The organism is Nocardia sp. NPDC051990 (assembly GCF_040680755.1).
Taxonomy (GTDB): domain Bacteria; phylum Actinomycetota; class Actinomycetes; order Mycobacteriales; family Mycobacteriaceae; genus Nocardia.
In genome coordinates this window covers 1-57,155 of record NZ_JBFAXH010000010.1, presented here as the reverse complement: position 1 = coordinate 57,155, position 57,155 = coordinate 1, and the positions used below count along the sequence as shown (strand labels likewise).

At 65.7% G+C, this 57,155-nt stretch carries 56 protein-coding genes and 3 pseudogenes (1 of these 59 running past the window's edge); 25 read left to right on the top strand and 34 right to left on the bottom strand.

What is annotated here, in order from left to right:
• The 4 genes from AB0L63_RS19820 to AB0L63_RS19805 form a co-directional block, all read right to left on the bottom strand.
• Positions 1-965 carry the 5' portion of a hydantoinase B/oxoprolinase family protein gene (locus AB0L63_RS19820; protein ID WP_364502630.1) on the bottom strand. Its footprint begins 751 nt before the window's first position, so only the first 965 of its 1,716 coding nucleotides appear in the window; the start codon lies at positions 963-965; its stop codon lies beyond the left edge, outside the window.
• Positions 962-3,040: a hydantoinase/oxoprolinase family protein gene (locus AB0L63_RS19815; RefSeq protein ID WP_364502627.1), complete on the bottom strand. Its 2,079-nt coding sequence runs from the start codon at positions 3,038-3,040 to the stop codon at positions 962-964. The genes AB0L63_RS19820 and AB0L63_RS19815 overlap by 4 nt, the downstream gene beginning before the upstream one ends.
• 492 nt (positions 3,041-3,532) lie before the next feature.
• Complete coding sequence (locus AB0L63_RS19810; protein WP_364502624.1) at positions 3,533-4,432, bottom strand: hypothetical protein; 900 nt, start codon at positions 4,430-4,432, stop codon at positions 3,533-3,535.
• A gap of 260 nt (positions 4,433-4,692) precedes the next feature.
• Positions 4,693-5,244, bottom strand: coding sequence for a GNAT family N-acetyltransferase (locus tag AB0L63_RS19805; protein WP_364502621.1), 552 nt, complete (start codon positions 5,242-5,244; stop codon positions 4,693-4,695).
• Between the two features lie 490 nt (positions 5,245-5,734).
• On the opposite strand from AB0L63_RS19805, the gene AB0L63_RS19800 reads away from it, so the two are divergent.
• Both AB0L63_RS19800 and AB0L63_RS19795 read left to right on the top strand, forming a co-directional pair.
• A complete protein-coding gene (locus AB0L63_RS19800; protein ID WP_364502618.1) occupies positions 5,735-6,670 on the top strand; it encodes a hypothetical protein in 936 nt (311 codons plus the stop codon).
• 344 nt (positions 6,671-7,014) lie between these two features.
• Positions 7,015-8,067: a fused (3R)-hydroxyacyl-ACP dehydratase subunits HadA/HadB gene (locus AB0L63_RS19795; RefSeq protein WP_364502919.1), complete on the top strand. Its 1,053-nt coding sequence runs from the start codon at positions 7,015-7,017 to the stop codon at positions 8,065-8,067.
• A gap of 510 nt (positions 8,068-8,577) precedes the next feature.
• On the opposite strand, the gene AB0L63_RS19790 is transcribed toward AB0L63_RS19795, so the two are convergent.
• Complete coding sequence (locus tag AB0L63_RS19790) at positions 8,578-9,087, bottom strand: TipAS antibiotic-recognition domain-containing protein (RefSeq protein WP_364502615.1); 510 nt, start codon at positions 9,085-9,087, stop codon at positions 8,578-8,580.
• A 106-nt stretch (positions 9,088-9,193) separates the two neighbouring features.
• Entirely contained in the window at positions 9,194-9,805 is a 612-nt protein-coding gene (locus tag AB0L63_RS19785) for a TetR/AcrR family transcriptional regulator (protein WP_364502916.1), read from the bottom strand.
• 110 nt (positions 9,806-9,915) lie between these two features.
• Between AB0L63_RS19785 and AB0L63_RS19780 the strand changes: the two genes are divergently transcribed.
• From AB0L63_RS19780 to AB0L63_RS19735, 10 genes and pseudogenes are all read left to right on the top strand, one after another.
• Positions 9,916-10,140, top strand: coding sequence for a hypothetical protein (locus AB0L63_RS19780; RefSeq protein WP_364502612.1), 225 nt, complete (start codon positions 9,916-9,918; stop codon positions 10,138-10,140).
• A 57-nt stretch (positions 10,141-10,197) separates the two neighbouring features.
• Positions 10,198-10,401: pseudogene (locus AB0L63_RS19775) on the top strand (SDR family NAD(P)-dependent oxidoreductase); the annotation flags it as partial.
• 111 nt (positions 10,402-10,512) lie between these two features.
• A complete protein-coding gene (locus tag AB0L63_RS19770) occupies positions 10,513-11,169 on the top strand; it encodes a hypothetical protein (RefSeq protein ID WP_364502610.1) in 657 nt (218 codons plus the stop codon).
• Positions 11,170-11,203: 34 nt separating this feature from the next.
• Positions 11,204-11,962, top strand: coding sequence for a 1,4-alpha-glucan branching protein (locus AB0L63_RS19765; protein ID WP_364502607.1), 759 nt, complete (start codon positions 11,204-11,206; stop codon positions 11,960-11,962).
• 286 nt (positions 11,963-12,248) lie between these two features.
• Entirely contained in the window at positions 12,249-12,521 is a 273-nt protein-coding gene (locus tag AB0L63_RS19760) for a hypothetical protein (protein ID WP_364502604.1), read from the top strand.
• Positions 12,521-12,655, top strand: a complete 135-nt coding sequence (locus AB0L63_RS19755; RefSeq protein ID WP_364502601.1) for a hypothetical protein — start codon at positions 12,521-12,523, stop codon at positions 12,653-12,655. The genes AB0L63_RS19760 and AB0L63_RS19755 overlap by 1 nt, the downstream gene beginning before the upstream one ends.
• A gap of 63 nt (positions 12,656-12,718) precedes the next feature.
• Positions 12,719-13,315 carry a DUF308 domain-containing protein gene (locus AB0L63_RS19750; RefSeq protein ID WP_364502599.1) on the top strand — a complete coding sequence of 199 codons (597 nt, stop codon included), beginning with the start codon at positions 12,719-12,721 and terminating at the stop codon, positions 13,313-13,315.
• A gap of 723 nt (positions 13,316-14,038) precedes the next feature.
• Positions 14,039-15,427, top strand: a complete 1,389-nt coding sequence (locus tag AB0L63_RS19745; RefSeq protein WP_364502597.1) for a three-helix bundle dimerization domain-containing protein — start codon at positions 14,039-14,041, stop codon at positions 15,425-15,427.
• Positions 15,428-15,723: 296 nt separating this feature from the next.
• Complete coding sequence (locus AB0L63_RS19740) at positions 15,724-16,491, top strand: hypothetical protein (protein WP_364502594.1); 768 nt, start codon at positions 15,724-15,726, stop codon at positions 16,489-16,491.
• Between the two features lie 227 nt (positions 16,492-16,718).
• On the top strand, positions 16,719-17,843 hold the full coding sequence (locus AB0L63_RS19735) for a DUF418 domain-containing protein (protein ID WP_364502591.1): 1,125 nt from the start codon (positions 16,719-16,721) through the stop codon (positions 17,841-17,843).
• 126 nt (positions 17,844-17,969) lie between these two features.
• Here the strand turns inward: AB0L63_RS19735 and AB0L63_RS19730 are convergent, their stop codons facing one another.
• Both AB0L63_RS19730 and AB0L63_RS19725 read right to left on the bottom strand, forming a co-directional pair.
• Positions 17,970-18,809: an alpha/beta hydrolase gene (locus AB0L63_RS19730; protein WP_364502588.1), complete on the bottom strand. Its 840-nt coding sequence runs from the start codon at positions 18,807-18,809 to the stop codon at positions 17,970-17,972.
• Positions 18,806-19,396: a TetR/AcrR family transcriptional regulator gene (locus AB0L63_RS19725; RefSeq protein ID WP_364502585.1), complete on the bottom strand. Its 591-nt coding sequence runs from the start codon at positions 19,394-19,396 to the stop codon at positions 18,806-18,808. The genes AB0L63_RS19730 and AB0L63_RS19725 overlap by 4 nt, the downstream gene beginning before the upstream one ends.
• 100 nt (positions 19,397-19,496) lie before the next feature.
• Here AB0L63_RS19725 and AB0L63_RS19720 point away from each other — a divergent pair, with 100 nt between their 5' ends.
• The gene (locus AB0L63_RS19720) at positions 19,497-19,658 is read left to right on the top strand and encodes a hypothetical protein (RefSeq protein WP_364502582.1); all 162 of its coding nucleotides are present in this window, start codon (positions 19,497-19,499) and stop codon (positions 19,656-19,658) included.
• Positions 19,659-19,705: 47 nt separating this feature from the next.
• On the opposite strand, the gene nuoN is transcribed toward AB0L63_RS19720, so the two are convergent.
• The 18 genes and pseudogenes from nuoN to AB0L63_RS19630 all read right to left on the bottom strand — a co-directional run bounded on the left by nuoN (position 19,706) and on the right by AB0L63_RS19630 (position 39,445).
• A complete protein-coding gene (gene nuoN, locus AB0L63_RS19715) occupies positions 19,706-21,316 on the bottom strand; it encodes an NADH-quinone oxidoreductase subunit NuoN (RefSeq protein ID WP_364502579.1) in 1,611 nt (536 codons plus the stop codon).
• Entirely contained in the window at positions 21,313-22,932 is a 1,620-nt protein-coding gene (locus AB0L63_RS19710; protein WP_364502576.1) for an NADH-quinone oxidoreductase subunit M, read from the bottom strand. Before AB0L63_RS19710 ends, nuoN begins: the two co-directional genes overlap by 4 nt.
• Complete coding sequence (gene nuoL, locus AB0L63_RS19705) at positions 22,929-24,815, bottom strand: NADH-quinone oxidoreductase subunit L (RefSeq protein ID WP_364502573.1); 1,887 nt, start codon at positions 24,813-24,815, stop codon at positions 22,929-22,931. The genes AB0L63_RS19710 and nuoL overlap by 4 nt, the downstream gene beginning before the upstream one ends.
• A 1-nt stretch (position 24,816) precedes the next feature.
• Positions 24,817-25,116, bottom strand: a complete 300-nt coding sequence (gene nuoK, locus AB0L63_RS19700) for an NADH-quinone oxidoreductase subunit NuoK (RefSeq protein ID WP_062982135.1) — start codon at positions 25,114-25,116, stop codon at positions 24,817-24,819.
• The gene (locus AB0L63_RS19695; RefSeq protein WP_364502570.1) at positions 25,113-25,982 is read right to left on the bottom strand and encodes an NADH-quinone oxidoreductase subunit J; all 870 of its coding nucleotides are present in this window, start codon (positions 25,980-25,982) and stop codon (positions 25,113-25,115) included. The genes nuoK and AB0L63_RS19695 overlap by 4 nt, the downstream gene beginning before the upstream one ends.
• Entirely contained in the window at positions 25,979-26,524 is a 546-nt protein-coding gene (gene nuoI, locus AB0L63_RS19690) for an NADH-quinone oxidoreductase subunit NuoI (RefSeq protein ID WP_364502914.1), read from the bottom strand. The genes AB0L63_RS19695 and nuoI overlap by 4 nt, the downstream gene beginning before the upstream one ends.
• Positions 26,525-26,554: 30 nt before the next feature.
• Positions 26,555-27,856: pseudogene (nuoH, locus tag AB0L63_RS19685) on the bottom strand (NADH-quinone oxidoreductase subunit NuoH); the annotation flags it as partial.
• Entirely contained in the window at positions 27,849-30,323 is a 2,475-nt protein-coding gene (locus AB0L63_RS19680) for an NADH-quinone oxidoreductase subunit G (protein ID WP_364502568.1), read from the bottom strand. The gene AB0L63_RS19680 and the pseudogene nuoH, both read right to left, overlap by 8 nt.
• A complete protein-coding gene (gene nuoF / locus AB0L63_RS19675; protein WP_364502912.1) occupies positions 30,320-31,633 on the bottom strand; it encodes an NADH-quinone oxidoreductase subunit NuoF in 1,314 nt (437 codons plus the stop codon). The genes AB0L63_RS19680 and nuoF overlap by 4 nt, the downstream gene beginning before the upstream one ends.
• Positions 31,633-32,340 (bottom strand): NADH-quinone oxidoreductase subunit NuoE, encoded by a 708-nt coding sequence (gene nuoE / locus AB0L63_RS19670; protein ID WP_364502565.1) that lies wholly within the window; start codon positions 32,338-32,340, stop codon positions 31,633-31,635. The genes nuoF and nuoE overlap by 1 nt, the downstream gene beginning before the upstream one ends.
• Positions 32,337-33,671 carry an NADH-quinone oxidoreductase subunit D gene (locus AB0L63_RS19665; RefSeq protein ID WP_364502562.1) on the bottom strand — a complete coding sequence of 445 codons (1,335 nt, stop codon included), beginning with the start codon at positions 33,669-33,671 and terminating at the stop codon, positions 32,337-32,339. The genes nuoE and AB0L63_RS19665 overlap by 4 nt, the downstream gene beginning before the upstream one ends.
• Positions 33,671-34,441 (bottom strand): NADH-quinone oxidoreductase subunit C, encoded by a 771-nt coding sequence (locus tag AB0L63_RS19660; RefSeq protein WP_364502559.1) that lies wholly within the window; start codon positions 34,439-34,441, stop codon positions 33,671-33,673. The genes AB0L63_RS19665 and AB0L63_RS19660 overlap by 1 nt, the downstream gene beginning before the upstream one ends.
• Positions 34,438-34,992: an NADH-quinone oxidoreductase subunit B gene (locus AB0L63_RS19655; protein ID WP_040690435.1), complete on the bottom strand. Its 555-nt coding sequence runs from the start codon at positions 34,990-34,992 to the stop codon at positions 34,438-34,440. Before AB0L63_RS19655 ends, AB0L63_RS19660 begins: the two co-directional genes overlap by 4 nt.
• 77 nt (positions 34,993-35,069) lie before the next feature.
• Complete coding sequence (locus AB0L63_RS19650; protein WP_062982121.1) at positions 35,070-35,450, bottom strand: NADH-quinone oxidoreductase subunit A; 381 nt, start codon at positions 35,448-35,450, stop codon at positions 35,070-35,072.
• A 404-nt stretch (positions 35,451-35,854) separates the two neighbouring features.
• On the bottom strand, positions 35,855-36,190 hold the full coding sequence (locus tag AB0L63_RS19645) for a hypothetical protein (RefSeq protein WP_364502909.1): 336 nt from the start codon (positions 36,188-36,190) through the stop codon (positions 35,855-35,857).
• Positions 36,191-36,424: 234 nt separating this feature from the next.
• Positions 36,425-36,802 carry a PLD nuclease N-terminal domain-containing protein gene (locus AB0L63_RS19640; protein WP_364502556.1) on the bottom strand — a complete coding sequence of 126 codons (378 nt, stop codon included), beginning with the start codon at positions 36,800-36,802 and terminating at the stop codon, positions 36,425-36,427.
• 118 nt (positions 36,803-36,920) lie between these two features.
• Positions 36,921-38,174: a DNA polymerase IV gene (gene dinB, locus AB0L63_RS19635; protein WP_364502553.1), complete on the bottom strand. Its 1,254-nt coding sequence runs from the start codon at positions 38,172-38,174 to the stop codon at positions 36,921-36,923.
• Positions 38,175-38,227: 53 nt separating this feature from the next.
• On the bottom strand, positions 38,228-39,445 hold the full coding sequence (locus AB0L63_RS19630; RefSeq protein ID WP_364502550.1) for an erythromycin esterase family protein: 1,218 nt from the start codon (positions 39,443-39,445) through the stop codon (positions 38,228-38,230).
• 112 nt (positions 39,446-39,557) lie between these two features.
• Here AB0L63_RS19630 and AB0L63_RS19625 point away from each other — a divergent pair, with 112 nt between their 5' ends.
• On the top strand, positions 39,558-40,262 hold the full coding sequence (locus tag AB0L63_RS19625; RefSeq protein WP_364502906.1) for a TioE family transcriptional regulator: 705 nt from the start codon (positions 39,558-39,560) through the stop codon (positions 40,260-40,262).
• A 149-nt stretch (positions 40,263-40,411) separates the two neighbouring features.
• On the opposite strand, the gene AB0L63_RS19620 is transcribed toward AB0L63_RS19625, so the two are convergent.
• On the bottom strand, positions 40,412-41,641 hold the full coding sequence (locus AB0L63_RS19620; RefSeq protein ID WP_364502547.1) for a metallophosphoesterase: 1,230 nt from the start codon (positions 41,639-41,641) through the stop codon (positions 40,412-40,414).
• Between the two features lie 174 nt (positions 41,642-41,815).
• Here AB0L63_RS19620 and AB0L63_RS19615 point away from each other — a divergent pair, with 174 nt between their 5' ends.
• The 6 genes from AB0L63_RS19615 (at position 41,816) to AB0L63_RS19590 (ending at position 45,992) form a co-directional block, all read left to right on the top strand.
• Positions 41,816-42,199, top strand: a complete 384-nt coding sequence (locus AB0L63_RS19615) for a BlaI/MecI/CopY family transcriptional regulator (protein WP_364502903.1) — start codon at positions 41,816-41,818, stop codon at positions 42,197-42,199.
• Entirely contained in the window at positions 42,196-43,143 is a 948-nt protein-coding gene (locus AB0L63_RS19610) for a M56 family metallopeptidase (protein WP_364502544.1), read from the top strand. Before AB0L63_RS19615 ends, AB0L63_RS19610 begins: the two co-directional genes overlap by 4 nt.
• Positions 43,144-43,187: 44 nt before the next feature.
• Positions 43,188-44,300, top strand: coding sequence for a winged helix DNA-binding domain-containing protein (locus AB0L63_RS19605; protein ID WP_364502542.1), 1,113 nt, complete (start codon positions 43,188-43,190; stop codon positions 44,298-44,300).
• A 221-nt stretch (positions 44,301-44,521) separates the two neighbouring features.
• Entirely contained in the window at positions 44,522-45,013 is a 492-nt protein-coding gene (locus AB0L63_RS19600; protein ID WP_364502540.1) for a helix-turn-helix domain-containing protein, read from the top strand.
• 25 nt (positions 45,014-45,038) lie between these two features.
• The gene (locus AB0L63_RS19595; protein WP_364502537.1) at positions 45,039-45,455 is read left to right on the top strand and encodes an NUDIX domain-containing protein; all 417 of its coding nucleotides are present in this window, start codon (positions 45,039-45,041) and stop codon (positions 45,453-45,455) included.
• Between the two features lie 39 nt (positions 45,456-45,494).
• Complete coding sequence (locus tag AB0L63_RS19590) at positions 45,495-45,992, top strand: hypothetical protein (RefSeq protein WP_364502534.1); 498 nt, start codon at positions 45,495-45,497, stop codon at positions 45,990-45,992.
• A 1,384-nt stretch (positions 45,993-47,376) separates the two neighbouring features.
• On the opposite strand, the gene AB0L63_RS19585 is transcribed toward AB0L63_RS19590, so the two are convergent.
• The 5 genes from AB0L63_RS19585 to AB0L63_RS19565 all read right to left on the bottom strand — a co-directional run bounded on the left by AB0L63_RS19585 (position 47,377) and on the right by AB0L63_RS19565 (position 51,673).
• Positions 47,377-47,985, bottom strand: coding sequence for an ATP/GTP-binding protein (locus AB0L63_RS19585; protein ID WP_364502531.1), 609 nt, complete (start codon positions 47,983-47,985; stop codon positions 47,377-47,379).
• Positions 47,966-48,340 carry a DUF742 domain-containing protein gene (locus AB0L63_RS19580; RefSeq protein WP_364502529.1) on the bottom strand — a complete coding sequence of 125 codons (375 nt, stop codon included), beginning with the start codon at positions 48,338-48,340 and terminating at the stop codon, positions 47,966-47,968. Before AB0L63_RS19580 ends, AB0L63_RS19585 begins: the two co-directional genes overlap by 20 nt.
• On the bottom strand, positions 48,337-48,732 hold the full coding sequence (locus AB0L63_RS19575) for a roadblock/LC7 domain-containing protein (protein ID WP_364502526.1): 396 nt from the start codon (positions 48,730-48,732) through the stop codon (positions 48,337-48,339). Before AB0L63_RS19575 ends, AB0L63_RS19580 begins: the two co-directional genes overlap by 4 nt.
• The gene (locus AB0L63_RS19570; protein WP_364502523.1) at positions 48,710-51,166 is read right to left on the bottom strand and encodes an ATP-binding protein; all 2,457 of its coding nucleotides are present in this window, start codon (positions 51,164-51,166) and stop codon (positions 48,710-48,712) included. The genes AB0L63_RS19575 and AB0L63_RS19570 overlap by 23 nt, the downstream gene beginning before the upstream one ends.
• Positions 51,167-51,304: 138 nt before the next feature.
• On the bottom strand, positions 51,305-51,673 hold the full coding sequence (locus tag AB0L63_RS19565; RefSeq protein WP_364502520.1) for a DoxX family protein: 369 nt from the start codon (positions 51,671-51,673) through the stop codon (positions 51,305-51,307).
• A 174-nt stretch (positions 51,674-51,847) separates the two neighbouring features.
• Between AB0L63_RS19565 and AB0L63_RS19560 the strand changes: the two genes are divergently transcribed.
• Both AB0L63_RS19560 and AB0L63_RS19555 read left to right on the top strand, forming a co-directional pair.
• Complete coding sequence (locus tag AB0L63_RS19560) at positions 51,848-53,401, top strand: succinic semialdehyde dehydrogenase (protein WP_364502517.1); 1,554 nt, start codon at positions 51,848-51,850, stop codon at positions 53,399-53,401.
• A 152-nt stretch (positions 53,402-53,553) separates the two neighbouring features.
• Positions 53,554-53,979, top strand: coding sequence for a hypothetical protein (locus AB0L63_RS19555; protein ID WP_364502514.1), 426 nt, complete (start codon positions 53,554-53,556; stop codon positions 53,977-53,979).
• A 21-nt stretch (positions 53,980-54,000) separates the two neighbouring features.
• Here the strand turns inward: AB0L63_RS19555 and AB0L63_RS19550 are convergent, their stop codons facing one another.
• Positions 54,001-54,888, bottom strand: a complete 888-nt coding sequence (locus AB0L63_RS19550; protein WP_364502512.1) for a TIGR03621 family F420-dependent LLM class oxidoreductase — start codon at positions 54,886-54,888, stop codon at positions 54,001-54,003.
• A 19-nt stretch (positions 54,889-54,907) separates the two neighbouring features.
• Here AB0L63_RS19550 and AB0L63_RS19545 point away from each other — a divergent pair, with 19 nt between their 5' ends.
• The 3 genes from AB0L63_RS19545 (at position 54,908) to AB0L63_RS19535 (ending at position 56,865) form a co-directional block, all read left to right on the top strand.
• Positions 54,908-55,312 (top strand): TetR-like C-terminal domain-containing protein, encoded by a 405-nt coding sequence (locus AB0L63_RS19545; RefSeq protein WP_364502509.1) that lies wholly within the window; start codon positions 54,908-54,910, stop codon positions 55,310-55,312.
• An 84-nt stretch (positions 55,313-55,396) separates the two neighbouring features.
• Entirely contained in the window at positions 55,397-55,708 is a 312-nt protein-coding gene (locus tag AB0L63_RS19540) for a nuclear transport factor 2 family protein (protein WP_364502507.1), read from the top strand.
• Between the two features lie 14 nt (positions 55,709-55,722).
• Positions 55,723-56,865 carry an alkaline phosphatase family protein gene (locus tag AB0L63_RS19535; protein WP_364502504.1) on the top strand — a complete coding sequence of 381 codons (1,143 nt, stop codon included), beginning with the start codon at positions 55,723-55,725 and terminating at the stop codon, positions 56,863-56,865.
• Positions 56,866-56,965: 100 nt separating this feature from the next.
• On the opposite strand, the pseudogene AB0L63_RS19530 reads toward AB0L63_RS19535, so the two are convergent.
• Positions 56,966-57,155, bottom strand: a pseudogene (locus AB0L63_RS19530) (IS110 family transposase); the annotation flags it as partial.

Genomic DNA, 57,155 nt, shown 5'->3' with positions numbered 1-57,155 from the left:
AGGATCGATGCCTCCGGGATGACGAAGGTGAACGGACGGTAGAACCCACTATTCGCGGGGATGTCCGAAGCGAGGACACCTTGCAGAGCCGCGTAGGCGGCGGAGCGGGTGAACGAGGCCGTGGCGTTCAGTGCGGAGTCGACCTGCGGCGACGAGCCGGTGAAGTCGAGCTCGATTCCGGACTCGGACAGCGTGACCCGCACGCGAATCGGGATCGGCCCGGAGCCGAGGCCGTCGTCGTCGATGTGGTCGGTGAACTCATACGTGCCGGGGACCGCCTCGGCGAGCGCGGCGCGTAGCAGGGTTTCGGAGTAGTCGAGCAGCTCGTCATTGAGCGACGCGAGTCGTTCGACGCCGTGCCGCGCCGCGAGGGCTCGCAGGCCCTCGGCCCCGGTGTGGCAGGCCGCCAGCTGGGACTCCAGGTCACCGCGCAGCAACTCGGGTTCGCGGACGTTGCGCAGGATCAGCTGTAGGAACGTCTCGTTGATCACCCCGGCCTCGGCCAGACGCGACGGCGGGATCTGCACCCCTTCGGCGAAGATGCTCGTCGACTGCACGGCCATGGAGCCGGCCGCCCAGCCACCGACATCGGTGTGGTTGACGACCGTGACCGCGAATCCCACGAGGGTTTCTCCGGCGAACACCGGGGCGACCGCGAAGATGTCGGGCAGGTGCATGCCGCCCCGGGACGGGTCGTTGAGCAGGTAGATGTCTCCTGGCCGGATCCCGTCGCCGAACTCGGCGAGGATTTCCTCCATCGCGTCCGGAACAGAACCCAGATGCACCGGCAAGGTGTTGGCCTGGGCGATCACCCTGCCGTGTGCGTCGCAGAGGGCGGCGGAGAAGTCCATGCTGGACGCGACGAGCTCCGAGTGCGCAGTGCGCACGATCGTGATCGCCATCTCGTCGGCGATCCCGGTGACGGCATTACGGAAGACCTCGAAGGTCACGGCATCGCGAATCATTCGGCACTCCAGGTGATGACGATGTTGTTGAACTGGTCGCGGTGTACTCGGGCGCCGGGTGGGACGAGGGTGGTGGCGTCCATGTCCTCGATGACCATCGGTCCGTCGGCCGGCTCGGTGCCGAGGTCTAACCGACTCACGACGGGCGTGGATACGGTCTCGGCGAACCGGCATTCCCGGGTGGTGGCTTCACGGCCCGCGGCGACGGGGAGGCCCAGCACGTTCGCGATCGATACAGGGGTGGGCAGTCGACCACGTACCCGAAGGTTGACCAGTTCGACCAGCTCGTCCGTGCCGGCTCGGCCGTAGGTGCGCTTGTGCTCGGCATGGAACCGCTCCCACACCTCGGCGAGCAGGTCTTCGGTGAGGTCGCCATCGGGCACCCGGATGCGCAGCTCGAATCGCTGGCCCCGGTAGCGCATGTCCAGCAGCCGATCCATGACGGCGTCGGTCCCCAGCTCTGCGCTCACCGTCGCGGCGAGCCGATCGAACTCCGCGGCCAGCGCGCTCACCTCGGCGAATTCGGGCCGGTATGGGGCGAGTTCGTGGCGTTCGGTGTCGGCGACGAGTAGGCCCAGGCTGCTGAACAGACCTGGGTGTACGGGCACGATGACGGTCGAGATACCCAGCTCGCGAGCCAGCTCGGCAGCGTAGAGCGGACCGGCGCCGCCGAAGGCGACCATCGTGGCCTCGCGTGGGTCACGGCCGCGTTCGCTCGTCACCGCTTTGACCGCGGTCGTCATGTTCGACACCGCCACCTGGTATGTTCCGCGCGCGGTAGCCGGAACATCGGCACCGAGTCGCTCGGCGACCGGCGACAGTGCTTTCACGGCCCGATCGGGGTAAATCGGTACGCGGCCACCGGCGATAGCCTGTGGACTCAGATATCCGAGCGTCACGTTGGCGTCGGTCAGGGTCGGCAACTCACCGCCGAAGCCATAGCAGGCAGGGCCGGGGCTCGCCCCGGCGCTGGCGGGCCCCACATGGAGCGCGCCCGCCGCGTCGACGGAGATGATGCTGCCGCCTCCGGAGCCGACCTCGGCAATGTCGATCGATGGTGCCCGCACCGGATACCCGGCGCCGGAGCTGAGGCCGCGGGCGACGTTCATGCCGCCACCGACCTCGTAGTCGGCCGAGACGAACGGCTCGCCGTGCTCGATCAAGGACGCCTTCGCCGTGGTCCCGCCCATATCGAACGCGACCACGCTGGACAGGCCGATCAACTGTGCCAGCTTCTGCACGGCAGTGACACCGGCTGCCGGACCGGACTCGATGATCTGCACTGGCCGTTGCGCGACCGAGGCCGCATCGAGCAGGCCTCCGCTGGACTGCATGACCAGCAGCGGGGCGCTCACCCGCGCCGCCCGCAACCCGGCTTCCAAACGGGTGAGGTAACCGTGCACCGCCGGCCCGACATAGGCATTGACCGTCGCGGTGCTCGTGCGCTCGAACTCCTGCGGCTGCGGAGAAACATCGACCGACGCCGTGACATAGACATCCGGCAGCTCAGCTCGGAGCAGCTCGGCGACTCGCCGCTCCTCGTCGGGGCGGACGTAGGAGTTGATCAGGCACACGGCCACCGCTTCGATTCCGTCCGCGCGTAGCCGTGCGGCCACAGCGCGAACCTCGTCGTCGCCGGCCGGTGGTTCGAGACGCCCGTCGGCGGTGATCCGCTGGTCGAGTTCGTACCGATTCCGGCGCCGGGCGAGGGGCTCGGGCTTGGTCCACGAGAGGTCATAGAGCACCGGCCGCCGCAGCCGTCCGAGCTCCAGCACGTCGCGGAACCCGCGAGTCGTGACCACCGCCGTGCGAACGCCGGTCATCGACAGGATCGCATTGGTGGCCACGGTCGTGCCGTGCAGCATCGCGGTCACGGCTTCCGGCTCGGCCCCGGCCAGGGAAAGCACCTGGGTGGTCGCCGCCACGACGCCCGCACCATAGTCGGGCGGTGTGGACGGGATCTTCATCGGGACGACTTCTCCGGCCGGGCCCAGGGCGATGATGTCGGTGAATGTGCCGCCGATATCGGCACCGACTCGCCAACCGGCCGGTCGAGGATCGTGACTGGATGCCACTGAGATCTCCTTCACTGCAAGTAAGTGAGATCACAGTAGAAGCTGATTGAGATATCAGCAATAGTTGTTGATGTTTTTTATGGAGTAGTGTGATCCAGCAGAACGGTGGTGGCTACGCAAGACCAGCCGCCACCTGCGCATTCACGGGCCCGCGAATACATCGAGTCCGGTCAGTCGAGACGAAGGCTCCCGTAGCCGGGCGGCGTGATCGGGATCGGGTGGTCGCTGCCCCGCTGATCATCTCGGCGCTGTCGGTGGGTTCGGCGATGTCGCAGTTCTCGCAATACACACCCCGATGCCTGCCAATCGGCGGGCGCGCTTAATTGGTTGTGCAGCAACGATATTGACGCAAGGAATGCGGCGGGGCCTGCCTACTGCGGTGAAATCCGGCGCTCAGCTGAGCGTTACGGCCACCCGGATGTCCATCGGGGTGGCCAGCTCGGCTATGGCTCGAATCGACGGTGTTGCTGTCGGAAGGTCCATAGCCCGAACCTATCGATCTGTATCGGCGATGATCACTTCGCTGCCGACTGGCCGGAAGCCGCATGCGAGGAACGCGCGCAGGGAACGCGCATTGCCCGGCGACACAGCGGCGAAGACGGTTTCACCGGCCGGGACAAGTTGGAGTGCTTCGTGGATGAGCGCGCGTCCGGTACCGTCGCCGTGATCGGGATGGTGTAGCTCCACCGAGATCTCGGTCCGTCCAACGAGTCCGGAAGCAATGGTGACCAGTCCTCGGTCATCGCCGTGAACTCGGACGCCGGTGCGCAGATGTCGAGCGTGGCGGACCCGTGGATGGTGGCCGAGATCTTCGCGGATCGGGAGCCTGCCGTTCCCCTGGCCGCGGTGGGCGAGGGTGACGTCAAGGGTACCGATTTCGCCGGTGGCCCCCGCGAGGCGTTGCAGGACGTCGGGCTGCAACGCGGCTCCGAATCCGTCGAGGTGGAACTCGGCGAAGTCCGTCACCGGCCGGGAAGTCGCAAAGATCGCGTAGCCAGTGAACGAGACGACCGCGTGCATGCCCTTCTGGGTGGCGGGCATGAAAATGACCTGACCATCCGCAGGGGGAAAGGCGCCATCGGCGGCGGCGAGGAACACCGGCAGCAATGGATGCGGCAAGACTGATGCGGTGGTCTCGTCCAGTTCGGGCAGCGGCTCGTCCTCGTAGCGACGTATCAGCCGGTCATCGTGGTGCATTTCGATCGCCATGCCGCCAGACCATGCCATCGCGCGCCGACTTGCGCTGCCGACGCGCCGGTACACCCGCCGCCGTACCTTCCAGCGCTGGCGATCGATCGCCGGGGCCGGCAGGTTGACCTCGGCCAGCGCCTGGTCGGAGGGTTTGCAGTAGCAGCAGACATTCTCCGGCTTCTTGTGTCGGGACTTCGCCATAAACAGCAGCGGGCGCGCCCTGCTCGCCGAGGTGGGTCAACGCCGAATGCTGGGATTCGCGCAGGTCCCAACCCGTTCCAGGGCCTTGGAGTGCGGTGTGGGCGTCGAGCGTGGCGCGGGCCTGGCCGTAGGACAGCCGCGCCAGTTCGGTGCCCGGGTCGCGGGGCCAAGGAGCTGATTCTCGCCAGAACGCCCGGCGGTGCCTGAAGACATGCACAGCAGATTGCGTGCGTTCGGCGTCTGCGCGGAAGAATGTTCGATCACGGGGCGACGTCCCGCAGATGCTGCAGTCCCGCATCGGTGCGGGTGAACCCGCAGGCATCGAAGTAGAACGCTCCCAGTTCGGGCCGGAAATCGACGTGCAGCCATTCACACCCCGCGCCGCGCGCCGCATCACTGGCGTGGTGGACGAGTTCGGTGCCGATGCCGCGATGCTGGTGCTCCGGGCGGACCTTGGTATCCAGCAGAAAGGCGTGGTCGGCTCCATCCCATGCGACGTTGACGAACCCGATCAACAGCCCGTCGTCACCATGGGCGCTGACCCAGCCCAGACTGTGGCCGCGGACCCGGTCCCACCATCCGTGTTGGAAGCAGGGTCGCTGACCGCCGCGTCCCCAACGACGGGCTGAGCCTGATTCCACTGACCAGCTGTCGGCCGAACTCTGGGTTGAAGCAAATTCGACGGAATCGCTGGCATTGGCAACTTTCTGGGCCCGCCCAACGTCCGCTTGTGCGAGGACGACTTCCAAACGTGAGCCACCGGTACACGCTCGCCGACGTGGGCCATCCTCGACAGCTCGCGCTGTCGGCATGCCCATTTCCGGTAGATCACATGGGAATCCGGCTGATGCATGAGAGCCCTCGCTCGTCTGCGACGTGGGGGACCCTTTTTGCAGGGTTCCGTTGCTGATTCGTTTCGTATGCGCAAACCAAACGAAAACGAAACTCCAGCAGACGGATTGCCAGGGTCCAGGAAATCTTAACCCCCGATAATGTTCACTTATCGGAGGTTGGACTCAGGGAGTTGGCGAATGGATGGCCTTGGGGTGACATGCATTTCGTTTCGTCTTAATACGTTTGATTCGACGAAACCAACGCTACGATTCTCTAATGTCTAACGTTTGCAACTACCCCGGATGTGCTCGACCGATTACGCGCGGGGGTGGACCGGGGCGGCCCTCGGAATACTGTGATCACCCGGAGCACACCCGGTGGCGCGCTTGGCGGGAACGGCAACGGCAACAACAGGAGTCGCAGCCACCAGCTGCTGCCGTCACTGTGACGCAACAGGGGCCGGCGACGGTGGCGCGGTTGCGCGCGGATGAGCTGCTCACGCAATTCCGTGGACTGGCCGATCAATTGGGGAACACCCTGAATGCGGCGGTGGCCGAACTGTCCACGCTGGCCGATCCGGCGATCGCCGAGGCGCAGGTACAGGCCGTGCAGGCGGACGCGGCACGACGCATCGCGGAGGCGGAGGTCGCGACGGTCGCCGCAGACCAGGCGCGACGCGAGGCTGAGGAGGCGCGCGCGGCCGCGGAATCGGCCGCCGACGATGCGGCCAGCGCGGCCGAACATGCGGAATCACTGGTCGCCGAGGCCGATAGGGCGCGATCGGATGCCCTGCGTGAGGTCGAGCGGGTGACCAAACAGGCCGCCGACGATGTCTTCGCGGTGCGCAGCGAGGCCGACGCCGAGATACGCACCATCCGCCGCGAAGCCGCCGACGATGTCGAACGTGCGCGGCAGCAGGCCACCGAGGATGTGGAGCTGGCACGCCGGAAGGCCGCGACGGAAATCGAACAGATCCGGCGTGAGTCCGCCCAGCAGATCACCGCGGCCGGTGCCGAACGCGATCTGGCGGTGCAGCGCGCCGCCGATGCCGAACGCGCCATCGAACGCGCCGAACAGGCCGTGGCCGAACGCAATCAGGCCATCGCGGAGGCACGCACGGAACTGAACCGATTGCGCGAGGAATTGAACCGATTGCGCGAGGAGCTGGATCGCACGCGCGGTGAACTCGTCGAGGTGCGCCGCGCGGCGAGTGCGGAGGTCGCGGCGGTGCGCGCCGAATCGACGGCCGCACTCGAGCAGGTACGGCGCGAAGCCACCGAACGGTTGGCCACACTCGACGAAGCCCGCGCCCAAACCTTGGCCCGCGCCGAACGCGCCGAACGCCAGCTCGACCATTTGGTCGCCAGTCGAGCCGGATCGGTATCCGAGGGCGCCCCCGGTTAGTGCGCAGGCAGCGGGAACCTCTTGTCAGGTTTGCACCCCGATGGGGTGCCGAGATAACAGACCGGCTGCCCGGTGTAAGTCACAAGGCCACTGGTTCTAACCGTGCGCGCCAGATCGAGCGCGCAATGCCGTCGGGGCGAGGGCCCGCCGGAGAAGCTATCGGTTTTTTCGTGTCGGATGTCGAGAATGTGGCAATGCTTCGCTGGCCACGATAGGCGGTCCATCCTGTTTTGTTCCGCCCGGCAGAGCTCTGCGTCGTGTAAAAGAGTGATGTCCATTCGTGGAGTCGGGTTCTGCGGACACCCGATTGCGAGGCCCGTAAAGAATCTGAAGTGAGGAGCGGTTTGGTGGAAGCGACATGCGATGCGGCTGGGCAGGTGGGGCATCACTATCGCGCGGATGACTATTACGAGGTGGGTCGGGAGAAGATCCGCGAGTATGCACGAGCTGTGCAGGACTTCCACCCCGCGCACTGGAGCGAGGACGCTGCCGACGAGCTCGGGTACGCGGGTTTGGTCGCGCCGACCACGTTCATCTCGATCGCCGCGATGCTGGCCAACCGCAAGCTATTCGACAGTGTCATCACCGGCTACGACGTGTTCGTGCAAACCGACCAGGTCTTCGAGATACACCAGCCGGTAGTGGCCGGTGACCGGCTGGTCAGCGATGTCGAACTCGCTTCGGTTCGCCGCATAGCAGGCAAGGATCTGCTCACTGTCAAGAACACCTTCACCGACCAGACGGGCCAGGTTGTGCAGGTCATGCACACGACCGTCGTCGGCATCACCGGCGCGGACGTCGACACCGGCATCAGCGCCGCGATCGACCGTGTGGTCATGCACGGTATTGATGTGCCCTCTCGAACCGCAACCGCCGGCCGCGCAGCCGCGGTGGCGGAAAGGCACACTGCGACGCACCGGGCTTCGAACACCCGCCCACACGAGTCCACGACCGCCCGGACGAGAGTCCCGCGCACCGGAATCCGATTCGAGGACATTACGGTCGGTGACGAGCTTCCCGCACGGATCGCGCAGCTGACCCGGGGCGACCTGGTGAACTACGCTGGCGTCGCCGGTGACGCCAATCCGATCCATTGGCACGACGACATCGCCGCGCTCGCGGGCCTCCCTGACGTGATAGCGCACGGCATGCTCACGATGGGCCTGGGGGCAGGCTTTGTCACCGAGTGGCTCGGTGACCCAGGCGCACTGACTAGGTACGCAGTCCGGCTCTCGAACTACACGATCGTGGAAGCCGCCTCCGCCGGAAGCGTCGAGTTTACCGGGCGCATAAAGTCGATAGACCCCGACACGAGGACCGCCGTCATCGTCATCGTCGCCAAATCCGCAGCACGCAAGATCTTCGGACTCGCCACCGCGGATGTCCGCCTCACATAGTCTCCGGCACGCTGACTCCGATACCACGACACACGGCTGGTGGAACGTTGTCCAGATCGCGGCGGTGTACCGCAGGTGCGGAACAGGGTGTCTAGAAGTCCTGCCGGGCGGTGCCGCCGGGCAGGACGGCGACCTCGGCGCACTAGCCTTCGCTGGTGCTGCACGACTATGCCAACGCCTTCAGCGGGCTCGGCGGTCGGGTGTGGAACGGGGTCGGCGTGTCGGGCGGGGGTGAGGTAGTTCGCGAGCTGGTTCTCTTCAGCCAGTTGATGAGGGTGAGCGAGTCGCCGACCGGGAGTGCGGCGGCGACGATCCGGTCGAAGCGTCGTCGTAGGGCGAATGATCCGCGCCCACTACGAGGGAGCGGGGAGCATCCGCCAGAAATCCGGCGCTACGCGGTCGCCGCAACCTCCCGCATCGAGAGTGTTGCGACGACCGCGTGAACCCAAGCACTGGCCGCGGAGGGGCCAGTGCATTGTCCGGGGATACCCCGGGCTTCCGAACCGAGGACTACTCGCCGAGCCGCTCTTCCGCGTAGACGACCATCGCGTCCCGCTGATACTCGGCCAGGCCCTCGGCGATCTTCTCGTAGTTCGCTTTGAACCGCTCGTCGTCCACATATATCTGCCCCAGGCACTTGTACGCGTCCCGGTTCGGGGTCCAGAAGCGGCATATGCCCTGATACTGCGTGTCGATCTCCGCCTGGACCACCACGTCGCCGACCGGGGTGCCGGCGGCCATGAACTCGGCCATGCGGATCATCGCCGCCGTCAGCTCACGCTGCATACGCTCGACGTCCTCGGCAGTCATCGTCGCGGTGTTGCGCCGAGACTGCTCGAACTCCTCCGGCCAGCGCTCGCGGGCCTCGTCGCCGACTGCCATCGTCCCAGCGCCTCGGCCGACACCCCCGGTGTACTTGGCGAGACTGCACACCGAGGCGTGCCCGGACAACGCCATCAGCATCGGCGTGGACGCGCCGATCTCGGCGGCGTGGGTGCGCCGCTGGAACTGGTCGCGCATAACCGCCGAGAACAACGGCACCGAAGGGGTCGCGAGCTCTCGTGAGTTCGCATCTGAGGTGAGCCGGGTAGCCTTCGGGGGCGTGAGTCGGCCCGTATCCGACTGGTCAGAGACCGGCGGAGGCGTGCCCGGGATCGGCCCCGAATCCCCGCAGTAGCGTGTCTACGATCAGCGTGGTCAGGGCGTCGACGTCTGCGTCAGCGGTTCCGCCCTGGGTCACCTCGTGAATGAGCGCGTAGTAGCAGCGCCGCGCCCACTTGATGTCGACGTCGGACCGCAGGAGTCCGGTGGCCTGCGCGCGACGGAAGAGCCTGTCGCACTTCTCCAGCACGTCGGCGTACACCCGGGCGATCTCCGGATCCGCGGAACCGGCGGCCCGGGTCATAGCGAAGCCCCAGCCGATCTTGACGCGAAGCACGTCCGCGGTGACCCGGTAGAGAACGACCAGGGGTGGCGCGGTCTCGGACACCGCGCCGTCGACGGCGGCGGCGAACTGCTCGGTCACCCATCGAGTCAGGGCGTCGATAAGCGCCTCGCGTGTGGCGAAGCGCCGGTGCACGGTGGTGCGGGCGACGCCGGCGGCCTCGGCGATCTGTTCCATGGTGGCCGTGGGATCACCCGAGAGCACGCGTTCAGCGGCCGCCAGGATTGAGTGCACCGTCCGTTCCGTGTCGGCGCGGAGCGGCTTGCCGCCGATGCGGAAGTGTCCGTGCTGCATTGTCACCCTGAAACACTACAACGCGGTAGCTAAATCGCTACAACTTGCAACGTTGATGTTGCAAATTGTAGCTTCGTTGCGTCGATCGTGATGCAATGAGGAGGCATGGAATGGATCTGCAGCTGAGTGGGCGAACCGCCGTGGTGACCGGGGCCAGCAGGGGGATCGGGCTCGCCATCGCGGCGCTGACGGGCGAGGGCATGCGTGTGGTCGCGGCCGCACGGACGTTGACGCCAGAACTCGAGAACCTGGGGGGCGATCGCGATCCCAGTGGACCTGGCGGCGGCCGACGGACCGGCGCTGCTGGTCGAGGCGGCGCTGGCGGAGCTGGGTGAGCTGGACGTGCTCGTCAACAATGTGGGCGGGGGTGACGGCAGAGCGACGGGGGATTCCTATCCTTCGACGACGAGCAGTGGGCGGAGATCTACGGCCTGAACCTCTTCGCGACGGTCCGCACGACCCGGGCCGCGTTGCCGAGTCTGCTGCGGCGCGGCGGCACCGTGGTCAACGTCTCCTCATCACCTGTCCGACGCGTTCAGGGCGAACCGTGTTTCAGGGTTGTTGCAAAACGGCTCGACAGTTTGCAACAGCCCTAGTCGGGGCTGGTGGGCGAGAGCGGTGCTCTTGCATGTGTGCCCGAACTATGAGACCGTCGATCTCTAGAGAGAGCGTCGCTCTCGATTGAATTCGGATAAACAGGAGTTCTTGTGCACGAATCACGCACGCGCATCGGCGCTTTGGGTCTCGCCCTGGCCGGCATCCTCTTCCTCGTCTACGAAACCGTTGCCCCGCGCACCGACCAGGACACCCTCGAGGGCGCGGCGTCCTGGACCTCGACCGGTTGGGCGGTGGGTCACATCGGCGCCATCATCGGCCTCATCCTCATTCCGCTCGGTTGGGCCGCGCTGCGAAATCACCTGGCGGACACCAGAACCGAGCGGCCTGCTTACCTTGCCGCCACCGTCGGCTACATCGGCTCGGCACTGTCGATCTCCTACTACGGTGCGGAGGTGTACGGGCTCAGGGCCATCGGCGCACGAGCTGTTGCCGACGGCGACGCCTCCCTGACACAAATCGGTGCGGACTTTCGGATGAGCCCGCTCGCGGCGACGGTCTTCGCTATCGGCCTCGCCCTCATTGCCGTCGCCGCGATCCTTGCTGCCGTTGCCATCTGGCGGTCGGGGAGGTTGCAGCGTTGGAGCGCGGTTCCACTGGCCGCCGCGATGGTGCTGTACTTGCCGCACTTCTGGCTGCCACATGCGGTGCGCATCGGTTGGGGCGCATTGGTGACCGCCGGCGCGATGTGGATCGCGGTCGAGCTCTGGCGTGCCGTGTCGCGCACTCCCGAACTCCAGGCTGCGTGAAACCCGCACCGTGCCTCGAAAGGTAGGGTGCCTCATGGCTGTTATTCATCACACGACCATGTCGCCCAGCAAACTCGAGCTGCTCACCGCCTGGTTGCCGACCCGGCCGTGGTTTCGAGACAGCGGGCGCGCCCCGGAGCTGAGCAAGGCCGGTGGTTTCCGACTCGACGATCCGGCGGGCGCGGTCGGCATCGAATTCGTGCTGGTGAACGACAGTGCTGGACCGGAACCGATCACCTATCACGTGCCGCTGACCTACCGCGGCGCACCACTCGACGGTGCCGAGGACGCTCTCGTCGGCACCACCGCACACGGTGTGCTCGGACAACGGTGGGTCTACGACGCGACCCGGGATCCGGTAGCGGTCGCTCAGATCATCGCACTGCTGGCGGGGCAAGCGCAGCCGCAAGCGCAGAGCACGAGCGATGCCCCGGATCCCTCCATCGTCGTCTCGATCGGCGAGCCCTCCTGCGCCGCAACGCAATTCCGCTCGGCTCTGGATACACCGACCCACACCGATATCGTCGTTGGCAATGATCGAAGCGTTCGGGTCGAGCGGGTCCTGCGTCCCGAGTCGGCAACTGCACCGAACTCCACTGCGGCACCTGGTGAACCGGCCGCAGACAACCAGCGCCCTGACGCACCGAGTTCCAATCCGACACGTGCCGACTCGGTGGCAGACAGCCAATCCGCTGCACTGACCTCCTGTGCGACGAATGCCGCTCAGGTAACGGTTCCGTGGCAAATCATCAATGGTTCCACCGTCCGTGGCGTGGTTCTGGCGATCGACTGACCGCGTCCGAGCAGCGCTGGTGGTCCGGGATGGCCTTACGTCCTCGGCTACTCCTCGATTCGGGCTGCTCGCCCTCATGGTCATCGTCCTCGGAGTCGTCGACGCGACGCGGACGGCGGGCGACCGGGCGGCGTGCCAGCGCGAAGGCAATGCGCTGAATCCCGCTCGTTGTCAACCGATGCCGTCGCCCACGAGGGAGTGACGCGCCGGCGACCTGCCGACTCCAGGTCGATACCGGCATCGAGCGGCGCCTCGCTTCCCCTCCGACAATACGATCCGCGCTGAAGTGACACCCGGATCGGTTGTGGAACTGGAGACTTGGCGAAATGAAGTGATCGCGGTGCGGTGGTGCGAAGTCCGCGCCGACACCGTCGACGCACCGACGGTGGACTTCGGTACTGCGGTCGGCGCGTCACTCATCGGGTTCGGCTGTGCCCTGCTCGGCGTCGGCGGTTGGCTGGTCGAGCGGAACCGCCGGGCGTGGCGGCCGATGGTGGAGGCTGTGCTGGCCGCGGCGCTCTGTCAGCGGTTCGTGATGATCGTCGTGGGCCACTGCTGATGCGTGACCCGTTGCGTGAGAACCTGCTTGCCCGACATGTGCAGTTGATACTCATGGCCGGTGCATTGCTCGCCTGCGGTACCGGGGCGCTGGCGCACCGGCGCGCCACACTGCGACACGCCCAGTCGAGCTGAAAATATCGATACCCTTGAAGCAAATATTCGGTTATCCGAATACTCAGGTCATACTATTGAGCTATGCCCGAAAACGAGAGTGCGGGTCGTGGGGGTTCGCTTGCCGACGGGGCGCGGCTGGCGGTACTGGTCGCTGGTGTCGGCTCCGTGGTCCTCGGTGTGCTGATAGCCGTGTGGCCGGACAAGACCGAGCGGCTGGCGGAGCTATTGTTCGGCCTCTATCTACTACTGAGCGGAGCGATGCAGCTGATCATCGCGATGGGTGCCCGGTTCGGGGCGGCGCTACGGATCTTCGTATTCTTCAGCGGCGTCGCCTCCGTGGCATCGGCAGTGATGGCGTTCCACAGCGCGAATTCGATACTGCTGCTCGCGGTGTGGATCGGCCTCGGCTGGGCCGTGCGCGGGATCGCGCAGGCGACCGTAGCGGTGTGGGCGGACAAGTTGCCTGAAGGTGGCTGGCAAGAGATATTCGGGCTGCTGACCATGATGGTGGGATTCATCATGATCGCCCTGCCGTTCGATTCGCTGGACGTACTCGGCATGGCAGCCGGTGGCTGCGCGATCGTGATCGGCACGCTCGAGATTCTCACTGTCGCGCGTGGCCGTGGCGCGGTCGACTCGGTCGCGGACACTACGCGTCTTCCAGTGGTGTCGAACTGAACTGGCGCACAGACTACTCCGACGGTATCCCGGGCGGCGCGGGCGTCCCGCTGCCCGGGATAGCACGGTCGCGACCACTGTTCACCCATGCCGCAGCCGTTCCATTGCGACTGTCACTCGACGTGGTCGGTGTCCTGTTCCCGAAGCTGTCCGAACCCCCAGAAACGAGCTGTGAACTAGACCATGGTTTGGGTCGGGGTGGAAGCTCGCCGTAGTGGGCACGACGCCGACCCGGACATAACCGAAACAGCTCCGTCGTCGTCTTGACGTCGGCGACCGGCGTTCTGCCGCCCGGATGCGGACAACCTGCCGAACAGCATCGATGCGGTGGCGTGCCCAAAATTTCAGGAATCCGCCCAACCGACGCAGCAGGTAGTCGTAGTGCTCGGGGGTGGAAACTCGGGGACAACGTTGGGTAGCGAAAGGTGAATGGCGCGTTGAACATTCGGCGCTAGTTGGCGCGGGATCGGTGGCGGTTCAGGGGCGAGGCGGACCATGGACCAGGTGGCGGTCGGACCGGCGTTTTCCGCGCTGACCTGGGCGTCGCCGCGTTTGATGGTCAGCGGCAGATATATAGCGGCACAGTCGAAATGGCGTTCGGCTCGCCAGCGATGGGGTTTCGCCGGTGTAGTGGTGAGCGAAAATTTCGGTAGGGTTCGGCGGCGCGCGCAGGGGCATAGCGCTGTCGCGACCGGAGACCGATGTGACGCCGAGGAGACTGTGGTGGGTGTCGTTACTGTCCGCGAAGAGCAGGCGATTCAGCGGTTGACCGACCGCCTGGTCGACGACTATCCGGCCGATCAGGTCGAGAACGTGGTGGGCGCGGTACGGCAGCGGTTCGAAGGCCATCCGGTGCGGGAATTCGTCCCGATTCTGATCGAGCGGATCGTACGCAGGGAACTGGCGGCATCGACAACCGATGCCAAGTCGGAAGTCGTTGCCGTGCAACCGAACTCGAATCCACATCCCGATCCGTCGCCCGGGATGGGTCGAATCGTCGCGGTTGGTGGCAAGTTCGTCGCCGATAAGCGACTCATGGCATTCGCGGCAGCGGCCCTGGTCGTCGTCCTCGCCCTTGTGGTCGCCTTCGCGGTGCGACAGCCCGACCAGTCCGCTCCGGCCAGCGCGCCGGCAGCGCTGACCACGGTGCACGGCGTGGTCGGTTCGGAGAAGACGGCCTTCTTCGAAGATCCGCGCGTCGTGGAAGCCTTGGCCCGCAAGGGTGTCAAGGCACAGGTCGATCCGGCCGGATCGCGGCAGATCGCGACGTCCATCGATCTCGGGAAGTACGACTTCGCGTTTCCGTCGAGTGCGCCTGCGGCGGAACGGATTCAGCGGGCGCGCAATATCAGCACGAAGCACACCCCGTTCTCCTCACCCATGGCCATTGCCACCTTCCAGCCCATCGCCGACCTGCTGACAGCGGCGGGCGTGCTGCATCCCGGTCCGGTCCCGACCTTCGATATGGCCCGCTACCTAGAACTCGTGCGCAGCGACGTCGAGTGGCACAAACTCCGCGACAACACCGCCTACTCGGTGCACAAAAACATCCTGGTGTCCACGACCGACCCGCGGACCTCCAACTCCGCCGCCATGTACCTGGCCGTCGCGAGCCACGTCGCCAATGACAACACCATCGTGCAGGGCCCGGCCGCCGAACAGGCCGTACTGCCCACGGTGTCGCGGCTGTTCGTGCGCCAGGGCTACACCGAGAACTCCACCGACGGCCCGTTCCGCGAATACCTTGCGGTAGGCATGGGCCCGACGCCCATGGTCTGGATCTACGAGGCACAGTTCGTCGAGGCGGCCATCCGCGGCCAGATCAAACCCGGCATGGTGTTGACCTACCCGTCCCCGACCGTCGTCTCCCAGCACACTCTCGTGCCCCTCACTGCGCCCGGCGATCGCATCGGCCGCCTGCTGACCACCGATCCCGACCTGCAGCGCCTCGCCGCCGAACACGGATTCCGCACCAGCGACCCCAGCCAATTCGCCAAGGTCACCGCCGATAACCATGTACCGGTGGCCGGTGACGTGGTCGACGTGATCGACACCCCCACCATCGACACCCTCGAACACCTCATCGACATCGCCACCAAGTCCTATAACTGACGTCGCTTCCGAAACACCAGGACACTCCGCAAACCTGTCACCGCGGCCGAATCCAGGGGGCTCGGCGGCCGAGGCTGCTTTGTGGTGCCTTTCGTCAGGGCATTGACCGGCGACCCATATATCCAGGTCACGACCGATTGCCGAGGCGGCGCGATCGGAGGATCGTGGAATACGAAAGCCGACATATCGGGTCTGGTCGAGTAGCGCGGGGCGGGGGATTCGAGTAGCCGGACACCCGTGGCAGTGCGGCGCACTCGGGCCAGGCTGGGGGCGGGGATGAAGAAAGGAGCGTCCTCATGAGCGGGATGTTCACCAGGACTGCCAGATATGCGGGTCCATATCGGTCGTCACCAACAGTCGGCACGCACGGGATGGTGGTCTTCGGGACCGGCACCGACTGTTACTTTTCGCATCGGCCGATGTTCTTCTCGCCGTATGACTTTCAGGTGCTGCTCGATATCGAGTTGGACGAGCGCGGTAGTCGGGCACTCGGCGCCGACCGGCGCACCGGATTCCGCGGCGGCCATGCCTTCGAACCGGCGGACCTTTCGCTCGCCGACCTGGATCCGAGCGCGGACCGCCCGCGAACCACATTCCGGGGCAATCTGATTCGCGGCAACCCCGATCGCGGTGGCATCGTGATCGCACGAGACGTCGTGGCCACGGTGCGTAACGTCATATCCTTCGCACAGCTCGATCCGCATCCCCTGCGCGCTGCGGAACTGCTGACCCATCTGTGCTTCGGCCGGGCAGACAAAATGTATGTGGCGCACCGGATCGCGCGGCGGCCCAGCTTCGATCAGATCGTCTCGGCCCGGCTCATCCCCGGCACCGTCACCGACATGCTCGGCACCCCACTGCCCGACGATGTCACCGAATTGGTATTCGATCAGGCACAACCGATCATCCTCGGACAGCGCGATTTCACCGGCCAACGATTGCGGGTCGGCGAGATCGCCGTGGCGGCATTCCATGCGACCGACACCGTTAGCGAGCACCAGAGCTTCCTCGTCGACATCGCCGTCGAGCGCCAGCTCTATTTGGAGGTCGCCGACCTGCTGTGATGTCAATACGCCGGAAGTAGCTGTTCGGGGCAGACGCGATAAGCGAGTAGGCCGGACCAGCTGGGCGGATGCGTCGATCTCCACGCTCTTGTCGATGACGAAGGCCATGGGGAACAATAGTGAAACGAGTTATAAAACGTGGCGCGGAGTCTCACTCTGGGGAACCAGACCCGTCTCACCCCCACGGGTGATCCGCCCACTGCCAGCCCGACCCTACGGTCAGGCCCATGACGGACGAGCGAGCGACGGCGACGGTGCCGCGACTGATCGAACTCGACGCGCTGCGCGGATTCGCGCTCGGCGGAATCCTTCTTGTGAATATCGAACTCATGTCGAATCCCGCCGGATTCGCCGACGGACCCGTGATCACCCTGCTGCAGGCGTTGTTCCACAACAAGTTCTACGTCCTGTTCTCGTTCCTGTTCGGATACTCGCTGACCATGCAGTTCCGGTCCGCTGAACGGGCGGGAGTGAGCGCCCGGGCCCGCACCGTGCGACGCTGCCTGGCACTCATGGCGATCGGGCTCGCGCACGCGATTTTCTTCTTCACCGGGGACGTGCTGTTCGGATACGGTGCAGTCGGTTTGACGCTGTTGGCGCTCAGCCGGATACGACCGCGAACGGCCTTGTGGCTGGCCGGGGTCATGTACGGAATCGGGGCAGTCGGCATTGCCCTGGTCGGAATACTGGGCGGCGAGCAAACGGGGGATCCGGACGAGACGGCTCGTACCCTCGGGATCGTCCGGGCCGGCTGGGGGACCGCCGCCGAATGGCGCTGGGAATTGTTCGTGGACCGGCTGCCGTTCTTCCTGCTGTTCGGGCTGTTCAATGTGCTGCCACTGTTCCTGATCGGCTTCGCCGCAGGTAAGGTTCGCCTCTCGGAGAATCCGGACCGCTACCTGCCCGTGCTGCCCCGCATCCAGGCCATCGGGTTCACTGTCGGCCTGCCGATTTCGGCACTCGCCGCAATCACGCATTGGCTGCCACTGAGGACGCTCACACCGTTGGCCGATCCGCTACTGGCCGCCGCGTATGCCGCGACGCTATTGCGGATCATTCGGCGCCGACCCGAGGTTGCCGAGGTGTTCGCCCCGGCCGGGAAGATCGCCGCCACGACCTACATCACGCAATCCCTCGTTACCGCATTCCTTTTCACCGGGTACGGATTCGCCCTCGCCGGACGTCTGGGCGATTGGACCGTCATGGCTATCGCGGTGGCGATCTACGCCGCCCAGCTCGCTGCGGCCCGGCTGTGGACCCGTCACTACCGGTACGGGCCGATCGAATGGGTGCTGCGCGCAGTTACATACGGCCCCAAGCAGTTACGTGCCGCGGGCACCGTGGCACCATGATGCTTGCCGCCCGGCATCCAGTGCTGTTCACTCCGAACATGCAGATTCCCCGGCGATTTCTGCCATAGAAGTGCATGCTCAGCATCGCCTTCCAGCGCTGCTGGACACTTGCGTGCCAAGCGTGGGTCAGCGATCAGCAGTGACCTTCAGCGCCTCCAGCAGAGCATGAGCGAATTCGGTCGGTGCTTCCCGCACGCCACTGTGTCCGCCAGGGAATTCGACCAGCGGTCGGCCCAACTCGGCCGCGAGGGTTTCCGCGGTGCGATAGGGGAGTTGGCCACGGGTTTCCCGGCCCGCGGCCAGCACGAGCCGGTCCACGACACCCGCGAGTGCGGCCGTATCGGGCCGGTAACCGGTGACCGCGCGCAGTTCGTGCGCGAACATCAACGACGCGTTGCCCATGAGACGTCCGAGCATTTCGGCGGTGCGGGCCGGTACCCCGGCCGGATCGGGCAGCGGCTTCGAGGTGACGCCCACCGCGCGCATGAAGCGTCCGCCCGCGACGGCGGGTCCCTGGTCCCGGGCGAGTTCGACCACCTCCTCGACCATGGCCCGGTGCACATCGGCATCAGGCAGGACCGCGAAGCACGGCGGTTCGTGGGCGACGACCAGGCGCAGTCGTTCCGGATTGCGGGCGAGCAGGTCGAGCGCGACCACCGCGCCACCACTGACACCGGCGACGTAGGCGAATTCGCCCGCGGGCGTGAGGTGTTCGAGCAGGCGGTGGGCGTCATCGCTGAACACATCCATGCGCTGATCCACCGGTTCGGGAGCATCCAGGACGCTGCGTGAGTAACCGCGCGGATCGGCGGCGACGACGGTGAAGTGTTCGGCGAGAGCGTCGGCGATCGGATCGAAAATCCCGGCGTCGCCGCCGCTGCCCGGCAGCAGAAGCAGCACCGGGCCGCTACCGCGCACCTCGAAATACAGGGTGGCGCCGGGCACTTCGATGGTTTCGGATCTCACTGCGATGTCGCTTTCTCGTCGGTGGGCCAGTGGGTGAGGGTGATGTGCAGAGCGTCGACAATGCGGTCCCAGGAGACGGCGGTGCAGCGGGAATGTCCGAAGCCTCCGTTCGCCTCCAGGTTGGCAAAACCGTGAAAAGTGCTGCGCAAGAGGCGAACCGCGTCGGTGACATCGGGTTCGCCGAGGCCGTAGGCGCGCAGCATCCCGTAGGTCAGGTCGATGGCACGCCACCCGCCGCTCCAATCGGCGGCAACGGCGGGATCCATCGGCATTTGAGTGGCGGCATAGCGGCCGGGATGTTCCAGGGCGTAGCGGCGCCACTCGTCGGCGAAGGCCACGAGCGCATCCCGTCCGGCGCGCCCGGCCACTGCCGTGGCGATGCGCTCGGTCTTCTCGTCGCCCGCCAACATGGCCACTCGGTTGCGCAGGTCTTCGAGGTTCTTGATGTGCGAGTACATGCTCGCGTCTTTGACGCCGAACTTCCTGGCCAGCGCGGCGACGGTGATGCTGTCGAATCCGACCTCATCGGCGAGCTCCGCTGCCGCCTGCGTGATCCGCTCGGCGGTCAACCCAGCGCGTGGTGACATCGCAGCCTCTCTCGGACTAATACTCCTAGTTTATATCCTAGGAGAATTAGGTTTGTAAGTAGTTGAGGCCCTGACAATTTTCGCCCGGACCAGCCCCGCCGTGCATCGCATCGAGCTCTATGTCGAGCCATGGGATACCGACTCGATCCGCGTCGCGGAGTTCGGCGGATACCTCCGCGAAGGCCTGTTGCGCAGCTACCAGGGAATCGGGTGGCACTCGACGCGACATGCCCGCTACGCCACTACACGACTCACGCCCTGAACACGACACCGCCGCACCCGATCGGGGTGCGGCGGTGCGGTCGGGGCTCAGCGGACGAAAGTCGATGCGCGGTCGGACAAGTCGAGCAGCATTTGCGGGATGATGCCGAGCAGGACGGTGGCACCCGCGGTGAATGCGACGACTGTCGTGGTGAGGAATGGCGCGGCGACGGTCGGGGCATCCGTGGGTGGGTCGGTGAAGAACATCAGGACAATAACGCGGATGTAGAAGAAGGCGGCGATGGCGCTGGAGATGACACCGACGATCACCAGATAGCTGGCACCGCCGGAGGCGGCGGCTTGGAAGACCGCGAACTTGGCGACGAAGCCACCGGTGAGGGGCAGGCCGGCGAACGAGAGCAGGAACAGGGCGAAAACCGTTGCCAGCCAAGGGGAGCGGTGGCCGAGGCCGGCCCATTGGGACATGGCGGTGGCCTCGTCGCCGTCGGTATCGCGGACCAAGCTGACGACCGCGAACGCGCCGAGCGTGCCCAGGCCGTACGCCAACAGATAGAACAGGATCGCCGACGTACCCGCCTTATTCGCCGACGCCAGACCGGTCAGAATGAATCCGGCATGCGCGACCGAGGAGTAGGCGAGCATGCGCTTGACGTCGGTTTGGGTAATCGCCATGACCGCACCGATCACCATGGTCGCGATGGCAATGGCGGCGAGTACCGGACGCCAGTCGTCGCGCAGACCGGGCACGGCGATCTGCAGTACCCGCAACAGCGCGCCGACCGCGGCGATTTTCGTCGCCGCGGCCATGAATCCGGTCACCGTGGTCGGCGCGCCTTGGTACACATCCGGCACCCAGGATTGGAACGGTACCGCGCCGATCTTGAACAACAGCCCCACCGCCAGCATCGCCACCCCCAACAGCGCCAGGGTGGTGTTCTGTGGATGCTGGGCTATCGCATCGGCGATACCACCGAGCTTGACCGTTCCCGCCTGCCCGTACAGCAGCGCGACACCGTAGAGGAAGAAAGCGGACGAGAACGCCCCGAGCAGAAAGTATTTCAGCGCTGATTCCTGCGACAGCAGCCGCTTGCGCCGCGCCAGCCCGCACAGCAGGTACAGCGGCAGCGACAACACCTCCAACGCCACGAACATCGTCAGCAGATCATTCGCCGCCGGAAACAGCAACAACCCACCGATCGCGAGCATGGCCAGCGGGAACACCTCGGTGGTCGCGACACCCGCACGCACAGCGGCCATTTCACCGGCACTGCCGGGCACCGCGGAGGCCTGCGGGGTGAACGCGTCCACACCACCGCCGACGGCGGCCGCGGCCACACTCCACGTCCCGGGACCGGAGCGCGCCTGCGGCCGCGGCTCCGCACCGCGCTCCGCCATGAACAGCAGGGCCAGAATGGACACCACCAGAATCGTGCCCTGCAGGAACAGCGTCACACCGTCGATCGCCACCGCACCGACCATCGCGGTCGCCTCGGTCCCGGACAACCGCACCACCGCAACCAGCGCCGCGACCAACCCGGCCAGCCCGAGCGGCAACTGGATCGCATACCGATGGCGGCGCGGCGCGAACGCCTCGACGAGCACCTCGACCACCGCCACCCCGAAGACGATCAGCATCGGCGATAACTTGGCGTATTCGATGCTGGGCGCGGGCACACTTGCCGCGAGCAGACTGCTCATTTGTGGGCACCTCCGTGATCGGCCCCCGCTGCGGGGATCGCGGGCGTCTTCGGCGCCGGATCATGGACGCCGATGGTGCTCAGCGTCTGACCCACCGCAGGATTGATGAAGTCCAGCACCGGTTTCGGATAGGCACCGAGGAATAGCAGCGCCGCGATCAACGGCACCACCACCGCCAACTCGCGCGGCACTAGATCATAGAGCCGTTCGTTGCCTTCCTTGACCGGCCCGGTCATCATCCGCTGGTACATCCACAGCACATACAGCGCGGCCAGCACCAGCGCTCCGGTCGCGATCACCGCCGCGAATCCATAGCGGGTGAATGTGCCGAGCAGCACCAGAAATTCGCTGATGAACGGAGCGAGACCGGGCAGCGACAGGGTGGCAAGACCGGCGATGAGGAAGGTGCCCGCCAGTACCGGCGCCACCTTCTGCACCCCGCCGTAGGCGGCGATGGCCCGAGTTCCCCTGCGCGATACCAGGAAACCCGCGATCAGGAACAGCGCCGCGGTCGAGATGCCGTGGTTGACCATGTACAACGTGGCCCCGGTCTGCCCCTGACTGGTCATCGCGAAGATGCCCAGAATGATGAATCCGAAGTGCGAGATCGAGGTGTAGGCGATCAGTCGCATCACATCGGTCTGTCCGACAGCCAGCAGCGCGCCGTAGATGATGCCGATCACCGCGAGCGTAATCACCAGGGGCGCGTAGGTTCCCGAGGCATCCGGGAACAGCAGCACGCAGTACCGCAACATACCGAAGGTGCCGACCTTGTCGACCACCGCCATCATCAACACCGCACTCGATGGTGTGGCCGCCACCGCCGCATCCGGCAGCCAGGTGTGCAGCGGCCACAGCGGCGCCTTCACCGCGAAGGCGAACATGAACCCGAGGAACAGCGCGTTCAGCACAGCCGGACCGGCACCGAGCTGTCCGGCATTGGCCGCGGCCACGACGGTGCGGAAATCGAAGGTGCCCGACGATCCGGATCCGAGCCCCTGCCGCGCGGTGAGCACATACAATCCGACCACCGCGGCCAGCATGATCAGACCGCCGAACAAGTTGTACAGCAGGAATTTCACCGCCGCCCGAGAGCGCTGCTGGCGATGTGCGAGATCGGCGCTGCGCGGTCCGAAGCCACCGATGAGGAAGTACATCGGGATCAACATTGCCTCGAAGAACACGTAGAACAGCAGAATGTCCAGCGAGACAAAGGAAATCAGCACCATGGCCTCGACGAGCAGCGTCAACGCGACATAGGTATGCGACACTCGACGCCCGCTGCCGACCTCGCGCTCATCGTTCCAACCGGCCAGGATCAGCAGCGGCACCAGCGCCGCGGTGAGCAGCACCAGCACCAGCGCGATCCCGTCCAACCCCAGCGTGTAGCCCGCGCCGAAGGCCGGAATCCACTCGTGCGATTCAACGAACTGATACTGCGCCCCACCAGGTTCGAAGCGCACGCCCAAGACGATGCCGAGCACCAGCACCGCCGATGCGACACCGAATGCCAGCCCGCGCGCGAGGGTGCGCCGCGACGCAGGCAACAGCAGCACCACGACCGCGCCGACGACCGGCAATAACCACAGCGTGGTCAACCAGGGAAAGTCACTCACCAAAGCCTCACTGCCAGCAGGGCTGCGGCCACCAGGGCCGCGCCGGTGAACATGGACAGGGCATACGACCGTACGAAGCCGGACTGCACCTTCCGGATTCGCGCGGACAGTCCGCCGATCAGTGCGGCGGTACCGTTGACGATGCCGTCGATGCCGCGGTTGTCGAGGAAGACAAGGAACCGGGTCAGATACGCACCAGGGCGCATGAACACGCCCTCGTTGAACGTGTCGCCGTAGAGATCCTTGCGGGCCCCGATGGTCAGCGCCGACACCGCTTCCGGTGCGGTCTCGGGCACCTCGTGCTGCGCGAACTGGTTGTAGGCGACGCCGATTCCGACGGCGACCACCAGCAGTGCCAGGGCGGTCACCACGCCCGCGGGCACGACCTCCTCGCCGTGATGGGCCCCGACAACGGGTTCGAGCCAGTTCTGCAGTGATGACCCGAGGACGAACAGCCCACCCGCGGCCACCGATCCGATCGCGAGCAGAATCATCGGCCCAGTCATCACCGCCGGTGCCTCGTGCGGATCGGTATCCGGTTGCCAGCGCCGCTCGCCGAAGAACGTCATGATCATTACGCGCGTCATGTAGAACGCGGTCAGCCCGGCACCCAGCAGCGTCACCGCACCCAATGCCAAACCGCTTGCGCCGCCTTGGTTGAACGCCGCCTCGATGATCCGATCCTTGGAGAAGAATCCGGCGAACGGTGGCACCCCGATGATTGCCAGGTAGCCGAGCCCGAAGGTGACGTAGGTGACCGGCAGCAGTTTGCGCAGTCCGCCATAGCGGCGCATATCGGTCTCGTCGTCCATCGCGTGCATGACCGATCCGGCACCGAGGAACAGCCCGGCCTTAAAGAAGCCGTGGGTGAGCAGATGCATGATGGCGATCGCGTATCCGGCCGGGCCGAGGCCCGCGGCCAGCACCATATAACCGATCTGGCTCATGGTCGACGCCGCCAGTGCCTTCTTGATGTCGTCCTTCGCGCAACCGACGATCGCACCGAACAGCAGTGTCACCGCGCCCACCAGCACCACACCGAGCCGTGCATTGGGCGCGAGATCGAAGATCGGCCCGGAGCGCGCGATCAGATACACGCCCGCCGTCACCATGGTGGCGGCGTGGATGAGTGCGGAGACCGGTGTCGGCCCCTCCATCGCGTCGCCGAGCCAGGACTGCAGTGGCACCTGTGCGGACTTACCGCATGCGGCCAGCAGCAGCAACAGCCCGATCGCGGTGAGTGTGCCCTCGCTCGACTTCGGCGCGGTCGCGAACACCGCGCCGAAGTCGAGCGAACCGAATATCGCGAACATGGTGAACATGGCGATCGCCAGCCCCATATCACCGACCCGGTTGACGACGAACGCCTTCTTGGCCGCGGTCGCCGCGGTCGGCTTGTGGTACCAGAAACCGATCAGCAGATAGGAGGCCAGACCGACGCCCTCCCAGCCCAGATACAGCACCAGGTAGTTGTCCGCCAGCACCAGCAGCAGCATGGCCGCCAGGAACAGATTCAGGTAGGCGAAGAACCGCCGCCGTCCCGGATCGTGGTTCATGTAGCCGACGGAATAGATGTGGATCAGCGATCCGACGCCGGTGATCAGCAGTGCGAAACACACCGACAGCTGGTCCAGTTGGAGGCTGAAATCCACCTGCAACCCGTCGACCGGTACCCAGCTGAACAAATCGTTGTGGATCGCGCGGGCGGCATCGGCCCGGTCGAGCATGTCGAAGAACGCGACGACAGCGAAGCCGAACGAGGCCAGCGCGGTGGTGCAGCCGAGTAGATGCCCCCACTTATCGCTGTAGCGTCCGACCAGCAGCAGAATGGCGGCACCGGCCAGCGGCAGCGCGGGCAGCACCCAGAGCGTTGCGGTATCCACGTCAGAACTTCAGCAGGTTGGCGTCGTCGACCGAGGTCGAACGGCGGGTGCGGAAGATGGTCATGATGATGGCGAGTCCGACGACGACTTCGGCCGCGGCCACCACCATGGTGAAGAACGCGAACACCTGACCGTCGAGATTCGAATGCAGCCGGGCGAAGGTGACGAAGGCGAGGTTGACCGCATTGAGCATCAGCTCGATGCACATGAACACCACAATGGCGTTGCGCCGCAGCAGCACACCGGCCGCGCCGATGGTGAACAGCAGGGCGGACAGGAACAGGTAGTTCTCAGGATTCACCGCTTGCCTTCCTCGTCTGCCTCGCGGGCGGTGGTTTCGGGCTCATCGACCTCCGTGGCGAAGGCCGGGGTCTTGCCGACCGAGATGACCGCGGCCTCGGTGAGCGCCCTGGTGCGGCGGTGCCGCAGGATGGTGCTGATCGACAGCTCCTCGAAGGATCCGTCCGGCAGCCGTGCCGGAATATCGACCGCGTTGTGCCTGGCGTACACGCCGGGCGTCGGCAGCGGGGTGGCGCGATCGGAAGGCCGGGCCGGGTCGTAGGCCCCGCGGAACCTGCGGCGCGAGAGCTCTCGCTGATCCAGGCGCGGTCCGAAATTCTCCCGGTGCGCCAGGATCATCGCGCCGATGGTGGCGGTGATCAGCAGTGCGCCGGTGAGTTCGAAGGCCCACACATATCGGACGAAGATCAGTTCGGCGAGTTTGCCGATCACGTCTTGATATGTGAATCCCTTTGCCGGATATGTGATTCCGGAGTTGCGGATGCCGTTGGCGATACCGCTGATCAGCAGCAGCCCGAAGCCGAGCCCGACCGCGCCCGCCGCGAGCCGGTGCCCGCGCAGCGTTTCCCCGAGCGACTCGGGGGAGTCGACGCCGACGAGCATGAGCACGAACAGGAACAGCATCATGACCGCGCCGGTGTAGACGACGATCTGCACGACGCCGAGGAACAGCGCGTCCTGGGCCATATAGAAGGTGGCGAGCACGATCATGGTGGCGGCCAGGCAGATCGCCGAATGCACGGCCTTGCCCGCGAAAACCATACCGAGCGCGCTGATTACGGCGAACGGGCCGAGGATCCAGAATTGGACGGCCTCGCCGGTGGAGGTGTGGGTCAAGGGCTCGGCGGCCAGGATCAATTCGGTCACCGCGCGCCTCCTTCCGCGCCCGCGGCGGCGGGCGCCCTGTTATCCGAACCGCCTTCACCGCTCGGGACATTGCCGCGGTAGTAATCGCCTTCCGTCGCACCGGGGTACATCGCGTGCGGCGGTGCGGTCATACCGGGCTGCAGTGGAGCCAGCAGCCGGTCCTTCTCGTAGATCAGATCGGCGCGGTTGTCATCGGCCATCTCGTACTCGTTGGTCATGGTGAGCGCCCTGGTCGGGCATGCCTCGATGCACAATCCACAGCCGATACAGCGCAGATAGTTGATCTGGTAGACCTGTCCGTAGCGTTCGCCGGGCGAAAAGCGTTCGGTCTCGGTGTTATCCGCGCCCTCGACGTAGATCGCGTCCGCGGGGCAGGCCCATGCGCACAGCTCGCAGCCGATGCATTTCTCCAGACCATCCGGATGCCGATTGAGCTGGTGGCGGCCGTGATAGCGGGGTGCGGTCGGCACCTTCTGTTCCGGATAGGACTCGGTATTGGGCTTCTTGAACATGGTCATGAAGGTGACTGCGAAGCCCATCAACGGTTCCAGCCGTCCCGGCTCGGGTTCCGGCCGCCGCGTCGATGGATCCGGCAGCGGTGGCGTCGGGAAGCCGAGGAAGACCGCCGTGCCCGCTTCCTGGGCGGGTTTCTCTACCGTCGGCGGCGTATCCGGTGCACGCCCGGCCCGCAAGAACATCGACACCATCAGTCCGGAAATGATGATTCCGCTGATCACCAGCAGCGGCGTCTGGATGTGGTAGCCCTCGTTCTGCAGCACGCGGGCGGTGGCGACCAGCATGACCCACAGCAGTGCGGTCGGAATCAGCAGCTTCCAGCCGAGATTCATGAACTGGTCGTAGCGCAGGCGAGGCAGCGTGCCACGCAACCAGACGAAGACGAACAGGAACGACCACATCTTGGCGATGAACCACAGCGCAGGCCACCAGCCGGAATTCGCACCGGCCCACAGGTTGATCGGGAATGGTGCGCGCCAGCCGCCGAGGAACAACGTGGTGGCGAGTGCGGAAACCGTCGCCATATTGATGTATTCGGCCATCATGAACATGGCGAATTTGAGCGAGGAGTATTCGGTGTGGAAACCGCCGACCAGCTCGCCCTCGGCCTCGGGCAGGTCGAATGGCGCACGGTTGGTCTCACCGACCATCGACACGCAGTAGATCAGGAACGACGGCAGCAGCAGGAAGACATACCAGGTGCCCTCCTGCGCCTTGACGATGCCGGAGGTGGCCATGGTGCCGCCGAGCAGGAACACCGTCGCGAAGCACAGCGCCATCGCGATCTCATAGGAGATCACCTGTGCGGTCGAACGCAACCCGCCAAGCAGCGGATAGGTCGAACCGGACGACCAGCCCGCCAGCACGATCCCGTATACGCCGATCGAGGTGATGGCCAGGATGTAGAGCACCGCCACCGGCAGATCGGTGAGCTGCAGCGCGGTCCGGTGGCCGAGGATCGACACCTCCGGCCCGATCGGGATCACCGCGAATGCCATGAATGCGGGCACCACCGAAATGACCGGCGCCAGAATGAAAATCGGCTTGTCGACGATGGCCGGGACGATATCTTCCTTCAGTGCCATCTTCACGCCGTCGGCAACGGCCTGCAGCGTGCCCTTGGGGCCGACCCGGTTCGGGCCGACGCGCATCTGCATCCAGGCCACGATCTTGCGCTCCAGATACACCGCCATCATCGGCGTGAGCAGCAGGAAGGCGAAGATCGCCAGGGATTTCCCGATGACGAGCCACAGCGGGTCGTGGCCGAAACCGGCGATAGCGTCAGGCCCGGAGGAGGCAGCTTGCGTAACCACGGAGGGCCAAGCGGACGCCGCAGTGAACACAGAGAGATCACTCATGGCGGTGTTCCTTCATCCTCTCGTCGGCGCGGTGCAGGTGCACCACACCGCCCGGCTGGGTGGCGAGCTGTTCGTTGACCGTGCAGCCTGGCGAGTTCAGCGGCAGCCACGCCACCCGATCAGGCAGATCGGTAATCAGCAGCGGCAGCGTGACGGTGCCGCGATCGGTGGCGACGATGATCGAATCGTCATCGGCAGCACCCATTTCGGCGGCGGTGGTGGGCGAGAGCCGCACCACCGGCGGCCGCGCGACACCCGCCAGATTCGGCTCGCCATCCTGCATACGCCCCTGATCCAGCAGCATCCGCCAGCCGGACAGGATGGCCGTGCCGGGAATGGGCTTGGTCACTGGATGCGGCCGGTGCGCGGGCGCGGGCAAGGACGGACCGTCCCAGGTACCGAGTTCGGCGAGTTCGGCGCGCGCGGATTCGGTATCGGGCAGTCCGAGCGCCACCTTCATCTCGCCCGCGATGGCCTGCAGCACCCGCTGATCCGACAGCGGTGCGGGTTCGCGGCGCACCACCGAATCACCGAGTGCCGCCTCGAATTGCCGTGGCCGCCCCTCCCAGGTGCGGAAGGTCCCGGATTTCTGCATTGCCGAGGCCACCGGGAAGACGACATCCGCGCGTTCGGTGACCGCGCTGTGCCGCAGCTCCAGGCTGACCACGAAGCGGGCGGCGTCGATGGCCTGAAGTGCCGCCTTGGGGTCCGGGAGATCGGCGATTTCGACACCGCCGATGATCAGTGCGCCCAAGGTCGGCGCCGCCTCGAGGATGGAGGCCGTGTCGCGACCCGCGGTGACTGGCAGGTCCGCGACATTCCAGATCGTGCGAACCTGTTGGCGCGCCCGGGGATCCACAACCGGTCGGCCACCGGGGAGCAGGCCGGGCAGCGCGCCCGCCTCGACGGCACCGCGTTCACCCGCCCGCCGCGGCACCCAGGCCAAGGCCGCACCGGTTTCGTCGGCGAGCCGGACCGCAGCGGACAGCGCGCCCGGAATCCCAGCCATTCGCTCACCGACCAGCATTACCGCACCCGGCTGACGCACCAGCTGCGCGGCCGTTGCCGAAGCGGCTGCGTCCGTACCTATTTCGCCGGTGCGCAAGGCATCGAGCAGGTGAGGCTCGGCCCCTGGCATGGCTTGCAGCAGTGTGCCCGACATCCGATCCAGCCCGCGCGAAGAGTAAGCGGCGAGCGAGAAGATCGGCATACCGCGCTTGCGTGCCGCTTTGCGCAGCCGCAGGTAGATAATCGGCGACTCCTCTTCCGGCTCGAGCCCGACGAGCAGTACGACCGGCGCGTTCTCGAGTGCTTCGTAGTCGACGGTGACACCCTGTCCGGCGACACGAGCGGCGAGGAAGTCGGCCTCTTCGGCCGAGTGCACCCGAGCGCGGAAGTCGATGTCATTGGTGCCAAGGGCAACTCGAGCGAATTTGGCGTAGGCGTAGGCGTCTTCCTCCGTGACGCGACCACCGACCAGCACGCCCGCACTGCCGAACGCCGATGCCAAACCTTCGGCCGCGGCGGCCAATGCCTCGGACCAGGATGCGGGTGCAAGGTTGCCGTCCCAACCGCGCACCAGCGGTGTGGTGAGCCGGTCGCGTTCGGTGGCGTAGGTGAACGCCCACCGGCCCTTATCGCAGTTCCACTCCTCATTGACCTGCGGATCGTCACCCGCCAAGCGGCGCAACACTTTTCCACGCCGATGGTCGGTGCGCTGTGCGCAGCCGGACGCGCAGTGTTCGCAGACGCTCCGGCTGGAGACCAGATCGAACGGGCGAGCCCGGAACCGGTAGCTGGTGCCGGTGAGCGCGCCCACCGGGCAGATCTGCACGGCATTGCCGGAGAAGTAGGAGTCGAACGGTTCGGCCTGTGCGGTGCCGACCTGCTCGAGGGCACCACGATCCATGAGTTCGATGAACGGATCGCCGGCGATCTGCTGGGAGAAGCGGGTGCAGCGGGCGCACAGCACGCAGCGTTCCCGGTCCAGCAATACGGCCGTGGACAACGGAATCGGCTTGGGGTAGGTGCGCTTCACGCCGTCGAAGCGGGTTTCGGGCCGACCGCTCGACATCGCTTGGTTCTGCAGTGGGCATTCACCGCCCTTATCGCAGACCGGACAGTCGAGTGGGTGATTGATGAGCAGTAGCTCCATCACCCCTTCCTGGGCCTTGGCGGTGGGTGCCGAAGTCAACTGGGTGCGCACGATCATGCCGTCGGCGACGGCCATGGTGCACGACGCGACCGGCTTGCGCTGCCCCTCCACCTCGACCAGACATTGGCGGCATGCGCCGACCGGGTCGAGCAGCGGGTGGTCGCAGAAGCGCGGGATCTGGATCCCGATGAGTTCGGCGGCCCGGATCAGCAGTGTGCCCGCTGGAACGCTGACCTCGGTGTCATCGATGGTGACGGTGACCAGGTCAGCGGGCGCGATTCCGCTGGCTTTGGAATTCACAGTGGCTGTCATCGGACTCCTTCGGCCCAGGCGGTGGATCGCGCGGGATCGAACGGGCAGCCGTCGAGCCGCAGATGGTCGACGTATTCCTGGCGGAAGTACTTCAGCGAGGAAATGATCGGGCTGGCCGCACCGTCGCCGAGTGCGCAGAAAGATTTGCCGTTGATGGTGTCGCTGATATCGAGGAGCTTCTCCAGATCCGATTCGGTGCCCCGACCAGCCTCGATCCGCTTCAGCAACTGGACGAGCCAATAGGTGCCCTCACGACAGGGCGTGCATTTACCGCAGGATTCGTGGGCGTAGAATTCGGTCCAGCGCAGCACCGCGCGCACCACGCAGGTGGTGTCGTCGAAGATCTGTAATGCCTTGGTGCCCAACATGGATCCGGCACCGGCGACGCCCTCGTAGTCCAGTGGCACGTCGAGATGTCGCTCGGTGAACAACGGCGTCGACGAACCGCCGGGCGTCCAGAACTTCACCTGGTGTCCGACCCGCACGCCACCGGCGTAGCCGAGCAGTTCGCGCAACGTAATGCCCAGTGGCGCTTCGTATTGTCCGGGCCGCGCGACGTGCCCCGACAGCGAGTACAGCGTGAAACCCGGGGATTTCTCACTGCCCATGGAGCGGAACCAGGCCGTGCCGTTCAGGATGATCGGCGGCACGCTCGCAATGGATTCCACATTGTTGACCACCGTCGGGCAGGCATACAGACCCGCCACGGCCGGGAATGGCGGCCGCAGTCGAGGCTGGCCGCGCCGACCTTCCAGCGAATCCAGTAGCGCGGTTTCCTCACCGCAGATGTATGCACCGGCACCGGCGTGCACGATGAGTTCCAAGTCGTAGCCGGAGCCTAGAATGTTCTTTCCGAGGAATCCGGCCGCATATGCCTGCGTGACCGCGGCCTGCAGCCGCCGCAGCACCGGCACGACCTCGCCGCGCACATAGATGAACGCGTGTGCCGCCCGAATCGCATACGCCGCGATGATGACGCCCTCGATGAGGGTGTGCGGGGTGGCCAGCATGAGCGGAATGTCCTTGCAGGTACCGGGTTCCGACTCGTCGGCATTGACCACGAGATAGTGCGGTTTGGTGACGCCATCGGGTCCGGGCCCTTGCGGGATGAAGCTCCATTTCATACCGGTCGGGAAGCCCGCGCCGCCACGACCGCGCAGACCCGCGTCCTTGATGGTCTGGATGACCTGATCGGGCTCCATGCGCAATGCCTTGCGCAACGCCTGATAGCCGTCGTGGCTGCGGTAGTGCTCGATGGTCCACGACCGCGGGTCGTCCCAATGCCGGGTGAGTACGGGAGTCAGTCTCATCATGCCTCGCCCGGCTTCGGTTCCTGCGCTTGCATATTCTGTTCCTGTGCAACCCGCAGACCGGCAAGTGTCGCCTCGCCCGCCGCACCGTCGAGCACCCCGGGGCGTTCGTCGGGGAATCCGGCGAGGATGCGCGCGGTCTGCTTGAACGTGCACAGCGGTGCGCCGCGTGTCGGTGTCACCTGCTCGCCGCGGCGCAGCGAATCCACCAGTGCGGCAGCCGATTCCGGGGTCTGATTATCGAAGAACTCCCAGTTGACCATCACCACCGGCGCGAAATCGCAGGCCGCATTGCATTCGATGTGCTCGAGGGTGATCGACCCGTCCGGTGTGGTCTCGCCGTGCCCGATGCCGAGTCGGCGCTGTAGGGTCTCGAGAATGGCATCGCCACCCATCACCGCGCAGAGCGTGTTGGTGCAGACACCGACGTGATAGTCGCCGGTGGGGGTGCGCCGGTACATCGAGTAGAAGGTCGCCACCGCGGTGACCTCTGCGCCGGTCAAGTCCAGCTGGTCGGCACAGAATTCGATGCCGGTGCCGGTGACGCAGCCCTCCTCGGCCTGCACGAGGTGCAACAGCGGCAGCAACGCCGAGCGCGGCTCCGGATACCGGGCGATGATCTCCTTGGCATTGATCTCGAGTCGTTCGCGCACATACCGCGCGAACGGCTCCGGCCGGGTGGACAGCTTCAACAGGATCTCGGTCATCGGTCAACTCCGCCCATCACCGGGTCGATGCTGGCGACGGATGCGATGACGTCGGCGACCATGCCGCCCTCGCACATCGCCGCCACCGCTTGCAGATTCGTGAACGAGGGGTCGCGATAGTGCACCCGATATGGGCGGGTGCCGCCGTCGCTGACCATATGCACACCCAGTTCGCCGCGTGGCGATTCCACCGCCACATACACCTGTCCCGCCGGGACCCGGATGCCCTCGGTGACGAGTTTGAAGTGATGGATGAGCCCCTCCATGGATGTGCCCATGATGCGGCCGATGTGCTTGGGGGAGTTGCCGAGTCCGTCTGGACCCAGCTGCAGATCCGCGGGCCAGGCGAGCTTCTTGTCATCCACCATCACCGGACCCGGCCGCAATTTGTCCAGACACTGCTCGACGATCTCGAGCGATTCCCTCATCTCCGCGACCCGAATCCAGTAGCGGCCGTAGCAATCGCAGCCGGTGGTGGTCGGAACGTCGAATTCGTAGTTCTCGTAGCCGCAATACGGCGCGGTCTTGCGCAGATCGTGCGGCAGACCGGTCGAGCGCAGGACCGGTCCGGTGATGCCGAGCGCCATGCAGCCGGTGAGGTCCAGGTAGCCGATGTTCTTGGTGCGTGCCTTCCAGATCGGATTCTGGGTGAGCAGATGATCCATATCGCGCAGCCGCTTGGGCAAGAGCTGCAGCAGCTCGCGGACCTTGGTGACACCGTCGTCGGGCAGATCCTGGGCGAGGCCGCCGGGCCGGACGTAGGCGTGATTCATGCGCAGGCCGGTGATGGTCTCGAAGACATCCAGAATAAGTTCGCGTTCCCGGAAACCGAACAGCATCGGGGTGAGCGCGCCGAGCTCCATCCCACCGGTCGCCAGCGCGACCAGATGTGAGGAGATCCGATTGAGCTCCATGAGCATGACGCGAACGATGGTGGCGCGCTCGGGGATCTGCTCTTCGATATCGAGCAGCCGTTCGACGCCGAGGCAGTACGCCGTCTCGTTGAAGAACGGGGACAGATAGTCCATCCGGGTCACGAAGGTGGTGCCCTGCGCCCAATTCCGGAATTCGAGATTCTTCTCGATACCAGTGTGTAGATAGCCGATGCCGCAGCGGGCCTCGGTGACCGTCTCGCCCTCGATTTCCAGGATGAGCCGCAGTACGCCGTGCGTGGACGGATGCTGCGGACCCATGTTGACGACGATGCGTTCCTCACCCGCGCCGTCGAGGGTTTCGGTGACCGTATCCCAGTCCTGGCCCGCCACCGTGACCACAGCGGGTTCGGGCCCGGTGTCGTTGTGGACGCCGGGTCGGGTGTCGATGTCGCTCATTACTTGTACGCCCTCCGCTCGTCGGGCGGCGGAATGCGCGCGCCCTTGTACTCGACCGGGATCCCGCCGAGCGGGTAGTCCTTGCGCTGGGGGTGGCCACGCCAGTCGTCGGGCATGGTGATGCGCGTCAGCGAGGGGTGGCCATCGAAGAGGATGCCGAAGAAGTCGTAGGTTTCCCGCTCGTGCCAGTCGGTGGTCGGATACACACCGAACAGCGACGGGATATGCGGGTCGGCATCCGGTGCGGATACCTCGATGCGCAGGCGTCGATTGTGGGTGATGGACATGAGGTGATAGACCGCGTGCAATTCGCGGCCCGCGTCGTCCGGATAGTGCACGCCGTTGACGCCGAGGCAGAGCTCGAAACGCAGTGCGGCGGAGTCGCGTAACGCCGCGGCGACGGTCACCAGATGTTCGCGTCGCACGTGCAGGGTGAGTTCGCCGCGGAAGACGATCACTTTCTCGATGGCGGTCTCCCAGCTGGTGCCGACCGCGCCGAGCGTGCCGTGCAGTGCGGTGACGACCTCGTCGAAATAGCTGCCGTACGGCGCGGGGGTGCTGCCGGGCAGTGTCACCGGCCGAACCAGGCGGCCGTAGCCGGAGGTGTCGCCGGTGCCGGTGACACCGAACATGCCGCGCCGCACGCCGATCACCTCGGCCGATGCTGAATCCGCTTCCGGCGGTGTGCCTTCCGGTCCTGCAGTGGCCGCGGCGTCGACGAACTCCGGCGGCGTGCGGGTTTCGGTGTTGTCGGGGGAGTCGAAGGTCATCGCAGCAGACCCTCCATCCGGATGGTCGGCGTGGACGCCAGTGCCGCCGCTTCGGCGGCACGGATGGCCTCCTCGCGGTTGACGCCGAGTGGCATCTGCTGGATCTTCGCGTGCAGCGTCAGGATCGCGTTCAGCAGCATCTCCGGGCGCGGCGGGCAGCCGGGCAGGTAGATGTCGACCGGCACCACATGGTCCACGCCCTGCACGATGGCGTAGTTGTTGAACATGCCGCCCGAGGACGCGCAAACGCCCATGGCCAGCACCCATTTCGGTTCGGTCATCTGGTCGTAGACCTGACGCAGTACTGGTGCCATCTTCTGGCTGACCCGGCCCGCGACGATCATCAGATCGGCCTGCCGCGGTGAGGCGCGGAACGCCTCCATACCGAAGCGGGCGATATCGAAACGTCCCGCGCCGGTGGCCATCATCTCGATGGCGCAGCAGGCCAGCCCGAAGGTGGCCGGCCAGAGCGAGCCTTTGCGCAGATATCCGGCGAAATCTTCGACCGTGCTCAGCAGAAAGCCGCTGGGCAGTTTTTCCTCGAGACCCATGTTCGACTAACTCTCACTTCCACTGTGCGTGCGACCCGACGTGGCGAAATGCCTTGTGGGCCAATGCGTATGGGCGATCAGTCCCAGCTGAGACCGCCGCGGCGCCATTCGTAGGCGTAGGCCACCGAGACGTTGAAGATGAACAGCGCCATCGCGGCGAGACCAAAGAGACCGAGCGCATCGAAGTGGACAGCCCACGGGTAGAGGAACACGATCTCGATATCGAAGATGATGAACAGCATCGCGGTGAGGTAGTACTTCACCGGAAAGCGTTGTCCGGTAACATTTCCCGGCCCGCCCGCGACGGCGTGCGGAGTCGGTTCGATGCCGCACTCGTAGGCCTCCTGTTTGGCCCGGTTGTAGCGCTTGGGACCGACAAGGGCCGAGAGGATGACGGAGAACACCGCGAACGCGGCGGCGACCGCGCCGAGGACCAGAGTGGGCATCTCGATATTCACGACTGCACTTCCCCTCCTTGCGAGCTGTAGCTGGCGGTTGGGCGTCATGTCCCCCGACTGCGCCGGGAGTGTGATGGTCGGCGTCGGAATCATGACGGCAGCTTCCGAGGCGGGCTGACGTCGTTGTCCGCCTCGGTCAGACTCGCCTCATGGCCTGCTCGCACCACGCGGGTCTGTCATATCGAGGCTCGCGCTCATGTGAGCTACGGCACAGCCTACAACTGACACGGCGGGTCGACCATTTATTCGATTGGGTCTTTGATCGAAAACGGGACTGCTATTTATGACTGAATCGGGGGTAATCCGACCCGCCGGATCGCTAAGTGATTGCACCGTCACGTGACATCAGAGTGCCCGCGTCCTCGGAGGCCGCGGGCACGATGTGGCGCTCGGGGCAGATTCGGTCAGGCCGCGGTGTAGTGGCGCAGCAGCGCGACGACGGCCTCGGTGAGCCGGATCGGATCGATCGGATGGGATACGGCAGCCTCCGCGCGCGACCAGTTCGCGAGCCAGGCATCATCGGGGCGACCGGTCAGCACCAGAACCGGTGGGCACTGGGCGATCTCGTCCTTGAGCTGTTTAGCGATGCCGAGCCCGCCCGCTGGGGCGGATTCGCCGTCCAGGATGGCCAGGTCGATACCGCCCGCGTCCATCTGCTCGATGACCACGGGTGCGGTCGCCACCTCGAGGTAGTCGAAGGCGGGCAGCTCGGGGTGCGGGTGTCTGCCCAATGCCAGCATGACTTGGCCCCGGGTATCGGCGTCGTTGCTGTAGACCAGGACCCGCAGTGGGGTGGTTCGAATCGCGTCGGCCACGCAGGGATGGTACGTCGGGGCGGGGGTGCGGCGTGGCACGTTGGCTCAGATTGCTCAGTGCGCGTCGCGCTGTCATCGGTCGGCGGCGCGGAATGCGTGTGCGGATAAGGTAATCGAAAGCCGTTGCCTGCGGGTGGCAGCCGGCGGGGTGGGCGACGCTTACAGGTCGCCCTGTTCGCGGCGGCGGTCCTGATCGCGTTGGCGTTCTTCCTCTTGGCGGCGGGCCTCGCGGCGCTGGGATTCGGCGCGTTCCTGCAGGCCGCGTAGGAAGGCTTCGTCATCGTCCGGATTCTGCGGTACGTAGCGGCCGGGCCGGTCGTATTCGCCGTAGCGGGTGAGGGAACGCGGGGCGCCCTCGTGCAGCGGGCGCCCCGCGAACAGCCACAGCAGTGCGCCAACGGTCGGCACCAGGATGACGACGATGAGCCATGCCATCTTCGGCAGATTCCGGATCCCGGCATCGGGGCAAGTAACGATGTCGACCAGGCAGTAGACCCACAGGGCCAACGTGATCAGGCCCAACAGTGCGTATGGCATCGGAAATCTCCTCGGGCGCACGGCAATAGCGATGGCCTGCTCATCCGTGGTTTCCGAAAGATCGATGGTCCCCCCGCCGAATCGGCCTGCATGGAGGATACACACCGCGTTGAGCGCATCAGTCCGGCAGCAACGGGACCGAGATGCCTTCGCCGCGGCCGATGAGAGCGGCGCGGGTGACGGCGGATGAGCCGAAGCGGCGGCGCAGGTCGTCGAGGGTGGCATCAAGGGTGTTGGTGGCGCGAGATTCCAACGGCAGGGTCAATTGGACGGCGTCAGCGTTGTCGAGATTGGTCAGTGCCAGCCCGATGAGGGTGAGGCCACGCTCCTGAATCGTGGGCATCGCGCCACTGAGCAAGGTGCGTGCGGCGTACAGGATGGTTTCGGTGTGATCGGTGGCCTCGGCCAGGGTGTGCGAGCGGGTGGCTCGAGAGAAATCGTCGAAACGCATGCGCAACACCACAGTTCGGGTCACCCGCTCGGCCGCGCGCAACCGACAGCCGAGCCGGTCGGTGAGGCTGTGTAGGTAGGCCTCGATCTCGTCGGGTGGCCGGTACCGACGACCGAGTGCGCGTTGCGCGCCGATGGAGCGGCGGCGGACACCGGTTTCGACGCGCCGCGGGTCGCGAGCCAAGGACAGGGCGTACAGGTGCTGTGCCGCGGCGGGGCCGAGGATCGCGCGCAACGGTGATTCGCCGAGTTCGGCGAGTTGACCGATGCGGGTGATGCCGTGTTCGTGCAGGGTGCGGGAGGTGACTTCGCCAACGCCCCATAGTCGTTCGACCGGCAGCGGATGCAGGAAATCGAGTTCGAGTTCCGGTGGCACCAGGCGCAATCCGTCGGGCTTGGCGACCGCGCTGGCCACTTTGGCCAGGAATTTCGTTCGCGCGATCCCGACCGAAATCGGCAGCCCAACCTGCTCGCACACCGCATCGCGCAACCGCCGCCCGATCTCGACGGGTTCGCCGGCGATCCGCCGCAGTCCACCCACATCGAGAAACGCCTCATCGATCGAAATGCCCTCGACCACCGGTGTCGTGTCGTGGAAGATCTCGAAGACGGCCTTGCTCGCCTCGGCATAGGCCGACATACGCGGCGGCACCACTATCGCATGCGGGCAAAGCCGCAGTGCCGCAACACCATTCATAGGCGTGCGCACCCCGAACGCCTTCGCCTCATAACTGGCCGCCAGCACCACCCCGCCACCCACAATCACCGGCCGCCCCCGCAACCGAGGGTTATCGCGCTGTTCCACCGAGGCGTAGAACGAGTCGAGATCCGCATGCAAGATCGACGCCTCGGCCCGTGCCTCGATCCGCGGCCTGCGCGAACGCGGCGCAATCGCTGGGCGGACAGACTCGGACACGAACATATGTTCGCATAGATCTACCTCTAACGCGTAGGACCGCGAGCTATCGAGTGGGGCTACCAATACTGATGCTGTTTTCCGTCGGTGTCGGCAATGAAGATGACCGCGTCGGCGCCGTGCAAGTCGGCAGGGGTGAGCGGGATGTGGCCGCGCACGATCGGTTTGCCCGCGCTGGTCGACGGGGGAAGCGCGGAGCGCAGGGCCGGTGTGGCGAACAGGGCGCGTCGGGTGGTCGCCTCGGCCAGGACGCTCTGGAGAGTGCCCGGATCGCTGTCGAGGCTGGCGTCTGTTGCCAGGAACATGTAGCGCTCACCGAGGGTGAGCCCGACGAGAGCGCCGGCGCTGCCCCAGTTCGCCTCGTCTGCCACGGTCGGTATCGAGCACTGCATGCGTTGCAGGAGTGCGTTGTGTGCGAAGACCAGGGTCGGCCCGCGCCGGTGCTCCGTGGCAATGATCGCGAGCAGGTTCTCGGCCATCATTTCGGCACGCAGGCTGAGCAGGGTCGCAATGCGATCAGGCGCGGAACTGGCGATGGCCGCGTGATAGCGCAGCAGGCCCAGGGCGGTGCTCGCGTGCGCGACGGCGTGGTCGTAGCCGGTCGGGTCGGCGGGGCGCAGGCCGGGTGCCGCGCGGCGCAACGCGCTGGCCAGATCGTCGGCGACGCTGCGCAGGGCGCGAGCGCGGTCGGAGTTGCCGATGGACGCTGCCGGGTCGAACATGGCCGCCTCGTTCGTCCAGTCCGTGTCCTCGCCGAGCAGGGCATCGAGGTCGCGGACTGATTCGGGCCGCAGCGCCACGGGCAGGTAGTCGATGACCGAGGACAGTGCGCGTCGCGGGCTCGGCGCACCGGCGTACTCCGTCGGCGCGTCGAAGCCGTAGAAGCGGACCCGATCCCGCGGTGCGCGACCGGCATTGTGCGCACGGAGCCATTCGACGAGTTCGCGGTTGCCAGGCACGGCGCCGAACCCGTGGCTGAACCCGGTCGCGAGCACCGTGTCGATCTCCGCCGGCGCCCCGGCCACGTAGTCGTCGACAAGGGATGCGGCGAAGGCATCGGTCTCCAACGCGATCGACCGGTAATCCCGTTCGACGAGGTGACCGAGGAGTTCGTTGCGCAGCAGCGGGAATGCCTCGATCCCGTGTGTCGGTTCGCCGAGGGCGAGCAGGGTCGGCGGCTCGGTCCGCGTGGCGAACAGTTCGTCGAGGGCACGGCCCAGGCTCGCCGGGTTGTCGAGTTGGCGGCCGATGCCACGCAGTGCTGTCGCGGTAGACATGAATACCCCTTCCAGAGTGAGCTACCGTCGACAGTATCGTTGAAGATTCGAGTGAAACTTCTGCAACTTTTACCTGAGATTCAGAGATGAAAGCCTCAATCGGAGGTGCAAGCTGCGGCCCATCGACCTTGCCAGGGAACACGGGTTGTCCGCACAGGCGATCCGCAACTACGACGACGCGGGCATCCTTCCGCCGACCGAGCGCAGCGAGACCGGCTTCCGGCGCTACACATCTCTGCACGCACAGGCGCTACGTGCCTTCCTCGCGTTGCGCGGTGGCCACGGGCACCAGCGGGCAATGGAGATCATGCGCGCGACCAACTGCGGCGACACCGAGTCCGCGTACCGGTTCATCGACGCCGCACACGTCGCGCTGCTTGCCGAACGTGAGACCCGCACCGAGGTCGCAACGGCCCTCGGCAGCCTGTCCACTTCGACACCGCCCCAGGTCACCGGTCGACCGCTGACCGTGGGCGAACTCGCGCGCCGACTCGGCGTGGACCCCGCCACCCTGCGCACCTGGGAGACCCAGGGCATCCTGCACCCCGAACGCGACCGAGCAACGGGTTATCGCGAATACGGACCGGACTGCGTACGCGACGCCGAGATCGCACGGCAACTGCGCCAGGGCGGCTATCTGCTGCATCAGGTCGCCCAGTTCATCGATTCCCTGCGCAACGCGGGCGGGGCAGACGCGTTGACCGTCTTCCTCGACTCCTGGCAGGACCGGCTGACCACACGCAGCCGCAACCTTCTCGCCGGCGCGGCGCAGCTCGATACCTACCTCACGATGCTCGATCAGACACAGCAGGGGTGACCGACGATGTAGTGCGGGCAGGGACAGAATCCGGGGACTACCCGTGCAGCGCTGCCCAGGGAACGCGCTTGCGACTCGACATGAGCTCCCTCTTCTCAACGCGAAGACGAAGCGGCCTGGTCGGTGTCAGCGTCGAGCCGGCGGTCCGGTCACGCCTGTTTCGACGCCAGCTCGATCACCGTGATATCGGAGGGGGCGCCGACGCGGACCGGGGGTCCCCACGCGCCGGCGCCGCGGGTGACGTAGAGCTGGGTGTCACCGTAGCGCTCAAGGCCTGCGACGGTCGGATTGGCCAGGCCCGCAATGAAATTGCCGGGCCATAGCTGACCGCCGTGGGTATGGCCGGACAGTTGCAGGTCGACGCCGAACTCGACCGCATCGTGGATTTGCACCGGCTGATGCGCCAGCAGTACCGCGGTACGCGCGAGATCACGGTCCCCGAGCGCGGCGGCGAAATCCGGACCCTGCCCGATACGTTCACCCTGAAGATCGTTGACACCGGCGAGGTCGAAATGCGGTAGTTCGGTTCGGCTGTTCGTCAGGAGCCGCAGTCCGAGTTCCTGCACGTGCTCGATCCATTGTTCGGCGCCGGAGAAGTACTCGTGGTTGCCGGTGACGAAATAGGCACCGTGACGCGCGTGCAAGCGCGACAGCGGTTCGACCGCCGAGCGCAGGTGTTCGACGCTACCGTCGACCAGATCGCCCACCACCGCAATGAGATCCGGCTGGGTGCCGTTGATCGTCTCCACCACTCGCTCGGCGAACCCGCGGCCCAGAATGGGGCCGAGATGCATATCACTGACTACGGCGATCCGGTAGCCGTGTGCGGCACGCGGCAGCTTGGCCAGCGGTACTGTCAACTGCTTCACTCGTGGGCCGCTCAGCACGCCGTTGGTGCCGTAGCCGATGGTGGTCACGGCCGCCAGCGTTGCCGCGGCGCCGACCGCACGAGAGACGAAGAGTCGCCGGGAAACCGGCACGGGATCGTCTCGCGGCGCGGTTTCCGGAACCCGCACCTCCGTGACCGCGGCCTCGGACCTGCTCGAATGCGTGATCCAGCGCCGGAGCAGTGGCCGGACCAGCTCGCCCACCAAAAGCCAGAGCACGAGATAGAGGAACAGCGCGCCCCACAGATAACCGGGCCACGCGATTATCTGGGTGATCAGGAACGGAACCCCGGCCGATTCGGATACGAATGCGCCGATCAACAGCGCTGTCCCCGCGACGATCACCCCGGTCCCCGTCCGGCGGGCGATCGACCCACGCTCCGTCGTCTCCCATACGAGCCGCCGCCAGAGATACCAGTGCGCGCCGACCACTCCCGCAACGACGATTCCCGCACCGACGACGATTCCCACGACAGCGACCACCACGTCCACCGCAGCACTCTATGCCCGAGGCCGAGATCTCCCTGAGCTGGCGATACTGGAGTTCCGCATGCTCGGGATATCCGACATATCCAGCGCAGATCTACGGTATGACTACGTAGTCATAATCCGAGCCAGTTACCCTGGAACTTCAGAGATGTCCAGTCAGTTGATGAGGGAGTCGGCATCGTGCGTGGATTCGGGGATTTGGAGGCGGTGATCATGGACCGCATTTGGGACCGGGACGCGGAAACCACAACGGTCCGCGAAATCTTCGACGAACTGGCCGCCGAACGCGATATTGCCTACACGACGGTCATGTCGACCATGGACAATCTGCACCGCAAGGGCTGGTTGGCACGCGATCGCGCGGGCAAGGCATATCGATATTGGCCGACGCTCACCCGCGAGGAACACAGCGCGCGACTCATGCTCGAGGCCCTCGGCTCCGGCGGTCGCTCGGATCTGGTGCTCAGCCATTTCGTCGATCGGATCAGTGCGGAGGAGTCGGCCGGACTGCGTGCCGCGCTGCGTCGGCTCAGCTCACGCAAAACCCCTGAGGCGCCGTGAACGTAGCCGTCAGCCTGATGATCTACGGGAGCATGGTGGCCACCTTCGGTCCGACCGTGCTGCGCAGACTCACCTGGCGCGGCGTCGCACCGCGGCTCGGGGTGCTCGCCTGGCTGGTCGCGATCGCGGGCGCACTGGGTGCGTGGGCCATCGCGTCCGGCATGCTGATCGTCGAATTCGCCACCTACTGGCATCCCGCCGATATGCTGCACGACTGCTACGCCGCGCTGGCCACGCCGATACGCCTACACGATGGCCTGCTGGTCCAATTGGGCACCCTCGCCAGCGCGGCCCTGGTCGCCGCCGCGCTCCTCGGCATCCTGACACATGTCACACGGGCGATGCTGCAGATGCGACGCAGAACCATCGCACACGCGCGGGCCGTTCGCATGGTCGGTCGACATGTGCCCGGTATCGGCGCCGTCGTGCTGGATTCGCCGGAACGCCAAGCCTATTGCGTGGCCGGACCGCCCGACACCATCGTGGTCACCAGCGCGGCCGTCGACGCGCTGACCGAGCAGCAGCTCGCCGCGGTGCTTGCCCACGAGCACGCACATCTGAGCGAACGACATGCCGGACTGCTCCGCTTCCTGCGCGGTATCGCGATCGCCCTGCCCGGGATGCGTCTGGTGACCGACGGGGAGCAGGAAATCGGCCGACTGCTCGAGATGTGCGCCGACGATACGGCGGCGCGCAGGCACGGGCGAGAGCCGCTGCTCGAGGGTCTGCTCGCGATCGTCGGGGCGACCGAACCGCTCCCGGCGGGCGCGTTGAGTGCCGCTGCTACCGCCGTACTGGTTCGAGCCGAGCGGTTGGTCGCACCGGTCGGAGTGGTCCGTCGAGCGACGAACTGGACTGCATTGCTCGCCGTGATGGCCGCGACGGTGGTCGGTCTACTGGAAATCGCGGTCGGAGTACTGTTCTGCAGCACAGTGCTGGGATGAATCCGGCACCGCACCGGATCCGGTAAGAGGTTGGGAGGGCATAGGTGCACGTCACCTGGGAACAGGTTTTCGCTTGGCGGTTACGCAGGCAATTCGTCACGTCACCCAACGATGTCGCTACCACCGAGATCGTCGAGCGCCTGTGCGGTGTGCAGGCCCAGGTGACCGCGGCCGCGGATCTCGCGGTGGCACTGCGGCGCAGCAAACCCGATCCGGGTGCGCTACTGCCGGAGTTGGTGGTCGGCACCCTGATGAAAACCTGGGCAATGCGCGGAACTCTGCACGTGCTCACCCCTGGAATGGCGGCCGCCATTCTGTCCTTGATCGGTTCCGCCCGCACCTGGGAAAAGCCCGCCTGGCAGCGCACATTCGGGGCGTCGCCCGCGGAGGTCGCGGCGCTGACCGATGCGGTGGCGCAGGTGCTCGATGGCGCGGTGCTCAGCCGGGACGAACTGGTCGACGCGCTGCTCGCCAACCCCGCATTCCATCGGCTGGGCGCGGAATTGCGCTCCGGTTGGGGCGCGCTGCTCAAGCCGCTGGCTTGGCAGGGGGCGCTGTGTCACGGTCCAGCGCAAGGGAATCGGGTCACCTTCACCAGCCCGGCCCATCTGATCGATGGCTGGCGCGGCCTGCTCGAACCGGACGCCGCCGCGCCCATCGCGATTACCGGTTATCTCGGTGCGTATGGCCCGGCCACACCGGAATCTTTCGATGCCTGGCTCAGTCGCAACAGTCTCGCGAAAACGACGGTGCGCCGGTGGTTCTCGGAACTCGGGGACGCGCTCACCGAGGTCGATATCGCGGGTCGGCGCGCCTACATTCTCACCGAACACGCCGACGAACTGACCGCCACGGAACCGACACGTACCTCGGTGCACCTGCTGGGTGCCTTCGACCAATACGTCCTCGGGCCGGGCACCGGCGACACCGAACTGCTCCCCGCCGAACATCGCTCCCGAGTAAGCCGGGCAGCGGGCTGGATCTCTCCCATCCTGGTCGTCGACGGCCGCATCGCAGGCACCTGGGAGACCAACGCCAACGATCTATCCGTCACCACCTTCGACGGCTCCCTACCTCCGACCCGCGAGCTGAAGGCCGCCGCCGACCACGTGGCGGCCGCCGTGGGCCACACCGGATTCACCGTCCGCGTGGCGTAGTAATCACACCTCGGCGGGCCCTGAGGAGGTCAACACCGATGGCGCTGGTGTTTCCGGTTGTTCTCGAGGGAATCCCGCCGTCTGGTGGGGTTCGGCATCCGGGTGCCGAGTCCGATCGGCCCCGTTGCTACCGCCACGGCGGCGGTCAGACGAGTCAGTTGCATCATGAAACGAGCCGCAGGTTGGTGAGTTCTTTGAAGCAACCGACTATGCTGAGGCGCATGCGCAGGACCAGCTTCGACGAGATGAACTGCTCGGTCGCCCAGTGTCTGGAGGCCGTGGGCGAGTGGTGGACGCTGCTGATCGTGCGTGACGCACTCTTCGGCGTGACCCGCTTCGACGACTTCCGCGCACGCCTTGGCATCGCCCGCAATGTGCTGACCCAGCGCCTGGAACACCTGGTCGCGCACGACATCATGGTCAAGGTGCCTTACCAGGAGAATCCGGTCCGCTACGACTACCAACTGACCCCAAGGGGCCGCTCGCTCTGGCTCGTGGTCGATGCCATGCGGCAATGGGGTGACGAGTGGGCCGCGCCTGACGGCCCGTCGGTGCAGGCCGTGCACGAATCCTGCGGTAAGACCACGGTGCTCGAACCGGTCTGCGCCGAATGCGGTGAACGGGTACGCGGGTGCGACCTGCGCCCCGTCGATGGTCCAGGTGCGATGGGCGGACGCTCCATCCTGCCCACCGACCTCCAGCACGCCCACTGATCGATCCGTCCATTAGGCTGCGGCGGTGGCGGATGGGCGAGTGCGGAAGCTGATCGACACGGTCGCGTGGGTGCGCATCGAGGGCGGCCGCATCCTGTGTGCGCGCCCCAAGGGCAAGGACATCTTCTACATCCCGGGCGGGAAGCGTGAGGGCGCGGAGTCCGATCTGCAGACGCTACTGCGCGAGATCGAAGAGGAGTTGACCGTCGCGCTGCTTCCGGAAACCGTCGCCCACGTCGGCACGTACGAGGCCGCACTGCACGGACCCGCCAGTGACGTGGTCGTTCGAATGAGCTGCTATACCGCCGACTATCATGGCACCCTCGCGGCCAGTAGCGAGATCGAAGAGGTCGCGTGGTTCTGCTACGCGGATCGCGCGCTGGTGCCGCCGGTCGATCAGCTGCTGTTCGATGACCTGGTCGATGCTGGCCGATTGGCCTGAGGTGTCCGCGTATCCGCCGCGCGGGATACGGTCGATGGCATGACCACGGTTCGCTCAATGTTGCGTTGGGCCGCATACGCATTGGTTGCGCCGGTGATCGCTCTCGGCCCCATCGCGAGCCGGTTTCGGGTCCCGCGCCGGCTGCTCGGCATCTTCATCGCACCACGCGATGCTTTGGCGGTGCCGGCGGTTGTGCATTCGGTGCTGGCCGGTGCACTCGGCCTGCTCACCTGGTTTCTGGCCTTCCTGGCGACTATCGCCGCGGTGCGCGGGATTTTCTATCCGCTCGTCGCGGGCAACGATCTCGAACACTCGTGGGGTGGTCCGACGCTGGCCGTTGCCTGGGCGGTACACGCGCTGCTCGGGGTCGGGCTACTCCCCGTCTGGGGACTGGTACTGGCGGGACTCGGTGCGGTGCAAGTGCGCCTGACCCGCCGGTTGCTCGGGCGGCGCGGCCCGTGGTGGCCGATTCCGGTATCGCTGCTACTAGGCGCCGGTGGCGTGCTGCTTTTCATCTCCTGGTGGCATCAAGCGTGAATCGGCGAATGATGGTGCGGCGAATGCGACACAAGCTTTCCAGCTAACGAACCTACTGGCCATTGACAGCCGGCATCGTCGACGAACGCGGCGAGGCGTGACCGACGTCGCCCGAAGCGGCGGCTGACGCGATAGTTCGGTCGAGAGTCATGTATTCGCCGAGCAGCTGCATCTCGGATCAGCAGTGATTCCTCAACCACGAGTTGTTATTTCTCCACATTGGGATTGACGGGATCAACGATCACGGCCGATATAGCGCCACCCACCACCGTCGGGAATTACCCTGAATCACGACTCGACACTGTTGACCGCCGTGCCGAACGTACTTACGTATATTTCGACATCAACATACGGATGCGCGGCGCCGTTGGTCCCCGCCACAATCCCACTGATATATGCGAAGTCAGGTGGGCAAAAGTGAGTGTATTGCGATACTATCGGTGCGGATTTTGGGTGACCACTTCGATAGAAGTGTCATTGAACCATGCTGTGGTCGAGGCGGAGCACAACCATGATTGACCGTGCGTCCCGAGCATCCGCACTTTATGACATTCGGGCGTCGATTGCGAAATCTTCGATTTGAGTGCGATTCGATCTTGATGACCAACCGATCGAGGTGATTGTGGGAATTGCCACGGTCGAGGTTGTGGGTCGGTGTTGCAGGGCCGCCTGCGTATTCGGGGTTCGCCGACTTGGGGGTGTGTCGTGATCGGGTTCGGGGGTGAGGATCTCGCGGGGTTGGCCGATCGGATTGCGGATGGACTGCGGGGGCTCGCCCCGCCCGGGTGGCAGCCGAGATGGGCCATGCGCGAAAATGGCCCCGAATTCATGTGCGCCCTGATGCAACCCTTTCGCATGAGCTACCTGTATTTGGTCGATGAGAGCGAACGATCCTGATCCCGGTCATACTGCCCGGCGAAAGGTTCTACGCGTCGCCCCCCAGCCGTCATTTCCGGGTGCACCTTCCGTAGCCTCGATGCCAGCCACCCGGCCGACCGGTGCCCCTGGCGGCATTGCCCGGCCCAGAGCGGGGGCGCTGGCAGCGCCTCCAGCGGTGATCATCGGCGCGATCTTCTGGCCCGAGCGTATACCGCCCGAGCGGTCGGTGGACGGCATTCGCGAGCGTATCCAGCAGGAAGACAACAACTCTGGACCCCACCTTTGGCGGGCATAGTCCGACGCACTGCGGCTGGTCACAGCCTTGCACATGACGCAGCTCGAATGGCCAGGACATTCCGGCTTCTCAGGATCGCAGTCGTCTTGCGGATCCGCCGATGATCGCGGCCCGTAGCACGTCAGGGCGTTGAAGCTGGTGCGGTTGAACGGCGTCGACGGTATCACCGGCCACCACATCAGCACCGAGCTGGAATCCCGGTAACCGCCATCAGGTCGCGACCGGGGCCCGCCCCGCCCGTTCGATGAGGTGCTGCACCAGGTTCAGCAGCACCTCTTTGCAAGAGGCGCGGTCACGGGCGTCGCACAGCATTACCGGGATGTGATCGTCGAGATCGAGCGCGTCGCGAACCTCGTCGACCGTGTATACCGGTGCGCCCTCGAAACAATTGACCGCGACCGTGAACGTCAGCCCGCGGCGTTCGAAGAAGTCCACGGCCGCAAAGGAATTGCTGAGCCGACGGGTGTCGGCGAGCACGACCGCGCCCAACGCGCCGCGGGACAGTTCGTCCCAGAGAAACCAGAACCGGTCCTGCCCCGGCGTGCCGAACAGGTAGAGCACCAGGTCACGGTCGATGGTGATGCGGCCGAAGTCCAGCGCGACCGTTGTCGTGGTCTTCTGTTCAACGCCGGACAGGTCGTCGACCCCGGTGCTGACCTCAGTGATCAACTCCTCGGTGCGCAGCGGCGCGACCTCGCTGATCGCCGACACCATGGTCGTCTTGCCGACGCCGAAACCACCGGCGATGAGAATCTTGACCGAGGCTGCCAGCTGCGGTGTCGCACCGGGCCGGGTCGGATCAAAGCTTTCGGATGCCATCCAGTACCGCTCGCAATATGTTGAGATCGCCGGGACCCGCCTCCGGCTGCACCGGCGCCCGGAAGATCAAGTGGCCCTCGCCGATCAGATCGCCGACGAGAATCTTGGTCACCGCCAAGGGAAGTTTCAGATAGGCCGCCACTTCGGCGACCGACTGCGGCGCACGGCACAGCCGCACGATGTTCGCATATTCCGGATCGGTCCGCCGCAGTGTGGGCGGCGGATCGGCTGTGACAACTACGGTGAGCATGTCCAGGTCATGGCCTGCCCCCATCACCCGTCCGCGGGTGACCGCATAGGGCCGGACCAGTGGACCGGCCTCATCGTCGAACCATTGCCCACCGCCCTGCGTCATGGTAAGCGCGCAGGGGTGGATAGAAAGGTGCCGACGCGTTGGACGGTGACATTCATTTCATAGGCGACCATCCCGAGATTGGCCGATTCGGCCGCCTGGAGTGCCAGGCAGGCGTTGTCGCCCGCAGAGGTCACGAACAGTACCGCACGATCGAGTTCGATCACGGCCTGGCGGACCCCGCCGCCGTCGAAACGGCTGCCCGCACTGCGGGCCAGACCGTAGAGGGTGGAGGACATGGCGGCGAAATGTTCAGCGTCCTCGCGGGTCATGGCGGTGGAACGGCCGAGCAGCAGCCCGTCGGTGGACAGCACCACCGCATAGCGCACGCCGGCCAGCCGATCGACGAGATCGTCGAGCAGCCAGTTGAGATCACCGGGGCTGGAAGAAGTCACCGTTGCCTTCCTGTTCGTCCGAGTGTTTACCGCTCGGTGCCTGAAGTATGCCGAATTGCTCGGCGGCCGCCACCTCGGGCAGCACGGCATCGTGGATGGCGCGGCGGCCCTGCCTGGTCCCGTTCTCGATGGCGGCCATCAGATCTCGGGCCTGCTCCGCCGAACGTTCCCGCTCCGGCGGCTGCTCCGCTGCCGGCTCGGCCGGCGCCGGCTGCGCCAATTGCGGTGCGATGCTTGCCTGCCGGTGGCGGCGCGGCAGCGCGGGCCTGGTGTCCGCCGGGGTCGGTTGGGGTGCCTCGAACGCGGGACCCGGCGCCGGTGCCTCGACGGCAGGTGGTGCCGGCGGCGGCGCGGTGAGCACCGCGGATTCGGTTTCGGCGCCACCGAAGGGGGAGGAGTCGACGAAGGGGATCGGATGCCGTCGGCTGCGTGCCGATTCCAGCGGCTCGGGATCCGATGTCAGAGCGGCTTGTTCATTGGCGAGCAGGGCCGACGGGATGAGTACGATGGCGCGGATGCCGCCGTAGTCGGACTCCGACAGCCGGACCGATACCCCATGTCTGTGGGCCAGCTGCGCGACTACGAACAGGCCGAGCCGGGAATCCGAGGACAGCGCCGCGACACCGAAATCCGGTGGATTGCACAGCATCTCGTTGACCCGCGCGATTTCGGACTCGGTCATGCCCATGCCCTGATCGCTGATCTCGATGACCACGCCCTTGCCAACGACATTGCCGCTCACCTCGACCCGCGACTGCGGCGGCGAGAACGAGGTCGCATTGTCCACCAGTTCGGCGAGCAGATGGATGAGGTCGGCCACCACCGCGCCGAGCACGTGGGTTTCGGGCAGCCGGGACACCCGCACCCGTGCGTAGTCCAGGGTTTCGCCGACCGCACTGCGCACCAGATCGATCAGCGGCACCGGATTGCGCCACTGCCGACCTGGCCGACCGCCACCGAGAATGATCAGATTCTCGGCATTGCGGCGTTCGCGGGTGGCGAGGTGATCGAGCCGGAACAGGGTGTCCAGCAAGGCTGGATCCTCTTGGCGCTCTTCGGCCTTGTCGAGGATCTCCAGCTGCCGATGCACCACGATCTGGCTGCGGTGCGCGATATTCAGGAACACCGCCTTCACACCCTCACGGGTGCGCGCCTCGGTCACCGCGCCCGCGACGGCCGCGGCATGCGCGTGCTGGAAGGCTTTGGCCACCTGGCCGATTTCGTCGTGACCGTAATCCAGTTCCGCGGATTCGGTCGCCGGATCGATGAGCTCGCCCTCGCCGAGCCGGCGCATCAGTTCGGGCAGCCGCTCATCGGCCAGCGCGAGGGTTTCACCGCGAAGTCGTTTGAGCCGGTTGATGACTCGGTTGGCCAGTACGATCGCGATCACGAACGCCAGCAGGCTGACCACGACGACACCGCCACCAGCCCACGCGGATCGCGCGGTGGCATCGGCGGCCGTGTCCTCGGCCAGCTTCTGCGAGTACTTGTTCTGGGCGATCCACACATCGATCAGCCCGCGGTTCACCTCAGCGGCCGCACTGTGCCACTCCTGGGTGCTCAATGGCAGGGCGGGTGACGTCGACTGTTTGGTGGTGCTGCTGGACGAGCTGGATGAAGCCGACGAGCTGGAGGTGGCGCTCGTCGCCGTCATAGTGCGTTGGGCCAGTGCGTTTTCCATGGCGGTGACCTGTTGCCAGGCCTGGCTCGCCATCAGCGTGTGCAGGCTCTCCTGCTGCTTGGGATCCAGTTCGGCGGCGAGATTGGCGGCCTCGGCGTGATAGAAGCCGATCTGATGCAGGTACTCCTCAAGCGGAATGGGAGTCGGCCCGTTCGCACTGACGATCATGCCCCCGAGCGCGGTGCTGCGCGACATCGCCTCGGTCACCAGGAAAATCCGCATACCGTCGGCGATATGCACGCCGATCTCGGCATCCGGCGCGGTCCGCTCGGCGATCTCGGTGCCGTAGGAGATGACATCGAGCAGCCGGTTGTAGAAGTTGTATGCGTCCGGGACGGGCAACGTACCGGCATCGGTGAGCGCGCGGAGCTGGTTTATCGACGTCGACAGCGTCACGAAGTTCGCGGCGTTGTCGCCGATCTTCGAATCGTCCACGGCCCGTAGTCCGTCGGAGGCCTCGATCAGGCCTTTCAGCGCGCCGTCGAGGCGCATCCGGGACACACCGAGTGCGGGGGAGGCAGTCTCGTCGCCGGTCAGCGCGGCCAGTGTCAGCTGACGTTCGCTCTGGACCGCCGCCAGCAGTTCACGGATGGAGGGTATGGCCTGCTGATTCTGTGCGGCCCAGTCCTTGGCCTTATTCCCCTCGGCCACCAGATATCCCGCCGCACCCACGCCGACCACGAGCAGTGTCAGGCTCGGCACGAGCGCGATCGCCAGAATCCGCGTGCGGACCCCGAGCCTCGCTCTGAACATCGCCATAATCTAATCCAGTTGTGACCATTTTGTTGCCCGAGTCCCGCTGAGTGGGACCGGATTTGACATTGCTAATAGATGCCCGAGTGCGTCCTGAATCGATTCGGTGGCGAGCCCGGTGTGGACCCGCGACCGAGATCACAGTCCCGCGAAGCGGCCGATGGCGACCAGGACGGCAATGATCAGGATCGTCGTGGTGATCGCGATATTGCGGGGTTCGCGCAGGCGGATGTGCGAGCTGATCGCGCCGATCATCACCATGGCGAATCCGACCGCAGCCAACGGGGTGAGTGCCGGTGCGATACCGGTCCACCATGGGACGATAATGCCGATGGCGCCGAGTAATTCGGCGTAGGCGGTCATGCGCACGATCGCCTTCGGGTACACCGCGACCCCTGTCTGGCCCGTCTCGACCAGCTTCTCCTTGGACTGGGTGGATTTCGCGATCCCGGATGCGGTGAACACGACTGCAAGCACGATTTGCCCGATCCAGAGTGCGATATTCATTGTTCCTCCCTTGATGGGGTTCAGGTGCCCATGAGACAGATCGGGTCTCGTGAACGTGACAGTTTCCGCCGAATAGGCGTCGTCATCCGCCAACCCCGGGTAGTGGCTATGACAGCGATCGCGCGCGGCGTATGTTGTGTGTATCCCGGGGTTACTCACAAGTAGGAGGCACCGATGTCCGCGCCGAATGCCGACGTCTTCGAGCGCCTGAGCTCGCTTGCCGCAATCGCCGATCCGGACGCTCGTGCGCGCAGAACGATCGCTGAGACCTTCACCGGCAACTCGCTCGGCACGGTGCCGGTCGGCACCGCCGACGATGTGACGGCCGCATTCGACAAGGCCAAGGCGGCACAAGCCCGATGGGCCACCCGGTCGGCCAAGGATCGTGCCGCGGTGCTCGAACGATACCGCGAACTGGTCATCGAACGGCGCAAATTCCTGATGAATGTGATCCAGGCCGAAACCGGTAAGGCGCGTTGGGCCGCCCAGGAAGAGATCATGGGCCTGATGTTCGCGGCCCGCTATTTCGCCAGGGTCGCGCCCGATCTGCTCGACGCGCACCGCGTGCCCGGCGCCTTCCCGGTGCTCAATCGGGCGACCGTGCGCCACCAGCCCAAGGGCGTCGTCGGTGTGGTCGCGCCGTGGAACTATCCGATGCTGCTGTCCATCGGCGATTCGATCCCGGCGCTGCTCGCGGGCAATGCGGTGATCGTCAAACCGGACAGCCAGACCCCGTTCTCCGCACTGGCCAGCGCCGAACTGCTGTACCAGGCCGGATTGCCGCGTGACCTGCTCGCCGTCATTCCAGGACCAGGCACCGTGGTCGGCACCGCCATCGCGGACAACTGCGACTACCTGATGTTCACCGGCTCCTCTGCGACCGGGCGCACCCTGGCCGAACAGTGCGGGCGCAGGCTCATCGGCTTCTCCGCCGAACTCGGCGGCAAGAACCCGATGATCGTCACCAGCGGCGCGAAACTGGATAAGGCCGCCAAGGCCGCGGTACGAGCCTGCTTCTCCAATGCGGGTCAGCTGTGTATCTCGATCGAACGGCTGTATGTGGAGAAGGCGGTCGCCGCGGAGTTCACCGAGAAGTTCGTCGCCGCCATTCAGGCTGCGAAACTCGGTGCGGCCTACGACTATTCGGCCGATATCGGCAGCCTGATCTCCGAGGCGCAGTTGGAGACCGTTTCCAAGCATGTCGCCGACGCCACCTCCAAAGGCGCTCAGGTGCTCACGGGCGGCAAGGCTCGCCCGGATCTGGGACCCCTGTTCTTCGAACCCACCGTGCTCGCCGATGTCACCGACGAGATGGAATGCGGCCGCAACGAAACCTTCGGTCCGCTTGTCTCGATCTACCCAGTAGACAGTGTCGAGCAGGCGATCGACCTGGCCAATGACACCGAATACGGTCTGAATGCGAGCGTTTGGGCGCAGACGAAGGCCGCGGGGGAGTTGATCGCCGAGCGGCTGCACGCGGGCACCGTCTGCGTCGACGAGGGTTATGCCCCTGCCTGGGGCACCACCGCCGCGCCGATGGGCGGTATGGGCATCTCCGGTGTCGGGCGCAGGCACGGTCCGGACGGTCTGCTGAAGTTCACCGAACCGCAGACCGTTGTGGTCACCCGATTCATGAATCTCGATGCGCCACAGGTGTTTTCGCGGGACACGTGGCAGCGGCTGCTGATGACGCTCGCCCGCAGCTTGCGTTTCCTCCCCGGCCGGTAGCCGCCGGCCCCCCGCCGTCCCGGTCTGCAGCGGGAGAGCGGGGCTGCGCGGTATCGGCCCAGGGCTGCGGACCCTTGGCCGATCACCCGTTCATCGCCCGTTCTCCATTGAAGATGCAAGTGGGGTGTGCGCGTACGGTCTACGCTGCTGATATGGCGAGGGTTTCGCGACGAGCCAAGGTAGCCGACGTGCACGAACTGGCCACCAGCATGCCGTTCGTCAACCGGGTGGACGGGCCGCACGGCAATGCGGTTTACCAGGTCGGCGGCAAATCCTTTGTGTTCTTCCGCAACCCGCGACCCGACGCATTCGACCCGGTCACCGGTGAGCGTTATACCGATGTGATCGTGATCTGGGTGCCCTCGGAGTCCGACAAATTGGCCCTGGTGCAGGATCCGGATTCACCATTCTTCACCACCCCGCATTTCGACGGGCACCTGTCGGTGCTGGTGCGCGGCAACCGCATCGGCGAACTCTGTAAGCAGGAGTTGGCCGAGGTCATCCAGGATGCCTGGCTCAGCCGGGCCTCGCACAAACGCGCGGCGGACTGGCTGGCGGCGCATCACGTCGCGAAGTGAGCTGCGTGGCGTGTCCGGCGCTCAGCGCAGCAGTTCGATTACCGCGCCCATCGGCTCCATGCTGCCCTCGAGCACGGAGACGTAGCTGAATCCGAACCGTTCCCGGCGCTGTTCCAACTGCCGCGCCATTTCCTTCGGCGTCCCGATCAGCAATGCGGGTAAATCCTCGGGCCGATCGGCGACGTCAGCGGGCAGATGCGGACCGTACAGATCCAGTGCGGCCGACCGCTCCTCCGGCGGAATTACGCGCTGCAGCAGGATATTCAGTTCGACAGTCTCGGCCCGTGCCCCGAGCAACTCCCGCAGGTATGCCAGCCGCGCATCGGTGGCGTGGAGTCCGACGAACTGCAGCGGTCCACCGTTGTAGGCCGGGGCAGCACCGGGGAGCGCGATGATATCGGCATGGTCGGCCGCGACCCGCAGTAGCCGATCGCCCCAACCAGCGATGACGAGCGGCGGGCCTGCGGGCTGCGCGGGACGCGGCTGGTACTCCGGATCGGCGAACAACCGCCGCACAGTCGCGGCGGTTGTCGCCAACTGCTCGACCCGCCTGCCCGCGCTCTCGAAAGTAATTCCGGCTGTTTCGAATTCCTCTTGGACATATCCGGCTCCGAGTCCCAACTCGACCCGTCCATCGGTGAGTTGATCGACTGTGGCTGCCTCGCGCGCCAAGAGCGCGGCGTTGTAGAACGGCGTATTCAATACGAAGGTGGTCAGCCGAACCCGTTCGGTCGCCTCGGCCGCGAGCATCATGGCCGGAAACGGTGCGGGCAACCCGAGGTGATCGGCCACACCGACGACGTCGTAACCGAGTTCTTCGGCCCTGCGACACTTTCGTATCCACTCGGCCCGTGAAGCCGAAGCAAGCAGAGTGACACCGAACCGGAACGTGCCTCGCGCTGCCGTCACCTTTCCTGTCTACCAGCGTGTGCGTCCAACTGTCGATCAGCACGGTGCGAGAGCCAGTCCCACCCAAATCATCCCGGCCAAGGTCACCACCGCCGCCAGTACCGGACCCGGTCGCGGTGACCCGGCCGACCCGACGATCCGCAAACTTTCGCAACCCGATAAGCATCCGGACGCGCGGGCGGCGGGCGATGCGGCGTTCGACGTCCTCGCCAGCACCATCACCGAAGCCGTCGCCGCCGGATTGCTGCCGGCCGATAAGGCTGACACCCTGGCCGTCATGTGGTGGAGCCTGGCGCACGGCATGGCCTCGCTGTGGCTGGACGGTCAGCTCGAAAAACGCAGCACCCAACTCGGAACGACCGTGCCGACGCTGGTCGAGGACATCATGCGCACCTTCACCGCGCTGGTCGGCCCCGGCGCGTGATACCCCGGCGAGCACACCCGGCACTAGAGTGAAGCCGAAGGTTTGCTGTCCGACGCACCCACACTCTTCGAGAGGGATGTTCCGATGACACAGCAGCTCGATCCGACGGTCCAGGAATTCGTCACCGCGCTCAACGACAGTGATCAGGATCGCTTCTACGCCATCCTCACCGACGACGCGACCATGTCCGACGACGGTGTGGAGCGCAATCTCGCCCAGTGGACCGACTCCGAAATCTTCGGCAGCAATGGACGCATGGCAGTCGAATCCGTCGGCGACGGAGGCACCGAACTGGTTGCCGACTATACGAATACCCGCTGGGGTTCGATGCGCACGGCTTGGCGCTTCACTGTGCGCGACGGCAAAATAAGTCGATTCGAGACCGGCCAAGCCTGAGTATCCTCGGGTTCGTGTTCATCACGCCCAACTACGGCACGGGCTCGCTGGCTGACCTGTTCCCCTCCCTCCTGGCCGGGCTCGGTGTGCCCGGCGAGGTCGACCGGCTCGGTCTCGACGTCGTCGCCGACCGGATCTGTGTACTGCTGATCGACGGTCTCGGCGCGGATGCGCTCGCCGCGAATTCCGATGTGGCGCCATTCCTGTCGGCGCTGGCACAGCGCACGCTGACGGCGGGCTTTCCGAGCACGACCACCGTCAGTCTGAGCTCACTGGGCGTCGGTGTGCCGCCCGGCGAACACGGGTTCACCGGATACCTCATGCACGTCCCCGGCTACGACCAGCTGGTGAACCCGCTGACCTGGCGGCTCCACGGCGCGGGACCGAAGATCGACCTACTCCACGATCTGGTGCCCGAGAAATTCCAGCCCGCCGCCACGGTTTTCGAGCGCGCCGCGGCCGACGGGATCGCGGTGGCCCAGGTTGCGCCGAATCTACAGGCGGGGTCCGGGCTGACCAGGGCAGTGCTGCGCGGCTGCGAATTCCGCCCCTATTTTTCTGTCGGCGATTTCGTCGACAGCGTCGCCACCGCATTGCGTGCGGGCCCACGCTCGTTGGTCTACGCCTACCACGGCAACCTCGACACGACCGGTCATGTGCGCGGGCCCTCGTCCGACGCTTGGCTTTTGGAACTCGCGCATGTCGACCGGCTGGCCGCGACCATCGCCGAACATCTGCCACCCGATGCTGGGCTCATCGTGACCGCCGACCACGGCATGGTGGAACTCGCCGACCGCGTCGACTACGACAAGACCGACGTACTGCGCGAGGGCGTACGCCTACTCGGCGGCGAGCCGCGCGCCCGCCACGTCTTCACCGTCGACGGCGCGACCGCCGATGTGGCGGTGATCTGGCAGGAATACCTGGGCGCCGACTTCGATGTCATCCCTCGCGCCGAGGCCATCGATCGCGGCTGGTTCGGCCCCACCGTGGCACCGCATATCGCCGAGCGCATCGGCGATCTCGTGGTCGTGGCCCGTGGTCTGCGCGGTGTCGTGCGCACCGGCATCGAACCGCTGGAATCCATGCTGATCGGGCATCATGGTTCGCTCACATCGGCGGAAATGATGGTGCCGTTGCGCACGTTCCGACCGTAGCGTGCCATGCCCAAGTACGGGTGGCGGACAACCAGTGCTCGGCCGCGGTGAAATCCGCGCTGACCGCACAAGGTTCCGAAGAAGACTCTCAATGATCGTGTCAAGCCGCAGCGGCCGCCGGGGCCGGGGTCTCGACGCTGAATTCGCGGCCGTCGCGCAGCAGTGCCCACAGGACATCGACGAGCCGTCTGGCAAGGGCTAGCAGGGCTTGGGTATGGATCTGTCGTTCACCGCGTTTGCGGTCGTAGAAACGCCTCGACGGCCCGTTTTCGTAGCGCAGGCTGGACAGG

What these genes read in the sequence shown, in the direction of transcription:
- AB0L63_RS19785 (WP_364502916.1), bottom strand. Translation starts at nt 9,805, where the DNA reads ATGCAGCACGGACACTTCCGCATCGGCGGCAAGCCGCTCCGCGCCGAC.
- AB0L63_RS19590 (WP_364502534.1), top strand. Translation starts at nt 45,495, where the DNA reads ATGACCACGGTTCGCTCAATGTTGCGTTGGGCCGCATACGCATTGGTT.
- AB0L63_RS19560 (WP_364502517.1), top strand. Translation starts at nt 51,848, where the DNA reads ATGTCCGCGCCGAATGCCGACGTCTTCGAGCGCCTGAGCTCGCTTGCC.
- AB0L63_RS19555 (WP_364502514.1), top strand. Translation starts at nt 53,554, where the DNA reads ATGGCGAGGGTTTCGCGACGAGCCAAGGTAGCCGACGTGCACGAACTG.
- AB0L63_RS19570 (WP_364502523.1), bottom strand. Translation starts at nt 51,166, where the DNA reads ATGTTCAGAGCGAGGCTCGGGGTCCGCACGCGGATTCTGGCGATCGCG.
- nuoF (WP_364502912.1), bottom strand. Translation starts at nt 31,633, where the DNA reads ATGAGACTGACTCCCGTACTCACCCGGCATTGGGACGACCCGCGGTCG.
- AB0L63_RS19540 (WP_364502507.1), top strand. Translation starts at nt 55,397, where the DNA reads ATGACACAGCAGCTCGATCCGACGGTCCAGGAATTCGTCACCGCGCTC.
- AB0L63_RS19565 (WP_364502520.1), bottom strand. Translation starts at nt 51,673, where the DNA reads ATGAATATCGCACTCTGGATCGGGCAAATCGTGCTTGCAGTCGTGTTC.
- AB0L63_RS19790 (WP_364502615.1), bottom strand. Translation starts at nt 9,087, where the DNA reads ATGCGCGACCAGTTCCAGCGGCGCACCCACGCCGCCGAGATCGGCGCG.
- AB0L63_RS19680 (WP_364502568.1), bottom strand. Translation starts at nt 30,323, where the DNA reads ATGACAGCCACTGTGAATTCCAAAGCCAGCGGAATCGCGCCCGCTGAC.
- nuoE (WP_364502565.1), bottom strand. Translation starts at nt 32,340, where the DNA reads ATGACCGAGATCCTGTTGAAGCTGTCCACCCGGCCGGAGCCGTTCGCG.
- AB0L63_RS19655 (WP_040690435.1), bottom strand. Translation starts at nt 34,992, where the DNA reads ATGGGTCTCGAGGAAAAACTGCCCAGCGGCTTTCTGCTGAGCACGGTC.
- AB0L63_RS19805 (WP_364502621.1), bottom strand. Translation starts at nt 5,244, where the DNA reads ATGCCGACAGCGCGAGCTGTCGAGGATGGCCCACGTCGGCGAGCGTGT.
- nuoN (WP_364502579.1), bottom strand. Translation starts at nt 21,316, where the DNA reads ATGAGCAGTCTGCTCGCGGCAAGTGTGCCCGCGCCCAGCATCGAATAC.
- AB0L63_RS19660 (WP_364502559.1), bottom strand. Translation starts at nt 34,441, where the DNA reads ATGACCTTCGACTCCCCCGACAACACCGAAACCCGCACGCCGCCGGAG.
- AB0L63_RS19585 (WP_364502531.1), bottom strand. Translation starts at nt 47,985, where the DNA reads ATGGCATCCGAAAGCTTTGATCCGACCCGGCCCGGTGCGACACCGCAG.
- dinB (WP_364502553.1), bottom strand. Translation starts at nt 38,174, where the DNA reads ATGTTCGTGTCCGAGTCTGTCCGCCCAGCGATTGCGCCGCGTTCGCGC.
- AB0L63_RS19750 (WP_364502599.1), top strand. Translation starts at nt 12,719, where the DNA reads ATGCCCGAAAACGAGAGTGCGGGTCGTGGGGGTTCGCTTGCCGACGGG.
- AB0L63_RS19600 (WP_364502540.1), top strand. Translation starts at nt 44,522, where the DNA reads ATGCGCAGGACCAGCTTCGACGAGATGAACTGCTCGGTCGCCCAGTGT.
- AB0L63_RS19755 (WP_364502601.1), top strand. Translation starts at nt 12,521, where the DNA reads ATGCGTGACCCGTTGCGTGAGAACCTGCTTGCCCGACATGTGCAGTTG.
- AB0L63_RS19765 (WP_364502607.1), top strand. Translation starts at nt 11,204, where the DNA reads ATGGCTGTTATTCATCACACGACCATGTCGCCCAGCAAACTCGAGCTG.
- AB0L63_RS19740 (WP_364502594.1), top strand. Translation starts at nt 15,724, where the DNA reads ATGAGCGGGATGTTCACCAGGACTGCCAGATATGCGGGTCCATATCGG.
- AB0L63_RS19665 (WP_364502562.1), bottom strand. Translation starts at nt 33,671, where the DNA reads ATGAGCGACATCGACACCCGACCCGGCGTCCACAACGACACCGGGCCC.
- AB0L63_RS19630 (WP_364502550.1), bottom strand. Translation starts at nt 39,445, where the DNA reads ATGTCTACCGCGACAGCACTGCGTGGCATCGGCCGCCAACTCGACAAC.
- AB0L63_RS19640 (WP_364502556.1), bottom strand. Translation starts at nt 36,802, where the DNA reads ATGCCATACGCACTGTTGGGCCTGATCACGTTGGCCCTGTGGGTCTAC.
- AB0L63_RS19580 (WP_364502529.1), bottom strand. Translation starts at nt 48,340, where the DNA reads ATGACGCAGGGCGGTGGGCAATGGTTCGACGATGAGGCCGGTCCACTG.
- AB0L63_RS19725 (WP_364502585.1), bottom strand. Translation starts at nt 19,396, where the DNA reads ATGTCACCACGCGCTGGGTTGACCGCCGAGCGGATCACGCAGGCGGCA.
- AB0L63_RS19780 (WP_364502612.1), top strand. Translation starts at nt 9,916, where the DNA reads ATGGATCTGCAGCTGAGTGGGCGAACCGCCGTGGTGACCGGGGCCAGC.
- AB0L63_RS19735 (WP_364502591.1), top strand. Translation starts at nt 16,719, where the DNA reads ATGACGGACGAGCGAGCGACGGCGACGGTGCCGCGACTGATCGAACTC.
- AB0L63_RS19645 (WP_364502909.1), bottom strand. Translation starts at nt 36,190, where the DNA reads ATGCTGGCATTGGGCAGACACCCGCACCCCGAGCTGCCCGCCTTCGAC.
- AB0L63_RS19810 (WP_364502624.1), bottom strand. Translation starts at nt 4,432, where the DNA reads ATGGCGAAGTCCCGACACAAGAAGCCGGAGAATGTCTGCTGCTACTGC.